General features: G+C 42.5%; 46 protein-coding genes (1 of these 46 running past the window's edge). 28 read left to right on the top strand and 18 right to left on the bottom strand.

Annotation, left to right across the window (positions count from 1 at the left end; genetic code table 11):
• Positions 1-1469, top strand: the end of a protein-coding gene (locus AAG747_RS23810) for a PQQ-dependent sugar dehydrogenase (protein WP_346823752.1). It extends 1711 nt beyond the left edge of the window; 1469 of the gene's 3180 nt are visible here — the last part of the coding sequence; its start codon lies beyond the left edge, outside the window; its stop codon occupies positions 1467-1469.
• Positions 1470-1743: 274 nt separating this feature from the next.
• On the opposite strand, the gene AAG747_RS23805 is transcribed toward AAG747_RS23810, so the two are convergent.
• The gene (locus AAG747_RS23805; protein WP_346823751.1) at positions 1744-4047 is read right to left on the bottom strand and encodes a glycosyl hydrolase family 95 catalytic domain-containing protein; all 2304 of its coding nucleotides are present in this window, start codon (positions 4045-4047) and stop codon (positions 1744-1746) included.
• 315 nt (positions 4048-4362) lie between these two features.
• Here AAG747_RS23805 and AAG747_RS23800 point away from each other — a divergent pair, with 315 nt between their 5' ends.
• Positions 4363-5391: an agmatine deiminase family protein gene (locus AAG747_RS23800; protein ID WP_346823750.1), complete on the top strand. Its 1029-nt coding sequence runs from the start codon at positions 4363-4365 to the stop codon at positions 5389-5391.
• Positions 5392-5450: 59 nt separating this feature from the next.
• On the opposite strand, the gene AAG747_RS23795 is transcribed toward AAG747_RS23800, so the two are convergent.
• A complete protein-coding gene (locus AAG747_RS23795; protein ID WP_346823749.1) occupies positions 5451-7022 on the bottom strand; it encodes an NAD(P)/FAD-dependent oxidoreductase in 1572 nt (523 codons plus the stop codon).
• 322 nt (positions 7023-7344) lie between these two features.
• Between AAG747_RS23795 and AAG747_RS23790 the strand changes: the two genes are divergently transcribed.
• The 5 genes from AAG747_RS23790 to AAG747_RS23770 all read left to right on the top strand — a co-directional run bounded on the left by AAG747_RS23790 (position 7345) and on the right by AAG747_RS23770 (position 12792).
• Positions 7345-8967, top strand: a complete 1623-nt coding sequence (locus AAG747_RS23790) for an aminopeptidase (RefSeq protein WP_346823748.1) — start codon at positions 7345-7347, stop codon at positions 8965-8967.
• Between the two features lie 11 nt (positions 8968-8978).
• Positions 8979-9566 carry a Crp/Fnr family transcriptional regulator gene (locus AAG747_RS23785; RefSeq protein WP_346823747.1) on the top strand — a complete coding sequence of 196 codons (588 nt, stop codon included), beginning with the start codon at positions 8979-8981 and terminating at the stop codon, positions 9564-9566.
• Between the two features lie 262 nt (positions 9567-9828).
• Positions 9829-10746, top strand: coding sequence for an EamA family transporter (locus AAG747_RS23780; RefSeq protein ID WP_346823746.1), 918 nt, complete (start codon positions 9829-9831; stop codon positions 10744-10746).
• A 274-nt stretch (positions 10747-11020) separates the two neighbouring features.
• A complete protein-coding gene (gene thiL, locus AAG747_RS23775) occupies positions 11021-12067 on the top strand; it encodes a thiamine-phosphate kinase (protein WP_346823745.1) in 1047 nt (348 codons plus the stop codon).
• 254 nt (positions 12068-12321) lie between these two features.
• The gene (locus AAG747_RS23770; protein WP_346823744.1) at positions 12322-12792 is read left to right on the top strand and encodes an SH3 domain-containing protein; all 471 of its coding nucleotides are present in this window, start codon (positions 12322-12324) and stop codon (positions 12790-12792) included.
• 82 nt (positions 12793-12874) lie between these two features.
• Here the strand turns inward: AAG747_RS23770 and AAG747_RS23765 are convergent, their stop codons facing one another.
• Positions 12875-13639 carry a hypothetical protein gene (locus tag AAG747_RS23765; protein ID WP_346823743.1) on the bottom strand — a complete coding sequence of 255 codons (765 nt, stop codon included), beginning with the start codon at positions 13637-13639 and terminating at the stop codon, positions 12875-12877.
• A gap of 547 nt (positions 13640-14186) precedes the next feature.
• Between AAG747_RS23765 and AAG747_RS23760 the strand changes: the two genes are divergently transcribed.
• The gene (locus tag AAG747_RS23760) at positions 14187-17618 is read left to right on the top strand and encodes a polysaccharide lyase family 8 super-sandwich domain-containing protein (protein ID WP_346823742.1); all 3432 of its coding nucleotides are present in this window, start codon (positions 14187-14189) and stop codon (positions 17616-17618) included.
• Between the two features lie 286 nt (positions 17619-17904).
• The gene (locus AAG747_RS23755) at positions 17905-19155 is read left to right on the top strand and encodes a glutamate-5-semialdehyde dehydrogenase (protein ID WP_346823741.1); all 1251 of its coding nucleotides are present in this window, start codon (positions 17905-17907) and stop codon (positions 19153-19155) included.
• A gap of 64 nt (positions 19156-19219) precedes the next feature.
• Here the strand turns inward: AAG747_RS23755 and AAG747_RS23750 are convergent, their stop codons facing one another.
• A complete protein-coding gene (locus AAG747_RS23750) occupies positions 19220-20224 on the bottom strand; it encodes a zinc-dependent alcohol dehydrogenase family protein (protein WP_346823740.1) in 1005 nt (334 codons plus the stop codon).
• Positions 20225-20353: 129 nt separating this feature from the next.
• Here AAG747_RS23750 and AAG747_RS23745 point away from each other — a divergent pair, with 129 nt between their 5' ends.
• From AAG747_RS23745 to AAG747_RS23715, 7 genes are all read left to right on the top strand, one after another.
• A complete protein-coding gene (locus AAG747_RS23745; protein ID WP_346823739.1) occupies positions 20354-20707 on the top strand; it encodes a winged helix-turn-helix transcriptional regulator in 354 nt (117 codons plus the stop codon).
• Between the two features lie 174 nt (positions 20708-20881).
• Positions 20882-21715, top strand: a complete 834-nt coding sequence (locus tag AAG747_RS23740; protein WP_346823738.1) for a helix-turn-helix domain-containing protein — start codon at positions 20882-20884, stop codon at positions 21713-21715.
• A gap of 114 nt (positions 21716-21829) precedes the next feature.
• Positions 21830-23332, top strand: a complete 1503-nt coding sequence (locus AAG747_RS23735) for an aldehyde dehydrogenase family protein (RefSeq protein ID WP_346823737.1) — start codon at positions 21830-21832, stop codon at positions 23330-23332.
• Between the two features lie 405 nt (positions 23333-23737).
• Entirely contained in the window at positions 23738-25063 is a 1326-nt protein-coding gene (locus AAG747_RS23730) for a TrkH family potassium uptake protein (protein ID WP_346823736.1), read from the top strand.
• Positions 25064-25273: 210 nt separating this feature from the next.
• A complete protein-coding gene (locus AAG747_RS23725) occupies positions 25274-26194 on the top strand; it encodes a sugar phosphate isomerase/epimerase family protein (RefSeq protein WP_346823735.1) in 921 nt (306 codons plus the stop codon).
• A 407-nt stretch (positions 26195-26601) separates the two neighbouring features.
• Positions 26602-28512, top strand: coding sequence for a 3-keto-disaccharide hydrolase (locus AAG747_RS23720; RefSeq protein ID WP_346823734.1), 1911 nt, complete (start codon positions 26602-26604; stop codon positions 28510-28512).
• A 7-nt stretch (positions 28513-28519) separates the two neighbouring features.
• Positions 28520-30511, top strand: a complete 1992-nt coding sequence (locus AAG747_RS23715) for a c-type cytochrome (protein ID WP_346823733.1) — start codon at positions 28520-28522, stop codon at positions 30509-30511.
• 131 nt (positions 30512-30642) lie between these two features.
• Here AAG747_RS23715 and panB read toward each other — a convergent pair whose 3' ends face one another.
• Positions 30643-31461 (bottom strand): 3-methyl-2-oxobutanoate hydroxymethyltransferase, encoded by an 819-nt coding sequence (gene panB, locus AAG747_RS23710; RefSeq protein ID WP_346823732.1) that lies wholly within the window; start codon positions 31459-31461, stop codon positions 30643-30645.
• 548 nt (positions 31462-32009) lie between these two features.
• Here panB and AAG747_RS23705 point away from each other — a divergent pair.
• Together AAG747_RS23705 and AAG747_RS23700 are read left to right on the top strand one after the other, a co-directional pair.
• Positions 32010-33191 carry a Tm-1-like ATP-binding domain-containing protein gene (locus tag AAG747_RS23705; protein WP_346823731.1) on the top strand — a complete coding sequence of 394 codons (1182 nt, stop codon included), beginning with the start codon at positions 32010-32012 and terminating at the stop codon, positions 33189-33191.
• Between the two features lie 80 nt (positions 33192-33271).
• Positions 33272-34096 (top strand): phosphoenolpyruvate hydrolase family protein, encoded by an 825-nt coding sequence (locus tag AAG747_RS23700; RefSeq protein WP_346823730.1) that lies wholly within the window; start codon positions 33272-33274, stop codon positions 34094-34096.
• Between the two features lie 159 nt (positions 34097-34255).
• Here the strand turns inward: AAG747_RS23700 and AAG747_RS23695 are convergent, their stop codons facing one another.
• Genes AAG747_RS23695 through AAG747_RS23675 form a run of 5 tightly spaced genes read right to left on the bottom strand, consistent with a single transcriptional unit; the run spans position 34256 to position 37867 of the window.
• Complete coding sequence (locus tag AAG747_RS23695; protein WP_346823729.1) at positions 34256-34714, bottom strand: hypothetical protein; 459 nt, start codon at positions 34712-34714, stop codon at positions 34256-34258.
• A gap of 24 nt (positions 34715-34738) precedes the next feature.
• Positions 34739-35197 (bottom strand): hypothetical protein, encoded by a 459-nt coding sequence (locus AAG747_RS23690; RefSeq protein WP_346823728.1) that lies wholly within the window; start codon positions 35195-35197, stop codon positions 34739-34741.
• 24 nt (positions 35198-35221) lie between these two features.
• Entirely contained in the window at positions 35222-35704 is a 483-nt protein-coding gene (locus AAG747_RS23685) for a hypothetical protein (RefSeq protein ID WP_346823727.1), read from the bottom strand.
• The gene (locus tag AAG747_RS23680) at positions 35705-36187 is read right to left on the bottom strand and encodes a hypothetical protein (RefSeq protein WP_346823726.1); all 483 of its coding nucleotides are present in this window, start codon (positions 36185-36187) and stop codon (positions 35705-35707) included.
• Positions 36188-36193: 6 nt separating this feature from the next.
• Complete coding sequence (locus AAG747_RS23675) at positions 36194-37867, bottom strand: DUF3289 family protein (protein ID WP_346823725.1); 1674 nt, start codon at positions 37865-37867, stop codon at positions 36194-36196.
• Between the two features lie 805 nt (positions 37868-38672).
• Between AAG747_RS23675 and AAG747_RS23670 the strand changes: the two genes are divergently transcribed.
• The 7 genes from AAG747_RS23670 (at position 38673) to AAG747_RS23640 (ending at position 44437) form a co-directional block, all read left to right on the top strand.
• Complete coding sequence (locus AAG747_RS23670; protein ID WP_346823724.1) at positions 38673-39230, top strand: RNA polymerase sigma factor; 558 nt, start codon at positions 38673-38675, stop codon at positions 39228-39230.
• The gene (locus AAG747_RS23665; RefSeq protein WP_346823723.1) at positions 39220-40587 is read left to right on the top strand and encodes a porin family protein; all 1368 of its coding nucleotides are present in this window, start codon (positions 39220-39222) and stop codon (positions 40585-40587) included. Before AAG747_RS23670 ends, AAG747_RS23665 begins: the two co-directional genes overlap by 11 nt.
• A 118-nt stretch (positions 40588-40705) precedes the next feature.
• The gene (locus tag AAG747_RS23660; RefSeq protein WP_346823722.1) at positions 40706-41569 is read left to right on the top strand and encodes a hypothetical protein; all 864 of its coding nucleotides are present in this window, start codon (positions 40706-40708) and stop codon (positions 41567-41569) included.
• Between the two features lie 152 nt (positions 41570-41721).
• On the top strand, positions 41722-42498 hold the full coding sequence (locus AAG747_RS23655) for a hypothetical protein (RefSeq protein WP_346823721.1): 777 nt from the start codon (positions 41722-41724) through the stop codon (positions 42496-42498).
• A 33-nt stretch (positions 42499-42531) separates the two neighbouring features.
• Positions 42532-42957, top strand: a complete 426-nt coding sequence (locus tag AAG747_RS23650; protein ID WP_430300670.1) for an OB-fold protein — start codon at positions 42532-42534, stop codon at positions 42955-42957.
• Positions 42958-42982: 25 nt separating this feature from the next.
• Positions 42983-43549, top strand: coding sequence for a YceI family protein (locus AAG747_RS23645; protein ID WP_346823719.1), 567 nt, complete (start codon positions 42983-42985; stop codon positions 43547-43549).
• Positions 43550-43552: 3 nt separating this feature from the next.
• Entirely contained in the window at positions 43553-44437 is an 885-nt protein-coding gene (locus AAG747_RS23640; protein WP_346823718.1) for a DUF5777 family beta-barrel protein, read from the top strand.
• A gap of 6 nt (positions 44438-44443) precedes the next feature.
• Here AAG747_RS23640 and AAG747_RS23635 read toward each other — a convergent pair whose 3' ends face one another.
• From AAG747_RS23635 to rplU, 8 genes are all read right to left on the bottom strand, one after another.
• Positions 44444-44887: a macro domain-containing protein gene (locus AAG747_RS23635; protein ID WP_346823717.1), complete on the bottom strand. Its 444-nt coding sequence runs from the start codon at positions 44885-44887 to the stop codon at positions 44444-44446.
• A gap of 105 nt (positions 44888-44992) precedes the next feature.
• Positions 44993-45919 (bottom strand): diacylglycerol kinase catalytic domain-containing protein, encoded by a 927-nt coding sequence (locus AAG747_RS23630; RefSeq protein WP_346823716.1) that lies wholly within the window; start codon positions 45917-45919, stop codon positions 44993-44995.
• Positions 45920-45992: 73 nt separating this feature from the next.
• Complete coding sequence (locus tag AAG747_RS23625; RefSeq protein WP_346823715.1) at positions 45993-47003, bottom strand: SPFH domain-containing protein; 1011 nt, start codon at positions 47001-47003, stop codon at positions 45993-45995.
• Between the two features lie 81 nt (positions 47004-47084).
• Positions 47085-48524 (bottom strand): nicotinate phosphoribosyltransferase, encoded by a 1440-nt coding sequence (locus AAG747_RS23620; RefSeq protein WP_346823714.1) that lies wholly within the window; start codon positions 48522-48524, stop codon positions 47085-47087.
• A gap of 77 nt (positions 48525-48601) precedes the next feature.
• The gene (locus AAG747_RS23615; protein WP_346823713.1) at positions 48602-49513 is read right to left on the bottom strand and encodes an NUDIX domain-containing protein; all 912 of its coding nucleotides are present in this window, start codon (positions 49511-49513) and stop codon (positions 48602-48604) included.
• A gap of 314 nt (positions 49514-49827) precedes the next feature.
• Positions 49828-50514, bottom strand: a complete 687-nt coding sequence (locus AAG747_RS23610) for an NUDIX hydrolase (protein ID WP_346823712.1) — start codon at positions 50512-50514, stop codon at positions 49828-49830.
• Positions 50515-50789: 275 nt separating this feature from the next.
• Positions 50790-51050, bottom strand: coding sequence for a 50S ribosomal protein L27 (gene rpmA / locus AAG747_RS23605; protein ID WP_346823711.1), 261 nt, complete (start codon positions 51048-51050; stop codon positions 50790-50792).
• A 13-nt stretch (positions 51051-51063) separates the two neighbouring features.
• Positions 51064-51372 carry a 50S ribosomal protein L21 gene (gene rplU / locus AAG747_RS23600; RefSeq protein ID WP_346823710.1) on the bottom strand — a complete coding sequence of 103 codons (309 nt, stop codon included), beginning with the start codon at positions 51370-51372 and terminating at the stop codon, positions 51064-51066.
• Between the two features lie 528 nt (positions 51373-51900).
• Here rplU and AAG747_RS23595 point away from each other — a divergent pair.
• The 3 genes from AAG747_RS23595 to AAG747_RS23585 all read left to right on the top strand — a co-directional run bounded on the left by AAG747_RS23595 (position 51901) and on the right by AAG747_RS23585 (position 56913).
• A complete protein-coding gene (locus tag AAG747_RS23595) occupies positions 51901-52869 on the top strand; it encodes a ribonucleoside-diphosphate reductase small subunit (protein ID WP_346823709.1) in 969 nt (322 codons plus the stop codon).
• Between the two features lie 338 nt (positions 52870-53207).
• Complete coding sequence (locus AAG747_RS23590; RefSeq protein ID WP_346823708.1) at positions 53208-54005, top strand: lysophospholipid acyltransferase family protein; 798 nt, start codon at positions 53208-53210, stop codon at positions 54003-54005.
• 544 nt (positions 54006-54549) lie between these two features.
• Entirely contained in the window at positions 54550-56913 is a 2364-nt protein-coding gene (locus tag AAG747_RS23585) for a ribonucleoside-diphosphate reductase subunit alpha (protein ID WP_346823707.1), read from the top strand.
• Positions 56914-57671 lie beyond the last annotated feature (758 nt).

Below are 57671 nucleotides of genomic sequence, written 5' to 3'. Positions count from 1 at the left end.
TCTCATTTGATGAGAATGGCGATCCGGAGAAAATCGAAAACTTTTTACCAAACGTCAAAATTTCCAAACCTATTGACATGGTATTCGGCCCGGACGGTGCCATGTACGTTTTGGAATACGGACAAAATTACTTTGCCAATAACGAAGATGCCCGCCTTCTGCGAATCGAATATGCGGAAGGAAACCGTAAACCTATTGCGAAAATCGAAGCCAGTACACAAGTAGGGGCGGCGCCCTTGAAAGTGGAATTTTCGGCTGTGGCCTCATTTGATTTTGATGAAGAAGACACGTTGAGTTACCAGTGGCAATTTGTGCCAGAAGGAGATGCGCAACATACAGGCATCCAAACTTCTTATACTTTTGAAACACCAGGAGTTTACCATCCTGTACTAACCGTTACAGACCCGGAAGGAAAAAGCGCAAGCACTCAGGTGGAAATCAGAGTAGGGAATGAGCGGCCCGAAGTGGAAATTTCTTTTGAAGATAACCGGAGTTTTTATTTTGAAAATAAAGCTGTGGCCTATCATGTAAAGGTCAATGACAAAGAGGATGGACAAGTCTCTCCTGAGCAAATACAGATTCAATTTGGCTTTTTGCCACAAGGGAAAGATTTGGCTTTATTAGGAGGGAAACTGGATAATTTTAACCCGCATTTACAAGGTAAAAAATTGATGGAGGGAAGTGATTGCGCTTCTTGTCATTCCTTGGACAAGTCCTCTATAGGCCCTAGCTATTTGGCCATTGCCGAACGTTATCAAAAGGAGCGCAGTGTGGTTTCTGTATTGGCTAAAAAAATTATTACCGGAGGAAATGGTGTTTGGGGACATAGCCTGATGGCGGCCCATCCACAGCATTCGATGGAAGAAACAGGCAAAATGGTAGAGTACATTCTTTCTTTAACCGAAGAAGGCGCTAAGGGAATGGGCTTGCCTGCCGAAGGAACCTTGGATTTGGATAAACACCAGCTTGACAATGAGTCGGGGATGTATATTTTTAAAGCAATGTATACAGATAAAGGTGCGAATGAGATGCCGGCACTTACCGGACAAAAGTTGATTGCCTTGCGTCATCCGAAGTTACAAGCCGAAGAGTACGATGAAATTCATATGGCTCAACGACAACGGCCTAATGGTGGGGATTTCGGATATATCAACAAAGTAACGGATGGGGCTTATATTGCCTATCATCAGGTTGATTTGTCGCAGATTACCCGTTTGAGTTATCGCTACCGCACCCGGGTAGGAGGGAACATTGAAATACGCTTGGGAAGTGCCGAGGGTAAATTAGTAGCCACGCACAGTATTCCTTCCTCTGATGGTCAGGATTATGAAGAAAAAACATTTGACCTCCCGCTAAGCCAAGGGATTCACAATGTTTATTTTGTGTTTCGCCAACACGAAGGAGAGGCTGACCGCCCGATGTTGTTTTTGGATTGGATTTATTTCCGGAAAGGAGAGGAAAGTTTGTAATAGAATGATATTATTTAACCTTTCAAGGTTTCAAGGATGATGTTTATAAGTGAAGTGGTTTAAACTTATAGTTTTTGACCGAAAATGGAATCAAAATCGTCTCATCAAGGCACTTTTTGAAGAGAATAGCCAAAGCTATTGTTGAGAAAAGTAACACAGAGGAGGCGTTTTTGAAACATTTTTCAGGAATAAGAAAAAGTTTAATTCACTTCAGTGTTTTAAACAGTCCTTTGGTTGAAACCTTGAAAGGTTTATTGATTACATGCTCTAGGACTTAGAGTTGTTTCAACGTAATCTTCATTCCTGCCTTTGTCTCAATTTCGAGTCGTTCACCTTTCTGTTGAACCTGACCGGAATCAAGGCCCTCAGTTTTAAACTCCCCGTCAAACGGATTCTGTAAAATCAACACTCCGCCTTTTTCCACTTGTATTTCCACTTTAACGACCTTTCCGGCTTGCTTGCGGGCGGAGATGACAAAAGCTCCTTGTGCCCTTAATTGTTCGAAAGCTACCTCTTGCCAGTCGGCCGGAATGGCTGGAAATAAACGGACAACCCCACTATGACTTTGAATCAACATCTCCTGAATGCCGGAAGCAAATGCAAAGTTACCCTCTAAGGTAAAAGGACGGTAGGTGAATTTGGAAAAGCCTTTTCCCGACTGATCACCATTGACATGAAAAGAGTTGGGTAAGCAAAAAGACTTTGCAAATGTTTTGAGCGCTTTTGCCGCTCCTTCACCGTCCATTGCGCGGGCCTTTAAGTTGCCCAGCCAACTGAAGGAATACCCCACCCACCAATCAGAGCCTTTTTCCTCCAGGTTGTTTAAGGTTTTGCGGATGATTTCCCGGTCTTTTGCCCCGTTGGACCAATCCACCAAGCCTAAGGGATGAAAGCCCATTAAGTGAGAAAAATGACGGTGGGAGCTTTCATAAGGATGTTCCGGGGCGAAGGTCAAGCCACTTTCCGGATCAATATCCAGTTCAGGCCATTCGGCCAGGATTGCTTTCCATTTACGGGCCTCTTTTTCTTTGCCCAGTTCCGTAGCCAGTTCTGCCGCCTTGTCAAAGGTCCAACGGATTAGGGCAAGGTCGAAATTGGTCGTTTGTCCGAACCAAGCCTCCCGGGAGTTATCGTGAATTTCAGGGCTGGAACTGATGGGCAGTTTACGCATTCCTTGTTCCTCCTTTACGGAAAGTTCGTCAAAGTGTATTGCCACTTCTTTGAGCCAGGGGTAGGCTTTTTCTTCCAAAAACACTGGGTCCATACTGTACCGCCAATGCCAGTAGAAATGCTGAGCTAACCAAGCGGATACCGTAGGGCCAAAGGAATATTGTATCCAACCGCCCATGGGTTGGCCCTCCAGCGTGGTTACTCCGGGCACATTAAGTCCGTTTGTTTCAAAGTAGTTCTTGGTGTATTCCTTAAAAGTGTTCCGGTGTTTCCAAAGCCAATCGATAAAGCCCTGTTCTTCTTCCAAATGATTGCCACTGTAAGCAGGCCAATAACTCAATTGTGTATTTAAATCATGGTGAAAATCGCCTTTCCAAGGGGGGAGCTTGCCGTTGTCAGCCGTCCAGACGGCTTGTAAGGAGATGGGAGGTGCGCCCTGCCGGGCGGCCGAACCGAATTTGTATATTTCGCGGTACCATTGTTTTTCAAGGATTTTATCCGGAAGCTCAATACTGGATTTGCTCCAAAAGTGCTTCCACCATTGACGGTGAGATTGCCAGGCGGAGGAAAAGCCTCCATTCATTGCCACTTCGGTAGCTTCAAGCGCTGTATCTTGTTTTTCCCATTGAGGATATTCGGAGTGGATACTCCAGCAGCCCAGTATTCCTTTTTCCGTTTTTTGCCAGCGGGTCGTCACCTGATACCGGAAACCACCCCAGCCTTCTTGTTCATAGACAAGGCTGTTTTCCCCCTTGGTAATTTTTCCTTTGGGATAACCCAACCTGCGTAAATCTTGCCCCTCTACCGGGTTGGTTTCTCCGGCTTCTCCTTCCAGGCTGTAGGCCGGGGCAATGATTTCGGGAGAAACCTTTGCTCCTTCAAAATAAAACCAACCGATAGGCTCTGTGGCATGAACAAAGGATAGCATTTTTGCTCCGTTTTTCCAGTGGATTTCACTGATGGCTTCTTTAAGGTGCAATTGTACTGATGCTACCTCTCCTAATGCTTGGATATCAAATTCCAAAGCCCCCGCCGGAATTTTAGAAGGTGCCGGCGATTTGTCGTAAGGTACATCAAATTGCTGTTGTACTTCCCGGTAGTTGTTGTTTTTCCATTGTTCGTATACCCAATGAAACTTCATCTTTTCGGAGTCTAGGTTTTCCATTGGGCGCAAATCCCAGAGGTCGGCACGGTCGAGCGAGAGGCGTAGGTTCTTGCCTTTTTGCCAGAGCAAAGCACCTACCATTCCATTGCCCAAAGGAAGGGCTTCGTCCCAGCGGGAAGGTAGTTGAGAAAAAGATAGGTCATGAGGGGTGGCGGTGATTGCTTCGGGATAATCATTCGGTTGACAAGCAGCCAGGAAAATGGAGAGTAGTAAGGTGTAAATGACTGTAAAATGGATTTTCATATTTTTGAAGTTATAAGATATTTATGGAGGGTTTATTTGTTGGAGTTAAAATAGAATTTTTGTCCTGAAATTAAAAAAACTGTCCCCTCATTTATGTGATGAAAGATGTTTTGAGTAAGCTGATGAGATGTATCCTAAAAGCGAAGGCTGTATTGAATTTTACTATCGAATGTATTTGTGTACTAACAAACCCAAAAAAAATCAACTGAATTTCAATCCCAAATCTCATTATCATTTGCCAACTTCCTAATATTGCAGTCTGTAAGAAGTAGTCAATAAACCTGTTGATGCCGCTTTGTACGTGAGATAATAAGAATGAATACGATAAAGAAAATTTTGCCGGCCGAATGGGCAACTCAAAGTGCTGTGATGTTGACTTGGCCTCATACCCAAACCGATTGGGTGGAACTATTGGATGAAGTACTCCCTGCGTTTGTGCAAATTGCCAAAGAGATTAGCCAGAGGCAGCAACTGTTGATCGTTTGTGCGGACAAGTGCCAAATCCAAAAACAATTGACCGGATGTAACCTATCCAATATCCGTTTGGTGGAGGTGCCATCCAACGATACCTGGGCCAGAGATCATGGGCCGTTGACTATCCGGGAAGGAGAGCAATGGAAACTGTTAAACTTCGAGTTTAACGGTTGGGGGCAAAAGTTTGAAGCGGCCTTAGACAATGAAATCACCAAACATCTGTTTGACCAGTCAGTGTTTCAGCCGGAAGTCCTTTTGGAAAATATTCCTTTTGTATTGGAAGGAGGCTCGGTGGAATCGGATGGAAAAGGAACCATTATGACCACCACTCAGTGTATGCTCTCACCGTTTCGCAATCCGGGTTTTACAAAAGAGCAAATTGAGGAAAAAGTCAAGGCTTATTTTGGCGCCGAACGGGTTCTTTGGCTGGAAAACGGGCACTTGGAAGGTGATGATACAGACGCACATATTGACACCTTGGCCCGCTTTTGTGATGCCGAAACCATTGCCTATGTACAGTGTACGGATCGCCAAGAACCGCATTATGAAGGCTTGAAAAAAATGGAAGAGGAGCTTCAACAGTTCCGTACAGCCTCAGGGATGCCTTATCGTCTGGTTCCCTTGCCATTTGCTACGGCCGTGTATAATGAGGACGGAGAACGGCTACCTGCCACCTATGCCAATTTTTTGATTATCAACGGAGCCATCTTAGCCCCGGTATACGGAGCCCAAGAAGATGAAGAAGTAATACAGGCTTTGCAAGTTGCTTTTCCCAAACATGAAATTATTCCGGTGAATTGCCGGGCTGTTATTGAACAAAACGGCTCATTGCATTGCCTGACCATGCAGTTTCCGGAGGGTGTTTTATAACCAAAATTTGTATGACAGCAACTGAAGGAAACCGTGGTTTCCTTCAGTTGCTGTCCGGCTTATCTCCCAAAATATTTTTCCATTACCCTTTCGGCAACTCGTTCCCCGTCCATGGCGGCAGAGGCAATCCCTCCGGCATAGCCAGCTCCTTCTCCACAAGGGTATAAACCTTTGACTTGGGTATGTTCCAAGGTTTCCCGGTCGCGTGGGATACGCACAGGAGAGGAGGTACGGCTTTCCACACCTACAATTTGTGCTTCATTGGTCAGGTAGCCCCGCATCTTTTTCCCAAACTGAACAAAACCGTATTTCAAACGGTGGCTGATGGCTTGTGGCAACACTTCCCGCATATCTACGGAAGTTAACCCCGGCTTATAGGAAGTTTCTAAAAGTTGTGAAGATATTTTTCCATTGACAAAGTCAGCCATCAGTTGGGCTGGAGCAGTTTGGCCGCCCCCGGCTATTTGACAAGCCGTTTGTTCGATGCGTTTTTGAAATTCCAAACCGGCCAAAGGACCGTATTGAGCAAAAGGACGCAGATCGCCTTCGTCTATAGCAACTACAATGCCTGAATTGGCAAATTTGGAATCTCTGCGGGAAGGAGACATTCCGTTGACCACTACCTCTCCAGGGGCTGTGGCAGCGGGTACGATAAATCCTCCAGGGCACATGCAGAAGGAAAACACACCTTTTTTTACCCCCTTGAAGCCTACCTGGCTTACCAAAGAGTAAGCCGCTGCGGGCAAGAGTCCCCGGTTATTGCAATGGTATTGGATTTTGTCAATCAGGCTCTGTGCATGTTCGATCCTGACGCCCAACGCAAAAGGCTTCCGCTCAATAAGAATGTTTTTTTGATGCAAAAGGCCGAAGATATCCCTGGCACTATGTCCAGTAGCCAGAACTACTGCCCTGGCTAGCAAGGTATCACCATGTTGGGTTTTTACTCCTTTGATTTTTTCACCTTCCAAAAGAAAATCGGTGACTTTGGTATCAAAATGCACCTCTCCTCCTGCTTGTAAGATGGTTTCACGGATAGCTGCCACAATTTTGGGCAGCTTATTGGTGCCAATATGCGGATGGGCATCAATCAGAATTTCTTCCCTGGCGCCATGTGCCACAAAGATTTCCAGAATACGTCTGAAATCGCCTCTTTTTTTGGATCGTGTATATAATTTTCCATCCGAATAAGTGCCGGCTCCTCCTTCTCCAAAACAGTAATTGGATTCAGGATTGACAATATGTTCTTTGTTAATGGCGGCTAAGTCCCTTCTCCGGCTCTGTACGTCTTTCCCCCTTTCCAATACGATGGGCTTAATGCCCAACTCGATGAACCGCAAGGCTGCAAACATCCCTGCAGGTCCCGCACCAATGATGATGGCCGGATCTGCTTTGGAAACATCAGAGTATTCAAAGGTTTGGGAAAGTAGTTTGTCGGGCTCTTGGTTGACATAGAGGTCTGCTTGGAGGTTTACTTTTACTTTCCGGGAACGGGCATCTATGGAACGGTTGGTCAGTTGAATTGTGATGGAATCGGAACCTGCAAGCCCCTCTTTATTGATGACAAACGTCTCCAGTTTCTCCGGGTCAAAGGCTATCTCCGGTGCAAGTGTGTATTGTACGGATTTTTTCATGTGTTTTGGATGTGTCAAATAAAGCTGCCTTTCGATGGCAGAATTCATACAAGGCAAAATTAGGAGAAGCAGATATGAAAATCACGTATTGTAAGGAGAAACTGACTGTCATTTCTCAAAAAATCTCCTTAATTTCTTCCTGGTCAATTCCTGTTTGAAAAAGCTTAAAAGTGGATTTCCCACCAGAATCTTATAAATTGCCAACAGAATTCTACTGATTTATCAGAAAATAGTGCTCAAATTCGATGGGCATTGGGTCGGATCTCCGGGGTACAATTTGTTCTTCTGATGGCAGTATGGTGGTTGAATTAACTAATAAAAGATGTCCTTTATTCTCAAGCCGTTATTCAGGTTTATTCTTTGGTTATTTAACTGGAAGGTAGTAAATAACCGACCCAAACACCTGAAAAAATGTGTGATCATCGTAGCTCCTCATACGAGTAATTGGGATTTCCCTATTACTGCTTTGGCTCGTTCGGTGTTGGATTTAGGTTGGGCAAAGTTTATTGCCAAGCACACCTTGTTCAAGCCTCCTTTGGGTCAATTCTTTCATTGGCTGGGAGGGATTCCTGTGGACCGTTCCAAACGCAATAGCCTGGTGGAGCAAGTGGCAGAAGAAATCAACCGGCATGAAAAGATATTTGTCGCCATTGCTCCGGAAGGAACCCGAAGCCATGTAGAGGATTGGAAGAGTGGGTTTTACCATATTGCCCGTGAAGCCAAGGTGCCCATACTTTGCGGCTATGTGGATTATTACCGCCAGGAAGTAGGGGTGGATAATTTGTTTTATCCCACGGATAATAAAGAAGAAGATATTCAAAAACTCAAAGAGTTCTATACCCAAAAAATTCCTAAAACTCCAGCGCTTTCCAGTGTTCAGCATCCGGAAATGCCGCCCAAAAAGAAATGGAAAAATTGGCTGAAATCTTTTTTGAAGATCGGTGTAACGGTTTTAATAGGCTATTTGCTTTGGAATTTTTCTCTGGTGGTATATGGGGTCAGGCAGGGATACGGGCAGTTAAATATCTTGTGGAAAGCCCAACCGGTAGGGGTGTTTTTGAATGATCGTACGTATCCCGATTCATTGAAAAACCGTATTGAACTGATTCGGGAAATCAAACAATTTACTGTGGATTCGTTGGGACTGGACCCCTCGGGCAGCTATGAAAAAATGTATGATCAACAAGGTAATCCCGTGCTTTGGGTGGTGACGGCTTGCGAGCCTTTTGCCCTCAAAGCCAAAAGCTGGGACTTTCCTTTGTTGGGCAAAACGAGTTATAAAGGCTATTTCAATCATCAACTGGCCATAGAACTGGAACAAGAGCTCAAATCCAAGGGCTATGATACCAGCATTCGAGAAGTGAACGCCTGGTCCACATTGGGCATTCTGAACGATCCTATTCTTTCGAGCTTCTTGTATAGGGATATAGGCGACCTGGCCAATTTGATTATCCACGAACTGACCCACGGAACGTTGTATGTAAAAGGAAATACTCAATATAATGAAAACCTGGCCAGCTTTGTCGGGGACGAAGGGGCAAAACTGTATTTGAAGGGGAAATACGGGGAGAACTCTCCGGAATTTCTGCGCTATCATCAACAAAAAGAAGACCGGGAGACATTTTCAAAATATATTTTGTCGGTAGCGAAGGAGCTTGACTTGCTATATGCTTCCTTTGAGGAACACCATAGTCCGGAGGAAAAACGAGTGCATAAAGAGGCTTTTATTCAACGGGCTTGCACTGTACCCGACTCTTTGTTTTTTCATAACAAAAGGTATTATTCGTATTTTCAAAAGTTCAAGCCTAATAACACCTATTTTATGGGGTACAAGCGGTATAGAGGAGACCAAAATCAATTCAAAGAAGAGTTTGAACAAAAGTTTAACCGCGATTTTAAAGCCTATTTAACGTATTTAAAAGAAAAATATCCATCGGTATTTTAGAAAAAAAATCCATGAATCTGTTTTTTCAACATCTTAGTAAGTACGGCCGGTTAAAACCTGAGCTGAATGAATTGTTTGAAAAAAAACTACGCCTGAAAGTGTTGGACAAAGATGAAATGTATCTTAGAGAAGGCGAGCATGAAAAACATATCTGCTTTGTGGAGCAAGGCCTTTTATCGTACTATTTTTTGGATAGGGAAGGAAATATGGTGATTAAGAAGTTCTTTTCCGAAGGGGAATTTGTTGCTTCTCTTTCCAGTGTGGTCAGTAAGATGCCAAGCAAGTTTGTGATTCAAGCGTTAGAAACCTGCCGATTATGGGAGTTGCCTTATGACTATTACCGGGAACTTATGAAAACACATTTGGATTTGGCTTTGTTGCAAATCAACTACCTGGAACAGCGTTGGGTACTTCAAAAAGAGATGAATGAGATTAAGCTGAAAGCTACAGATGCCAAAGTCCGTTATTTGGAATTTTTGAAAAGTTATCCTCATCTGAAAAACCGCTTACGACAGCACCAGATTGCTTCGTATTTAGGAGTCACTCCTACACAACTTAGCCGGATCCGGGCGCAGTTATCCGATAACAAAGAGTTGTAATCAAAAAGCACAAAACCGGGCTATTGCTCAATGGCTACTTGTAAGAAAAACAGGTGTACTTTTTACTTACACCTGTTTCTCTTTTTCAAGGGAGGGTATTCCAGCTCGTTTACCTTTGTTTTAATAAAGATGAACAAATGCCTGCCAGATTTAGTATTTGTTAAATATTAGAGAGTGTGAGGGGCTGTATTTTCTTTCTGATATCAACATATGTAAATGCGCACTTGACCGTGAATAATTTCCTTTGCCAAAAACGATCGAAATGACGGAAAGGAAATTGTTTATCGGAGTGCTATTGATATTTTTAGGTGCTTGTAGTTATGGAATTTTGGCCACTTTCGTGAAAATGGCCTATCAAGAGGGGTTTACTCCGGGAGAAGTAACCAGTTCACAGTTTATATTAGGCCTTTGTATTTTAGGATTGATCAATCTGTTTTACCCTAAAAAAGCGCAGAAGTCTACGTCCGTACCATCTTCTCGAAGCAATATTTTAAAATTGATTTTGGCCGGAACTTCTTTAGGGCTGACCAGTACCTTTTATTACTATTCCGTACAATATATTCCGGTTTCGGTGGGCATTGTTTTGTTGATGCAAAGTACTTGGATGGGTGTGCTTGTGGAGGCATTACTCAATAAGACACTTCCCGAAGGGAAAAAACTGCTTGCTACCATCATTGTATGGATAGGGACCATTTTGGCAACCAATGTATTGGTAGAGTGGGAGACGCTTCATTGGAAAGGACTGGCTTGGGGAATTCTTGCCGCCATATCGTATACCGTTGCCACCTACAGTGCCAACCGGGTGGCATTAACACTGCCTACTGTACGCAGAAGTTTTTGGTTGTTGGTAGGAGGTACTTTGATTGTCCTGTTATTTGCCTCTTCCCAATTGATGGAGAAATATGATTACACGGTGTTATGGAAGTGGGGAATCGTACTTGCCTTATTCGGTACCGTATTGCCTCCTTTATTGTTTACCTACGGAATGCCACTGACAGGCATAGGGCTGGGGGCAATCATTACTGCCGTAGAGATACCCGTATCGGTGATCATGGCCATGGTACTTTTGGAAGAAAACGTAAATGGAATGCAATGGCTGGGAATTGCATTTATTTTATTGGCCATTGTGTTGATGAATGTGTATAAAAAGAAGGTGAAGAGACAGTTGGTGGCAAGTTAAGAGAGGCGGAGGCTTTTTTAGCTTGTAGCCAACTTTGTAGATGCCTTTTTGAGAATTTACACTGTACCTTTTTGCTAGGTAAGTCTATCTATATTGTATGCTGTTATAGTAAGCTCTTTTCTTTTTACCCTTTGGGGTTTTGCATTCCGGACGGGCACATGCAATGCCGAAGATGAGAGAAAATATCAGAACATATGCTAACTTCGCTTTCATAACCAGATTTTAATATATTTAGAATCGACTACAATATACTTTAATTGAACCGGAGATACACATGAGTGAACAGGAAAAACCAAAATTTACAGATATCAGCGAGTTGGGTGAATTTGGCTTAATTGACCGTATCAAGTCTGAAACCAAAATTTATACCAAGGAAAGTGTGAAGGGAATCGGGGATGATGCAGCCGTATTGGTAAATCTGGAAGGCCAACACACAGTAGTGTCAACGGATATGCTGGTAGAAGGGGTGCATTTTGATTTGTCTTATATGCCCTTAAAACACCTGGGATATAAGGCCGTAGCGGTGAATGTTTCGGATATTGCAGCTATGAACGTAATCCCGAAACAAATTACAGTGAGTATTGCAGTGAGCAATCGCTTTTCCGTAGAAGCCGTGGACGAATTATATGAAGGTATACGGCTAGCTTGTGAAAACTATAAGGTTGATATGGTAGGAGGAGATACCACCAGTTCGCGTGCAGGTCTGGTGATCTCTGTGACGGCCATAGGCCAAGGAAAAGCAGATGAAATTGTGTATCGCGATACGGCTAATAAAGGTGATATTTTGTGTGTGACCGGTGATTTGGGTGGAGCCTATATGGGACTGCAAGTCTTGGAAAGGGAAAAGCAAGTGTTTTTGAGTAATCAGGAAATGCAACCTGAGCTGAGTGGCAAAGAGTATGTTGTTCGCAGACAGCTTCGTCCGGATGCCCGCACCGATATTATTCATGAATTGAAAGAGATCGGTTTATTGCCCACTTCCATGATCGATATTTCGGATGGTTTGGGTTCGGAAGTCATGCATCTCTGTAAAGGCTCAGGACTTGGCGCGGTGATTTATGAAGAGAAACTGCCTATCGATCAGGAAACCTACCATGTCGCTACGGATGAATTTAAGATGTCGGCAATCACTTGTATGTTGAACGGAGGGGAGGATTACGAGCTGTTGTTTACCATCAAACAAGAGGATTATCCGAAAATAAAAAATAGTCCGAATATAACGGCTATCGGATACATGCAAGAAAAAGAGAATGGGGTGAAATTAGTCACAAAGATGCAACAAGTGATTGATATTCAAGCGCAAGGTTGGAAGCACTTCTAAACCGGAGGTATCTGATTTTTCTTTACATATACTGACTGCAAGCCCCAAGTTGATAAAAAACCGGGGCTTGTTTTGTTTTGAGGGAAATTGCCTGAAATGGGTAAAAAAACTGTCAAATTCCTCCTCAAACCAAAATATTTGTTAACAAACAGGTGAACTTTTACCAGTTATCCAACTAATAGGTAGAAAACCGAGTTAATTATTACATAAATACTGGTTTTCAACTATTTACGACAAACCTAAATTTGGATAACATGAAAGCAACAATCCTCTCTCTATTATTCCTGATGAACGGGTATTGCCTATGGGCACAATCCTCAACTGACAGGCTTACTTCATTGAATGAAAAAAAGGCCCGACTTCAAAAAGCGGTAGCCGATTTAGAAGATTCCATCGAACAACTGAACCAACAACTTCTGGTGGTGGATGATGAAATTAATGAATTAACCCTTGGGGTGTCAACAGAAGAACTTCATGTAAAAGGAGTGTTGAACCGGAAAAGCAATGTGAGAAGTTCCGCATCGGCTTTTTCGGAATTGGTGGGAACCTTGCAAAAAGGAGATACGGTGACCGTAATCAATTATCAAGACGGATATTATCAGGTGCAACAAAGGGGCCTCAAAGGATACGTGTCCGAAGGATATTTTAACATGACCTCAGCGCTGAAGTATTATGCCATAGCCTCTGAAAAACATAGAAAACAGAAAGCCTCTTTAGATGAATAAATTTGTTTTTGGATATATATGATGACGGACCAAGGAATTGATTCATTGGTCCGTTTTTATTTTTCATCAAATGGGGGCGTTTTTATTCTTGTAAGATAAAACTGGTTTTATCTACACCGGTATTTCCGGTTTTGGCAGAATAGGCATATACTGTCAGATCATACGTACCCCCTTCCGACAAAGTCGCCATGGCCGAAAAAGTACTGGTTTTATGGGTGATTTTCAGCGGAATGTTATGTACTTGGTCACCTTTTTTCAACACAGCCATGACCTCAAAGTCCTTGGCATCCCAAATGCCTTTTTCCTGAACCGGACAGCCGCACATCATCACCACATTGGCTTTGATTTCCAATTGCATGTTGTTTTGCAAGGGGATGCGTTCATGCGTTTGAGGACTTAGAATGTCGATCACTACTCCCGGAATTTCCAGAATCAAACCGTCTCCGTCTATATGCTTGCCTGGAATTAACCACAATTGTGTGCTGGAAGTAACAGCAGCTTGTCTTTTGGAATAAGGAGCAATGACTTCTACAGTGACAAAAGTGGGGGCATCTATGTCCAAGCTGGTTTCAAATTTAGCAGTATTGTCATCCGTAAGTGGTTTGAAACGCTGATGAGCTTCCCGCATGAGGACAGTGGTATTACCGGTAGAACCTTTTGTCAGTCCTTTGGCTAAGAGTTCATTTGTAGTGCCATCCCGTACAATCACCATAGCTCCTCCGATAGAGCTTCCGATAAATTTTGCATCTTTAGCTTTGGCCCTGACTACCAACCGGGTTGGCTCGGCAGATAAATAAGTACTGCTCCAGAGTAGTGTCAAGATTAGATAGAGAAGTGTTTTTTTCATTTTTGTTTCTGGTTACTTTTTAGAAAAGAGTGGATGAGATTATCGAAAATTATAGAAAAAAATCCAAGTATATATAAATAATAGACCTTTCAAAGCAAGAGAAGACTTGTTTATTTTCAATTTTTTTCCCTAATTGAAAATATAAATCATCGCCCCTAGTATGCTGCATCATAATAAAAGATCAGATGCACTTCTTTTCAGTAGATTGACTTATCAAAATGATACTGATGATGAAGTGAATTAAACTTTTTCTTTTTCCTGAAAAATGTTTCAAAAACGCCTCCTCTGTGTTACTTTTTCAACAATAGCTTTGGCTATTCTCTTCAAAAAGTACCTTGATGAGCCGATTTCGATCCCATTTTCGGTCAAAAACTATACGTTTAAACCACTTCGATACTTTTTTGTCAAAACTCCTAATGGGAGCGTTTTTTTGAAACAATAATACAATCGATTGTATTATAAAGTAACCCAATAGGAAAATGCTGAAGAAAATACACGAACCGAGAATTTAATTTACTTCAAAATCTATATATCGAAAATGAAAAAAATGACGCACACTCTTTGTTTGATTACCGGGCTGTACTTTGGACTTTGCTCATGGGTATTTGCTCAATCACCTACCGACTATGAGACCATTATGGGGCGAGTCAGGAATGAATTCTGGAAAGGCAATGCCAACGATCTGGACAATACGGTCGGAACTTATTTGGCTTCGGTTCAAAGTGACGGCTCCTGGACAGATATAGATTATGCCAGTACTTCCCGGACCAACTGGTCACCGCATACACATCTGACGAGAGTACGTGATTTTGCGAAAGCATATACTTGGCAAAATAGTACGTATTATACCGATACAAGCTTGTATCAGGCGATCGTCAATGCTTTGAGTTATTGGGATGTCACTGACCCGCAGAGCAATAATTGGTGGTATAACCAGATTGCCAGTCCACAGCGCTTAGGAGAAATCCTGATTTTGCTAAGGGCGGGAGCTACAGCTCTTCCCAGCACCTTGGAAAATAATTTGATTACTCAGATGAACCGGGGTAATCCGGGCTCCTGGACTGGAGCTAATAAATTGGATATTGCGATTCACTGGATTTACAGAGGTTGTTTGCTAAGCGACCAAAGCATAACGCAAACAGGTGTAGACGAATCGTTTTATCCCTTACAGTTTACGACTGGTGAAGGCCTGCAACACGATTATTCCTACCAGCAACATGGAGCCCAATTGCATATTTCCAGTTATGGTTTGGTGTTTATTAATGGAGAAGTGAAAGTAGCCGGTTATGTTCAGGGAACTTCATTTGCTCTTTCGGGTAGTAAGTTGAGCTATCTTTCCAACTACATCCGGCAAACCTACTTGAGTGTACTGCGAAGTCATTTTGTGGATTACAATGTGACCGGGCGGGCAGTAAGTAGAAAGAATAATTTAAATAAACAGGGTTTTACAAGTACCCTTCAAAAGATGAAGACCATAGATGCAGCTTATAGTGCGGTGTATGATGACGCAATTGCCCGTATTTCCGGAACACAAAGCCCTGATTATGCTGTAAACCCGAAGCATACCCATTATTGGCGCTCAGACTATGTGCTGCACAACCGGCCTGCATATACGTTTTCCACCCGCACGGTTTCGAATCGTACAGTCCGTTCGGAAAATGGGAACGGAGAAAACCTCAAAGGGTATTTTTTGACCGATGGGGCAACCAATATTTCGGTCAATGGGAATGAATATTTCAATATTTTCCCGGTGTGGGAGTGGAATAAAGTGCCGGGGGTAACCGCTCCCGAGTTGGCCACTATTCCGGTGCGGAGTGCCTGGCAAGTTCCCGGAACTTCTACTTTTACCGGAGGTGTATCCGATAGCTTGTATGGGGTGACGGCTTTTGCCATGAATGACTATGGCGTGAATGTAAAAAAATCCTGGTTTTTCTTTGATGAAGAAATCGTATGCCTGGGGGCCGATCTCAATGCTACAGCTTCTGAAAATATCACCACTACCGTCAATCAATGTGTATTGGATGGTTCGGTGACGGTTTCTCAGAACGGCTCTGTCAGCACTGTGGGCAATGGGGCCCATGCCTACAATGGCACTGCAGATTGGATTTTGCATGATAGTGTGGGTTATTTTTTCCCTCAGGGAGGAAACTTGCAATTGACCAATCAAACCCAAAGCGGTAGTTGGTATGCTATCAATACTACACATAGTAATCAAACGGTTGCTACAGACGTATTTAAACTTTGGTTTGATCATGGCGTACAACCCTCGGGCAGTTCTTATGCCTATATTGTGGCTCCGGGCAAGCGCTCTGCTACTGAAATGCAGCATTACGATCTAAACAATATAGAAATTCTGGCCAATTCGGGAGGAGTTCAGGCCGTAAAGCACAAAGGTTTGAATCTCTTACAAGTGGTATTCTATCAAGCAACGACTTTTACCACAGATTCAATGACGGTATGGGTGGACCAACCTTGTGTATTGATGTTTAAAAATATCGGTTCCAACCAGGTCACCACACATATTGCTGATCCGGCCCAGAATAAATCTGCCATCAATGTGTATGTGGAATTGCCGGGGATTGATTCTACCCGTCAACTTACTTGTACCTTGCCAACAGGAGCCTATGCAGGTTCTACCGTAGCCTATGTGGTAAATGAGAATACACCTGTGTTTCAGCCGGAAGGTGTGTTGCCTGTGGCAGATGCTTATGTCCGGAATGGGTCTTCTGCAAATACGAATTACGGAAGTAGTTCTTTGGTAGTAAAAAACGATGGAACCGGGTACGCCAGGGAGTCTTATTTAAAATTTGACTTGAGTGAAATCAATGGGCCAATAGCCCAAGCGAAATTAAAACTGGTATTGGTAGGGGCCAATACCGATATCACCAGTACTACTTGGGAAGTGGCGGCTGTTTCGGATGATAGCTGGACTGAAACAGGCATTACTTGGAACAACAAACCCGCGAAAGGATCTGTACTGGCCAGCCAACCGGGGCAAGGCAGTGGTGAAGTAGAGTGGGATATTACCAATCAGTTCATTACTGAATTAACCGGGGATCAGGTACTCAGTTTGCATTTGTCCTCTACAGCCATAGGAGCCAAAACGGATGCCACTTTTTATTCCAAAGAAGCCAATGTCTTTACCGTAAAACCTATTTTACTGATTTCAGACCAAGTGGTAGAAGAACGGAAAGCTTCGGCAGACGCCTATGTTAGAGGAGGAACCTATGCGGCCGACAACTATGGTACCTCTACTACTCTAGTGGTAAAAAACTCTACCGGTAGCTCTTATTCCCGTGAATCATATTTAAAATTTGATTTGAATAACCTTCCTGCCAATGTCAATAGTGCCAAATTGAAACTTTATGTGAACTATGGCAATACGGATGTGACCAGCACCACTTGGGAAGTGCATGCCGTATCGGACGACACTTGGTTGGAAGAAGGCATTACCTGGAATACAAAACCTGCCACATCCGGCTTATTAGCAACCCAACCCGGGCAAGGTCCGGGATATGTGGAGTGGGACATTACCAACCAAGTAAATACGGAAAAAGACGGGGATGGCACTTTGAGTGTAAAGCTTATCTCTACCGGAACAGGCAGTAAAACCGATGCGATTTTTGCTTCTAGAGAAACCAGCGATGCTGCGAAAAGACCAACGTTAATCGTAGAGTCCTCTTCCGGAACGACTTATTCGGCATTGGCTGGAAAAAGCCCGGTGGTTCATTTGATCAAAGAAAACGGTTCTGCTTCGGTATACCCCAATCCTGTCCATATGTGGTTGACGGTGCAAGCAGAAGGAGTGGTTAAAAAAATAGAAATCCGGAATGCCAATGGCCAGTTGATGAGAGTCAAAGATCGTTTCGATGCACGAAAAGCAGATCTTGACGTATCCGCTTTGCCACAAGGCCTTTACATCTTATTGATTCATCAAGAAGAAGGCGTTTCCTCTCATAAATTTTTAAAGACTAACTAAAGCATTTGTATTCAAACATACACCCTGTCAGAACAAACTATCTTGTTCTGACAGGGTGTATTTATTTATGAATTACATAATAAAATCTCAGATATATAGCAAATCTCTAAAAAAGTCAATTCATTGCTTAGTAATCTTTCAATCTGTCTCGTAGATTCTCTAAATTTGGTTTATAAAGAGTATATGTGAATACTTGTTGTATATACTGCTTTTTTTTGTGAGCTATATGTTTATACACAACAGGTACTGCCAGAAATGTCCATCAACCTATTTAAGATGATCAAGGATGAAAAATCGAGCGTTATTTGAAAAAGTTCAACAAGCCAGTGCGGGATTGAATCTGTTGGAAGATGCTACTATCAATGCCCTTTTAAAAGATTTGTCGGTAGAAGCTGTAAAGCATTCGGCAAGCTTGTTGGAAGCCAATCAGAAAGATTTGGACCGGATGGCGGAATCCGATCCAAAATACGATCGTTTAAAACTGACCACTGAGCGTATTGAAGGAATTGCCGGAGACATTCTCAATGTCAGTACCTTGCCCAGTCCTTTGGGAAAAATTTTGTTGGAAAAAGAACTGCCCAATGGTTTAAAATTGAAAAAGGTGTCAGTGCCTTTAGGAGTGATAGGGATCATTTATGAAGCCCGACCCAATGTGACCTTTGATGTTTTTGCCCTCTGCCTGAAGTCGGGGAATGCCTGTGTGCTGAAAGGAGGAAGTGATGCGGAGTTTTCAAACAAAGTCATTGTGCAACTCATCCAAGAAGTGATCCGGAAACATGGGGTAAATCCGGATATTTTACAACTCTTGCCTCCCGATCGAGAAGCGACTGCCGAATTGCTCAATGCAGTTGGGTATGTGGATATTTTGATTCCCAGAGGAAGTCAAGGCTTGATCAGTTTTGTTCGGGATAATGCCAAAGTACCCGTCATCGAAACGGGTGCGGGGATTGTGCATACCTATTTTGACAAGTCGGCCGACCTGGAAAAAGGAACTAAGATTATTGCCAATGCCAAAACCCGTAGAGTCAGTGTTTGCAATGCCTTGGATTGCCTGGTCATTCATCAAGACCGTTTGGATGATTTACCTCAAATTGCCGGTTTATTAGCGGAAAAGAAGGTAGAAATATTTGCAGATGCTTCAGCATTTGAAAGTCTTAAAGGCCATTATCCGGAAAATCTGCTACATCCGGCTACCGAAGAACACTTCGGAACGGAGTTTTTGGATTATAAAATGTCTGTAAAAACAGTGTCCGGTTTGGAAGAAGCCATGGCACATATTGGGAAATACAGTTCCAAACATAGCGAAGCCATCCTTGCGGAAGACGAAAAGGTGATTGAAAAATTTCTGAGGGGTGTAGATGCGGCTGCGGTATATGCCAATACCTCTACGGCTTACACCGATGGAGCACAGTTTGGTTTGGGGGCAGAAATAGGAATCAGCACACAAAAGCTGCATGCCCGTGGGCCGATGGCCTTGGAAGAATTGACCTCATACAAATGGGTGGTCCGGGGAGACGGTCAGGTCCGAGAATCATAGTTAAAATTTCGTTGAGATCAATAAACCTTCCAGATTTTAAAACCTGGAAGGTTTGCATGTCCTCTTAAAACCGGATCACTACTTTTCCGAAGTGTTTTCCTTGGTCCATATACTGAAAGGCTTGTTGGAATTCTGCAAGTGGAAACACCCGGTCGATCACCGGTTGAATCGAATTCAATTCTATGGCTTTGTTCATATCGATATAAGAAGCTTTGGAGCCTACCTGAACAGCTTTGATCGTAGCACCTTTGGAAATCATTAATTGGGCACTGACGTTTGCATCTACTCCTTCTAAAAGTCCTACTACTGAAATATTCCCTCCCAGCTTGATTGCCTGTAAGGTTTTATTGATGCCTGCCCATGACATTTCCAAGGCAAGATCTACTCCTTCTCCCCCGGTCAGTTCCGATACTTTCTCATGCCAGTTTTCATGCGTTCGGTAATTAAGGGTTGCATCAGCACCAAGTGTTTTGCATTTCTCAAGCTTTTCGTCAGAGCTGGACGTGATAATGACCTTTGCCCCCATTGCTTTGGCAAATTGTAAGGCGAAAATAGAAACCCCGCCTGTACCCTGTAACAATACGGTTTGTCCGGCTTTCAATTGGCCTGTTGTTACCAAAGCATTCCAGGCGGTAAGCCCTGCAATGGGTAGGGTAGCAGCCTCCTCCGGATGTAAGTTTTGAGGGATTTTTACAAAGGAGCTTTCCGGTAAGGCAATGTATTCGGAAAAAACTCCGGGAGCATCTACACCTAACCGCTTTCCGAAAGCGTCAGAAGGTTTTAAAGCTCCGTCTTGCCATGCTTGAATAAAATGAGTGGCTACCGTATCGCCTATTTGTAAATGTTGTACATCAGCCCCGACCTGTTCCACTACTCCTGCGGCATCCGAACCTAATACCCTGGGTACTGTTTCGTCATAGATGCCTTTTGCAACCATCAAATCCAGTTGGTTGATGGACACCGCCTTTACCTTGACCAGCACTTCGTGGGCCTTGATTTGAGGTTTGGCTTTTTCTTCCAGGCTTATATTTTCTAATCCAAAGTCTTTTTTAATTTCAATAGTTTTCATAGTATTTTGTGTTTTTAAATTCCCGGTCAAAAGTATCCGCCTGAATCATGGGCGTCAAGTATGTACTTTTTTGTGCCCTAGATACCAGAAGGTTACTATTGTTGATTATCAGGTAAATAAATTTTTAAGATGAGTAAAAAAAATAACAGTGTAGAGGTCATTTGTCCGTTGGATTATGCCTTCAGGCGTATTGGGGGGAAGTACAAAGGGCGGATTTTATGGTATCTGAAAAGCAATGAGGTGATGCGCTACGGGGAACTGAAAAGAGCTGTGACGGACATTACTACCAAGATGCTTACTCAAACACTGCGGGAACTGGAAGAAGATGCGCTGATTTCCAGAAAAGTCTACCATGAACTGCCACCCAAAGTCGAGTATTCGTTGACTGATGAAGGAGCAGAAATGTTGCCTTTTATTGATTATTTGCGCCATTGGGGGGCCAAACAAATGGAAAAACGGGAGATGGTAGATTTGAAGTGTTAGTGTTTTTTTGCAAAAGGATGTTGTATCTGAAACCATATATTGCTGATTCTCGAAATACACAATTCTCCAACTAGCTCTTGGATTGTTTCGGCAAGCTGTTAAAAGGAATAAGCCTTGCCAGTAGAGCGGTTTTATGTTTCATATACTACCACTTGATAAAAACTATATACCTTAATGTTCATAGAAAATATACCGGACCTTTTTATTTCGGATCATGAGAAGAATCGGGAGGTGTTTATTCACGATTTTAGAATGGCTCAGGATATAGTAAAAAGTAAAATCAATCTGAGGATGAGTATGTTTAGCTTTTTACAAGTTGGCAAGAAACAGGTCCATTTTGGCAGTACTTCAGTGACCGTGGACAAACGTCAATCCTTACTGATAAAAAAGGGTAATTGCCTTTGGACCGAACTGTTGGATACTGAAAATATTTATTATTGCAAACTGCTTTTCTTTTCAGAACAAATACTTAAAGAATTTCTGAAGAAACACATTTCAGGGCGGCCGGTTGATAAAAAAGAAACCCCGTTTTTTATTATTGAAAACGATTCGTATATCACCGCATTTTTAAACTCCTTATCCTCGATCAACGACCATCCTGCCCTGTTTTCAGACGAGTTTCTATCGGTGAAATTTGAAGAAATCTTGCTTTATCTCTGTAGCAAATACGGAAGCGGTTTTAAATCGTATTTATACTCATTAGTCGTAGAAGAAACCTCACCGTTCAAGGAAGTGATAGAACGCAATACCTATTCCAATCTAAAACTGGAAGAGATTGCCTTTTTATGCAATATGAGCTTGTCGACCTTCAAACGTCACTTTATCAATGAGTACAAAACCTCACCGGGGAAATGGCTCCAAGAAAAAAGATTAGAGAAAGCTAAAACACTCTTAGAACAAGGTCATCTAAAGGCATCGGACATTTATTTGGAAATGGGCTATCATAATTTGTCTAACTTTAGTACAGCCTTTAAAAACAAATTTGGCTTTAGCCCGAAGGAAGTCTAATCGTCCTCTTTGTAAAATTGACCTTTTTTCATAAGTAACTGACTTGTTTTGGTAACCTCGAAATACAACAGTCAGATTACATTTGCCTCAAGTTTAATTTGAAAAGATGTAATCATGGCGAATGTAATCAAACCCACTTTTAAAGAGAAATATGATAATTTCATCAATGGTGAATTTGTCCCTCCGGTTCAAGGACAATATTTTGATAATGTATCCCCTGTAGACGGTCAAGTCTTTACCAAAGCAGCCAGATCTACAGAGGAAGATGTCAATCTTGCGTTAGATGCGGCACACCAAGCCTTCCCAACGTGGAGCAAGACTTCTGCTACCGTACGGAGCAATATGTTGTTGCAAATTGCCCAGGTCATGGAAGACAACTTTGAATATTTGGCTACTTTGGAAACTATCGATAATGGCAAGCCCATTCGTGAAGCCAGAGCAGCAGATATTCCCTATTGTATTGATCACTTCAGGTATTTTGCCGGGGTGATTCGTGCCGATGAAGGGAGTATTTCCGAACATGACAAAGATACTGTAAGTATTGTGCTACACGAACCGATCGGGGTAGTGGGTGAAATTATTCCCTGGAATTTCCCCATGTTAATGTTAGCGTGGAAAATCGCTCCGGCATTAGCGGCAGGTTGTACGGCAGTGGTTAAACCGGCAGAACAAACCCCTACCAGTGTAATGTGCTTAATGGAGCTGATTGCGGATATTTTACCCAAAGGAGTTTTGAATATTGTTACAGGTTTTGGTAACGAAGCCGGACAAGCTTTGGCCACTTCTAACCGTGTTGCAAAACTATCGTTTACAGGCTCTACCGAAACCGGACGTAAGGTGTTGCATAACGCGGCAGAAAATGTGATTCCTGTTACGATGGAATTGGGTGGTAAATCGCCAAATATCTTCTTCCCATCCGTGGCGGACAAAGACGATGAATTTTTTGAAAAGGCCGTGGAAGGTGCGTTGATGTTTGCCTTGAACCAAGGTGAAATTTGCACGTCTCCGTCACGTATCCTCATACACGAAGATATTGCCGATGTTTTTATCGAAAGAATGCAAGAGCGTTTGAAAAAGGTGAAAACCGGTAATCCTTTGGATCCTGAAACAATGATTGGTTCACAGGTTTCTAAAGCCCAATTCGAGAAAATTCTCAACTATATTAATATTGGAAAAGAAGAAGGGGCTACTGTTTTAGCAGGTGGAGAGCCTGGGAATTACGAAGGAGAACTTTCCGAAGGGTACTATATCCAACCTACCGTGCTAAAGGGTGATAATAAAATGCGGGTTTTTCAAGAAGAAATCTTCGGACCGGTAGTTTCTTTGACCACTTTCAGCTCTACGGAAGAAGCCATTGCCATCGCCAACGATACTTCGTATGGTTTAGGAGCGGGGGTATGGAGCCGGGATGCACACGAATTATACCAGGTGCCGAGAGCGATAGAAGCCGGGAGAGTTTGGGTGAATCAATACCATACCTATCCTGCTCATGCACCGTTTGGCGGGGTAAAAGAATCCGGTTTTGGACGCGAGAACCACAAAATGGCCTTAGACCATTACCGGGTGGTAAAAAATATGCTGATCTCTTATGACAAAGCTCCCGTAGGCTTATTTTAACTCTATAGAGGCTCTGGACCATTTCGTGAATGGGGGCAATGACGATTCGTTGAGTCTGTGTCGGGGAGCAATCGTAAAAGGTGTTCCTCTTCATTGCTCAAAATAGTGAATGCTGCCCGGCAACCATGGATTGTTCGTCTTTTCAGCGAAACACTTTTAAGTTGCTTATTCACCCATTCACCAACCAGGAGCTTTGCTCATATAGAAGGCAAAACCTCAGTTGTTTCTGGGGTTTTGCCTTTTGGATTATACCTTGAAGAAAGAGAAGATAATTTCCCCAAGCGACATTTTACCTTTAATAATTCCCCTCTCTTATTTTAGGTAAATTCTGGGATTATACTAAGTTTGCAGGGCAAAAACGGCCTGAGTGAAAACTCGACCTGTTGAATTATACCAGATAATTCTATGACAACCAGGCTAAAAAACTTTCTTCGCTACAGCAAACCCGAACGTTTAATTGTTCTGGGATATTCCTTAATCATCCTTTTAGGATTTTTATTACTTTGCTTACCCATCTGTCATAAGCAACCTGTTGCAGCTTTAGACAATTTATTCATCGCAACGTCTGCCTTATCCACTACCGGACTGGCCACCGTCAGTGTCGCGGATAACTACAACTTTTTGGGCGAGTTGGTCATCTTACTGCTGATTCAGCTCGGAGGGATTGGTTATATGTCTATCGGTTCATTTATTATTTTAGGACGGAAAAAGCGCCTTTCGGAGACCGGTGTACGCTTGATTCAATTTGATTTTAGTCTGCCGGATAAGTATCCTGTGCTACATTTTGTCAAAGATGTGATCATTTTCAGTATTGTGATTGAAGTGCTAGGAGCCTTGGGTCTTTACTTTATTTTTTTGGAAAATGGAGTGGATAATGCTCTATGGAGCGCCATTTTTCACAGTATTTCGGCATTTTGTACGGCAGGCTTCAGCTTGTTCAATAATAGTTTTGAAGGGTATTACGATAACTTCTATCTCAATGCCGTGATTTCGGCTTTATCTTTTGCCGGGGCCGTGGGATTTATCGTCTTTTCCGATTATTATGAATACTTGCTCAAGCCAGGGAAAAAGATTACCTACACCAGTAAAATCATCTTACGGTTTACCCTGATCGTATTTGTTGTAGCGGGAATGATCCTATTGGTAAGTGATGAGGGTTTGCACGGCTATCCGACCGAAGACAAAATTTTACTGGCGTTTTTCCAAAGCATGACGGCCCTTACCACCGTAGGGTTTAACTCCTATCCCATCGGAAACCTGTTGCCTTCTTCTTTGTTTCTATTGACCATCGTGATGTTTTTCGGAGCCTCTCCTTCCGGTACGGGCGGAGGCTTGAAATCCACTACTATTACGGCATTGTATGCCCAGATGATGGCCACCCTCAAAGGCAAACGGGAAGTAACTTTTCTTCACCGGATTATCCCCAATCATAGAGTGCGGTTGGCAGCCAGTAATTTCTTCTTTTATTCCACCGTGTTGACTTTGGGAATCCTGGCTTTGCTATTGACGGAAAAACCGGATGCCTTTTCCCTGCTTTTCGAGGCTACCTCCGCGTTGGGTACGGTAGGAATCAGCACCGGGATTACCGGAGAATTATCCGTATTAGGCAAACTGATCATCGTGGCATTGATGTTTTTTGGCCGGATTGGTCCTTTGTCTCTGGGTGTAGCCATTATGGCAAACAAAGAAGAAGAAAAAGAAGAGATCGTGGAGGAGGACCTGGCCATTTAGAAAATACTCTATTCGCATATCTCTTGAAGATACGGATTAAAAAGAACCAGGGGATGCAAAAACTTCCCTGGTTCTTTTTTCTTCCAATACAAGTACATCCTGCAATTATTTCATTAAATAATCCTATTTTCTTGCGCTTGGTCCGAGAAGTTTCTATCTTGAATGCTCAAACGCAAACTTCTATAGTTACTCATCATAAACTAAACCACCATGCTTCAACTTGGATTTGTAAGTGCAATCCTGGCAGATAAAACCTTCGAAGATGTAGTCGATTTTGCTGCGGAAAACGGGTATTCTTGTGTAGAAATGATGTGTTGGCCAAAAGGAAATGCCGAAAGGCGTTATGCCGGAGTAACCCATATCGATGTACAGGAAATGAATGAAGACCAGGTCATTTACCTCAAGTCATACCTGGCCAAAAAGAAAGTCTCCATCTCTGCGCTGGGGTATTATCCTAACCCGCTGGACCCCGATGAAGAGCGGGCTCAACATTGTATTGATCATCTCAAGAAACTGATCCGTCTGGCCCCGAGGTTGGGTGTCGGTGTCGTGAATACCTTTATCGGTCGGGACCCCCAGAAAAACATTGAGGATAACCTGAGTAAATTTGCCGAAGTATGGCCCGAAATCATCAAGGAAGCGGAAGACCACGAGGTGAAAATAGGGATTGAAAACTGCCCGATGTTGTTTACCAATGACGAGTGGCCCGGAGGGAAAAACCTGGCGATTTCACCGGCTATCTGGCGGAAAATGTTTGATCTTATTCCCAGTAAAAACCTGGGTTTGAATTACGACCCTTCTCATCTGGTCTGGATGCAAATGGATGAAGTAGAGCCTCTTTTTGAGTTTAAAGACCGCATTTTTCATGTGCATTTGAAAGATGTAAAAGTATATCAGGAAAAGCTGGATGAATATGGAATTCTCTCTTATCCGCTGGATTTTCATTCTCCTAAAATCCCCGGTCTGGGTGATGTGCGTTGGAGGGATTTCTTTTCCGTTCTTACCAGTATTGGCTATAAAGGTCCGGTATGTGTAGAGGTGGAGGATAAAGCCTTTGAAGGCTCGGAGGAAGATATTCGGGCGGCTTTGTTGACCAGTCGCAACTATTTGCAACAGTTTTTAGCCTTATAAGAGGCAAGTAACTTAGCGTCTTGTTTGGCACCCTTCTCTCAAAATACAACCCAAGAGAGGGTGCTGTATTTCCATTACTCTATCTACTTTTTTAGCCTTTCAGCATCAAAAAGTTCATAACTTTTTATAGCTTTATGCAAAATGTGCTTCAGACTATAAGTATAGACTTTAGCAACAACACATATATTACTACCACTCATTTTATTGCATTGGGGGTTCCTTCCGGATGCATTTTATCATAAGGGCTTTTGTCCACTAGATTAAAAAAAACTAATTCCACCAACTACCCTTATTGGATCTCTTTTCCAAAGAGTGAACCGTATAGGCTTCTTCTTATGGGAAGGTTATGGCATTGTACGATGCCAAGGATTCGCTAAAACTCTAATTAATTAACATAAATAATGTACATGAAAATGAGAATACCCATTGAAGTTTTTAGATGGTTAAAAACTTTCTTGTCGCATCGCGTTCCACTGCGAATAGCCGGTGCCTCGTCAAAAAAATCCAATTGTTACCCACCTGTTTCGACTTTCAAAGCCCTGTTATGCATCGCATATATGTTGGGATTTGGCTCTGTACTGGCACAGGAGGCTGTTTCCTTAAAAGACCTTTCGGCTTTTAACCAGGCAGGTTCCAGTTGGCATATTGCAGGAAATGTAAAAGCCGGATTGTTCAAAGAAAGAGAGCTCCAGTCCGAACCGGGAGAAGGGGTGTTGGTAAACTTACCTGGTAAAAAACAACCCGGAAAAGATTTATTTACCCAATGGGAGCACGGTTCCATGGATTTGGAACTGGATTATATGATGGCTAAAAATTCCAATTCCGGTATTTATCTACAAGGCCGTTATGAGATTCAATTATTGGATAGTTGGGGTGTAAAACAACCCCGCTCCGGAGATAACGGGGGCATCTATGAACGCTGGGATGATAGCAAACCTCAAGGACAAAAGGGATACCAAGGCTATGCTCCCCGGCAGAATGCCAGCCGGGCTCCAGGCCTATGGCAGCACCTGAAAATCTCTTTTCAGGCACCTCGCTTTGATGCTTCCGGAAATAAAATTGAAAACGCCAGGATTTTGTATATACAACTGAATGGTGTGACAATTCATGAAGATGTAGAGTTGTTTGGCCCTACCCGGGGAGCCGTTTCCTCTAAAGAAGTAGCGCAGGCTCCCTTACGTATTCAGGGAGACCATGGTCCGGTGGCTTTTAAAAATATACGGGTAAGGCATTATAATACCTCCCGGCCACAAGTAGAAGGTCTTAGCTATTCCTTGTATAAAGGGAAGTTTGATAGTACCCCCGATTTTACTTCGCTACAGCCTGAGTCAAAAGGGAATATGACAGCGATCAGTACTCAGGTGAACCCTACGAGTAAAGAGTTTTTAGTAAGATATACGGGTACCCTGAATGTGAAAAAAGCCGGAGAATACCATTTTCGAATGGATGCTTCCGGAGGATGGAGTACTTTGAAAATCAAGGAAAATACCCTTAAAGGTTCCGGGAAAGTTATCTTACCTCTTGGGAAAGTAGCTTTTGAATTATTGTATTCCAAAAAAACCGATTGGGCCTCAGCCTCTTTAGGTGTTGCCGTGTCTGGTCCGGGGCTTCGGGAGGTTGTTCTATCACAAGATCCTATGAATCCGGGCAGGCAAGTGGATCCGATTTTAGTCCATGCCCGGGAAAATACTATTTTGCGCAGTTTTATGGATTTGCCGGGTAGCCCCAGAGTGGTGCATGCCGTATCGGTAGGCAGTCCGGAGCAGGTGCATTATACATATGACTTGGACAAAGGAATGCTTGTACAAGTTTGGCGGGGAGGTTTTCTGAATACCACGCCTATGTGGCATAGCCGGGGTGACGGTTCTTCGCGTCCTTTAGGCATGGTGCAGCATTTTGGCAAACCGGCCCTTACTTTAGGAAAGCTTTCCTCTACACAAAGCCAATGGGCAACGGATACTACCGGGACAAGCTATGTACCCAAAGGGTATATCTTGGATGCCCAAGGGCAACCCACTTTTACCTATCTGATTTATAATACCCGGGTTCGGGATGCTATACGTGTGTTGAACAATGGACAAGGTATACAACGGCAACTGATTGCGCAACATCCGGCTGACCAGCTTTATGCCCGTTTGGCAAGTGGGAGCAATATCGAAGAGGTAGAGAAGGGCTTGTATGTGATAGATAATAAATCGTATTATGTACAACTGGATGCTGCTGCCAAGAAACTGAAACCCATAATCCGTGACAATAACGGTCAGAAAGAACTGATTGTCCCCTTCCAAAATCAACTCAATTATCACATCTTGTTCTGATTATACTATGAAAATGATATACATAGAGCTATTTCAAAAAGCTTTTCGAATACTTATACTGACACTCGTGGTATGGGCTACTACCTTTGATTTTTCTAGGGCCCAAGAATCTCCTAAAGAAGAAGATTACTTTAAAATTCTGCGCATGCCTACCCCGGAGGGTATTATCCTGGAAGTAGGTGGTTTAGCCGTTTTGCCTAATGGGGATTTAGGGATTTCTACCCGTAGGGGAGATATTTATATTGTCGAAAATCCTACCGGACGTCAACCTTATTTCCGGAAATTTGCTTCGGGACTGCATGAGGTTTTAGGCTTGGCCTATAAAGACGGGGCATTGTATTGTGCCCAACGCGGTGAGTTGACCAAGTTGCAAGACACCAATATGGATGGAAAAGCCGATGTATTGGAGACGGTGTGTGCCTGGCCACTTTCAGGCCATTATCACGAATACAGTTACGGGCCAAAACTCGCTCCGGACGGGTCTTTTTTCGTTTCCGGGAATGTGGCGTTTGGCAGTGAAGAATGGTGGCGGGGAGAAAGCCGTGTGCCCTGGAGGGGTTGGGTGATGAAGATTGATGAAAAGGGACAAATCGAGCCGTGGGCAACGGGAATGCGTTCCCCTTGCGGATTGGGAATGATCGATGGCGAATTGTTTTATACTGATAACCAAGGTGACTGGTTTGGCTCGGGGGGAATTTGGCACGTGACCAAAGGAGCATTTACCGGGCACCCGGCTGGCCTTCGTTGGGCAAATCATCCTAATTCACCGGTTTCCTTGACCCCGGAAGAATTTTATACAAAGGCTGATAAAAGGCAAGTGAAAGATGAACACGGGCGCTATATCAAACCGGAGAATGTAGTAAATGAAGACTTTGTGACTTTATATGATTTGAAAAAAGAATTTCCGGAAATCAAATTACCGGCCGTTTGGTTGCCTCATGGGATCCAGGGTATTTCCAATTCGGAAATTGTAAAAATCCCGGAAGGGACTTTTGGCCCTTTTAGCGGACAAATTCTGGTAGGAGACCAGGGACAAAGCAAGATTATGCGGGTGTATATGGAAAAAGTAAAAGGTGAGTTTCAAGGGGCTTCCTGGGATTTTCGGAGCGGCTTTCAGTCGGGGGTGTTGCGAATGGCTTGGGCCGGAGACGGATCGCTGTTTGTTGGGGAAACCAACCGGGGCTGGGGATCGGCCGGAGAAGCGAACGAAGGTTTGCAGCGTTTGGTCTGGAATCAGCGGACACCTTTTGAAATGCGTACGGTCAAAGCCAAACCGGATGGCTTTGAAATTGAATTTACCAAACCGGTAGATAAAAGCCTGGCCGAAGATCTGGCCTCCTATTCAGCCCATAGTTTTATATACAAATACCATCCGGTGTATGGAAGTCCTCCGGTGAAAAATAAAGAACACAAGATAAAAGGAGTAAAAGTGGCAGAAGACGGTATGACAGTACGGATTATTGTGGATAGTCTACAGCAATATCATATTCATGCACTTAGTCTGGACGGAATCCGGGAAAAAGGCACTTCGTATTCCTTGGTGCATCCGACTGTGTATTATACATTGAATACTATTCCGGAAGGAAAAAAACTTTCCTTGGAGGAAGTCAGTACCAAAAACTCACTTGCAGTAAAAGCACCTGAACCGGTTAAAGAAGAGCAAAAGGTAAAAAAAGCTGTGATGAAGAAAAGTGCAACTGCGAAAAAGCCTGTTGTAAAACAAGTGGCCTATACCAAAACACCTACTTATCAGAGTGTAAAAGGTTTGTTGACAAAAAACACCTGTCTGGCTTGTCATACTACCGACAAGCGGCAAGTAGGGCCTTCCTTTAGAGCGATTGCCAAAAAGAACTACAGTGATGAAAAGATTGTGCAATTAATTTACAATCCTCAACCCCAAAACTGGCCGGACTATGCTACGGAAATGCCTCCGATGCCCCAAGTACCCAAAGAGGAAGCCTTGAAAATTGCCCGGTGGATTAATTCATTGGAAAAGTAGAAATACTGCAAATGATATAGCAAAACAGCCCTCCGGAGAGTTCAACTCTTCGGAGGGCTGTTTTGGATTTAGGCAGATTGCCCATCATCAACCGTTGTGTTGGCTTATCCGAAAAGACATTTACCTATATTTTAATACGATTCTTTCTCATTGGGAAAGTCTCCTTGTTTGACATCGTTGATATAGTTGACAACGGCATCGTTGATAATGCCGGACAGGTCGGTATACCTTCTGAGAAAACGGGGTTTGAAGTCTTTGGTAATGCCTAGCATATCGTGTGTGACGAGCACTTGCCCGTCTACATGATTACCGGCACCAATGCCGATGACCGGAATGTGTAGAGTTTCGGCCACTCTTTTGGCCAAGGCGGAAGGGATTTTTTCTAATACTACCGCAAAACAGCCGCATTCTTGTAATAATTTGGCATCTTCAATGAGTTTTTCGGCCTCGGCTTCTTCTTTGGCTCTGACGGTGTACGTACCAAATTTATAAATGGATTGAGGGGTCAAACCTAAATGGCCCATGACAGGAACTCCGGCACTCAGAATCCGCAAAACCGATTCTTTGATTTCACTGCCTCCTTCTATTTTCACCGCATGCGCTCCGGATTCTTTCATTATACGGATGGTAGAGCGCAGTGCTTCTGAAGAATTACCTTGATAACAGCCAAAGGGAAGGTCGACCACTACCAGTGCCCGGTCCACAGCCCTGACCACGGAGGTGGCATGATAAATCATTTGATCCAATGTGATAGGCAAAGTGGTTTCGTTACCGGCCATTACATTGGATGCAGAATCTCCTACCAGCAAGATGTCGATTCCGGTAGCATCCAGAATTTTCGCCATGGAATAGTCATAGGCTGTCAGCATGGAAATCTTCTCTTTCCGGACTTTCATCTCCTGCAATTGATGCGTGGTAATTTTCTTGATATTGGGGTTATGAACAGACATAATTAATGCGATTAAAGTAGGTGACCAAAGTTAAACTGGTATTATAGCAGCCTTTCTAATCTAAAGTATATGAATTCTACCTATAAGTGTATTGATGTACAGTTGTTTATAGATAGGTTTTTACTTTGATTACTGCATCAGAAATTAATTAGCGATTACTTGTTGGAGTGCTTACCACCTTAGCAAAAGCCTACTGCTAAGCTCTGAATTATTCGGAAAAAAGACAAAAAAGAGATACTGCTCTCCGTGTTTCTTATAATAGATTGAGAAAGAAGGATATAAAATGCCGAAAACCCCTTTATTTATCCCATAAAATAAAACTACAGGGATAAAAAAGCATTTTTCAAGGCTCTTGACTACATTTGTGCCATGCCGTTAGTATTTTCGGTACTACTCAAAACCATATCTTTGAAAGGGTATACCTTCAAAACAGCGTAAGAGGATAGAACTCTGCCATGCTGTTTTTCACATACCTACTACTCAGACATATGCTGTGTCTTTATATTACCAACCAAAATTTCAATACTAAACTAAACACTATACCCCCTATGAAAAAAGCGTATATTATCGGAACTTTTGATACCAAAGCAAATGAACTTCTTTTTGTGAAAAATTGCTTGCAAAAGGTTGGAGTAGAATGTACTACCGTGGATGTGAGTACCGTAGAACATGCCGGCAGTGCAGATGTAAACCTATTGGAGGTCACTGCCGAACGTCAGCATATTTTGGCCGCGGAGAGAGGGGAGGCCATCAGCACAATGGCTCGGGTATTGACCGACTTTTTACATACTTGTACGGACATTGCCGGTGTATTGGGCTTGGGTGGATCGGGAGGTACGGCTTTAATTACCACCGCTATGCAAGCTTTATCGATCGGACTGCCTAAAATTATGGTGTCTACCATGGCCTCGGGCGATGTGCGGGCCTATGTGGGAGTGAGTGACATCACCATGATGAATTCCATTACCGATATCAACGGAATCAATTCCATTTCTTATAAAGTACTGAGTAATGCCGCTCATGCTTTAGCCGGAATGCTTAATAACGAAGTTCCTGCTTTTGAAAGTCAAAAAGAGGCCTTGGGCATCACCATGTTTGGCGTTACGACTCCCTGCGTCAATCAGGTGGTGGAAATCATGAAGGAAGAATACGATTGTATGGTCTTTCATGCCACTGGGGTTGGAGGACAAAGTATGGAAAAATTGATTGATTCCGGGTTTATCAAACATGTGATCGATGCTACGACTACGGAAATTTGCGATCATCTGATGGGGGGCGTACTCAGTGCGGGAGAAGACAGGATGGGAGCGATTATTCGCAATAAATTGCCTTATGTAGGTTCGGTAGGGGCCTTGGACATGGTCAACTTTGGCGGTTGGAATACGGTGCCCGAAAAGTATAAGGATCGCAAATTATTTAAACATAATGACCAGGTAACCTTGATGCGTACTACTGTAGCGGAAAATATTCGCTTGGGAAAATGGATTGCGGACAAGCTGAACCAAATGACGGCTCCGGTACGCTTTCTATTACCGGAGAAGGGCGTTTCCGTCATCGATGTAGAAGGACAGCCTTTTTACGATCCGGAAGCGGATGCCGCTTTGTTCGAGACCTTGGAAAAAGAAGTGCAACAAGACGATTTCCGGAAGTTGATTCGCTTGCCTTATGCCTTGAACGATGCTGAGTTTTCAAAAGCTTTGGTAGAGGCTTTCCGGGAAATCAATCAATAACAAAGGTTAAGGGTTGAGAATAGAGCAAAACAAATCAGCGATTATACCCAAACATTAAAAACACTATAAAAATTAACAGAATGAAAAACTTCAGTAGAACAGAGTTATTAGCATATTTCCGGGAAATGATTCAAAAAGGCCAACCGATTATTGGAGGTGGGGCCGGTACGGGAATTTCAGCCAAGTGTGAAGAAGCAGGAGGTATCGACTTGATTGTCATTTACAATTCCGGCCGCTACCGTATGGCGGGAAGAGGTTCTTTGGCGGGATTGCTCGCTTATGGCAATGCCAACGAGATTGTAAAAGATATGGCCAAAGAGGTGATTCCCGTAGTGAAAAAAACACCTGTACTGGCAGGGGTGAACGGTACGGATCCTTTTGTGAACATGCGCTATTTTCTGAAGGAATTGCGTGAGTTGGGCTTTGCCGGGGTGCAAAACTTCCCGACGGTAGGTTTGATTGACGGAGTGTTTCGTCAAAACCTGGAAGAAACCGGGATGGGCTATGACAAAGAGGTGGACATGATTGCCCTGGCCCACGAAATGGACTTCCTGACAACGCCTTATGTCTTCTCCAAAGAAGATGCAATAAAGATGACCGAAGCCGGAGCAGATATTATTGTATGCCATATGGGTTTGACGACCTCCGGGGCAATCGGAGCACAGACGGCCAAAACCATGGAGGAATGTGTGGAACTGATTGACGAATGGTCGGAAGCAGCCAAGGCTATCCGGGAAGAAGTGATCATCCTGTGCCATGGCGGGCCAATCGCCATGCCGGAAGATGCCGCTTATATATTGAAGCATTGCAAACATGTACACGGTTTCTACGGAGCCAGCAGTATGGAGCGTCTTCCTACGGAAATTGCCATCAAAAAGCAGATTGAAGATTTCAAAGCTTTGTAAAAAATAAGATTAAAAAAGGAAGTTGTCCGAAAGGCCAAAAGAATATAACATGCCACAAAGGCTCTAAATCACAGGTTTTTGATTTATAATCAGTTACATATATGTAAATTTTAGTGTCTTTGTGGTTATATATCAACTTTTCGGACAACCTATGAACTTTTACCGGATCGTATCCATCTCTACCCGCCCGGAAGTACAATACACGGTATCTATTATACCTTCTGGATAAGTACAGAGCCATATGTCAGGGTTCTCTTTGGAACGTTCATAAAAAAACATTCCCATACGGTCATAAGTACAGTGATCAGCGATAATATGCCTTTTATCTTCTTGATTCTCTATATACTGAGAAGTACATGAAGTTTTTTCATAAAATGACATAACATATTCTTGGATGTCACCATCCAAAGCACAAAAATCTATTCTATTTTTCATGAAGTAGTTCAATTTAAGGCTGTCCCTTATTGCCTTATCCTCAGGAGGGTTTTCTACAAGAAATACTTCTTTATAGCCATAGGTACGTCCTGAAAAATAGGATTTTTCACTAAGTTTATCCAGATAGATAAACTTGGGAGTTTTCTTTGTACAGGAAGAGAACAACACAAGTCCTGTAAGCATAAATAATAACTGTATGGTTTTCATTTACCGGATCGTATCCATCTCTACCTGCCCGGAAGTACAATATACGGTATCTTTAAAGTCTCTTGGAAAGGTAGCATACCACATATTTGGATCTTCCTTAGAACGGTGGTAAAAAAACATTCCCATACCATCATAAGCACAGTGATCAGCGATAATATGCCTTTTATCTTCTTCATTATCTATATAATGAGAAGTACATGAAGTTTTTTCATAAAATGACATTGCATATTTATGGATATCACCATCCAAAGCACAAAAATCTATTCTATTTTTCATGAAGTAGTTCAATTTAAGGCTGTCCCTTATTGCCTTATCCTCAGGAGGGTTTTCCACAAGAAATACTTCTGAATAGCCATAAGTACGTCCTGAAAAATAAGATTTTTCACTGAGTTTATCCAGATAGATAAACTTGGGAGTTTTCTTTGTACAGGAAGAGAACAGCACAAGTCCTGTAAGCATAAATAATAACTGTATGGTTTTCATTTACCGGATCGTATCCAATTCTACCTGTTGTGAGACACAATATACGGTATCTATTATACCTTCTGGATAAGTACAGGTCCATATGTCAGGGTTCTCTTTGGAACGCTCATAATAAAACATTCCCATATAATAATCCTCACAATCTTCAGCGATAAGGTGCCTTTTATCTTCTTCATTATCCATATAGTAAGATGTACATGAAGTTTTTTCATAAAATGACATAACATATTCTTGGATGTCACCATCCAAAGCACAAAAATCTATTCTATTTTTCATGAAGTAGTTCAATTTAAGGCTGTCCCTTATTGCCTTATCCTCAGGAGGGTTTTCTACAAGAAACACTTCTGAATAGCCATAGGTATTTCCAGAAAATAAAGCCTTTTCACTAAGTTTATCCAGATAGATAAACTTGGGAGTTTTCTTTGTACAGGAAGAGAACAGCACAAGTCCTGTAAGCATAAATAATAACTGTATGGTTTTCATTTACCGGATCGTATCCATCTCTACCTGTTGTGAGACACAATATACGGTATCTATTATACCTTCTGGATAAGTACAGGTCCATATGTCAGGGTTCTCTTTGGAACGCTCATAATAAAACATTCCCATATAATAATCCTCACAATCTTCAGCGATAAGGTGCCTTTTATCTTCTTCATTATCCATATAGTAAGATGTACATGAGTTTTTTCTAAAAAAAGACATTGCATATTTATGGATATCACCATCCAAAGCACAAAAATCTATTCTATGTTTCATGAAGTAGTTCAATTTAAGGCTGTCCCTTATTGCCTTATCCTCAGGAGGGTTTTCCACAAGAAATACTTCTGAATAGCCATAGGTATTTCCAGAAAATAAAGTCTTTTCACTAAGTTTATCTATCTGGATAAACTTGGGAGTTTTCTTTGTACAGGAAGAAAACAGCACAAGTCCTGTAAGCATAAATAATAACTGTATGGTTTTCATAGTAAACTATATTTTTCCTGGATGTGTGTAAAACGGACTGGTAATTTGCTCAATTTTGGCATCTAACTCACTATCTTTTTCTTCTTTACGGTTTTGCTCTCTTTCAAACATTCCCTCTTTCAAGTTGCCCCGAAAGGTATTTTGAAATGACATTTTGGTGATAAAGGGTTTATAACCCCGTAGATGTTGTAGGGCAAACCATACTGCAAAAGTCTCTTTGGCATAGGGAATTGTATTGGGAAGAGCCTCAATATCGGTCATATCCAGTCCAAAATGATCCCATAAGGTAACCTGGTATTTTACCGTGTAGTCTTCTCCCCTGAAGTCTATATCTTCGATCATAACTTCTGTTGCCCAGATATCGTTGAGGGCGATGGTTTCTCCTCGTATAGTATCTGTAAGTGAGCCGAAAGTGGGCCGGGCAAAGCGAATATAATCCCCCTCTTCATTTTTCTTTACGGTGATTTTACCTTTTTTATCTCTATCCTGCCACTCGAAATCGGGAATATTATCAATAATCGGAAGAAGTTTCCCTTGGCTCTCTTTTAACTTTTCTGCTATATAGTCTTGCAAATGTTCGCAATATTTTTTTGTGGCAGAATGGTTGGCAATTTGATTGGTTAGAACTTCATCCTCGTATATTCCTCCTTCATTGGCCTGGAACTTGGCAATCATCCGTTTGATATTTCCTTCCATTGCTCCAATTGCAAAACAAGTTGTTGCATACTCTTCAAATAACTTAAATAGGTTTTTATCACTTGTATCACGTATGAATAAACTCCCTTCATGGTAGGCTTTGACATCTTTTCCGGAATCTATAATCCATGGCACTTCAGCCTGGTAAATCTCTTCTTGCGAATAAATTGCTTTGGGATAACTAGCCCTATCGTACTCATTGGATATATACAATGCTTTATTATTGAAGTGTTCATCTCTTCTTGCATTATATTCATTAAAGTGATCCGATCCTACTTGAGAGGGCCGGTATCCTATTGATGAATCATAAGGGTTTTCCCTGATGGTATCCATATTGGCAAAAACCCCGTGTTTTTCTATATCAAAGCCGTTGACTATATACTCTTTCCTATATTTTTTTACCTCATCAGGGGGGTATACACTTGTATGGTTAGAAGAAACAGCCCCTTTACCATAGGTCAAGTCATGGGCAATATCTTCTCCATCGCGATCCAAACCTGGCATTTTGTACCGGTCTATACAAAATGGGAAACTCACCAGTGGTACTTCAATGCTTATGTCTTTAGAAGCACTTTGACAAAATGCATAAATCCTGACTTTTTCTCCTTGTGAAGGGGTGTATTTGTAGCAAATGGTGTTGTCTTCTTTGTACAACTCAGAGGAAGGCAATTCTTCTCTTGTTCCTTTTTCATCCTGTTCAACACTCCACTTGATATGCCGGAATGGATCATGGACTGATTTTGAGAACTGGGTAGCTTTAAAGATATAGGACTTGCCTACAATCATCTCTTCCACCTGTCTTCCATCTTCTGTAAAAGGTCCCTCGATTTTCTCAACTAGTGGTTTGGGTATTTTTAATTTTGCTTCTTTCATTGTCTCAGGTTTACCTGGTACCCAAGCCCTTGCAATTATTTCTTCGGTATCATCTGTAATTTGTACTTTAAAGCCATTCGAATGGCTTTTTTCAACTTTTAAATTTCCCATGATTTTTGTTGTTGTGTTTAACGGTATGGTGTATAAGTAGCCCTTCCTCAAAAGGTTACTGTCCTGATGTTTTGCAAATAGAGTTTTTAAGAAGTCTAATCCTTATTAATCACCCGGGTAATATTTAGCCCGCTGATTTCTCCTAACACATAGGCCGTAAATAAGCCGAATACCATTCCCCAAAATGCCTCAATGATTTGAAGCCCCCTGAGAAGTTGAAGAAGGGCTCCTGTTCACTAAAAAGCAAGTAGCCCAGGTACAGGAGAACCGCAAATAAGAGCCTGTCGAAGTTTGGTATTTATCAAAATGAATGGCCTCTATGGCCATACGAAAGAATTGTATTTTTACCGCTTCAAAGGTATATTATATAAAATAAATTTCGATGTTATTATAATTATTTTTATACCTTTTTGGGTAAAAAATAAAAAAGATATCCCTCGAAAGGGGAAAGGTTTGATAGAAATGTAGGATAACGTTCTCTGTTTATTGTGTAACTCACAGAAATTAGACTCCGCAACTTGGATGCTCAAATCTGTTTTTGGGCGAATCATTGGTATTTCAAAAAAAATTATCATCCCAGCCAACCTTTTTGGCTTACCCCCTGGTATTCGTAATAAATGCTTTTAATCCTTCAGCGAGGGAATGCAACCTTATTCTTTCTCATGATTTGATTTAAAGATTTTGAAAAACGACCTTGAATGAAGTGATGGTGGAATGGCTCTGTATTCCGGATCATAAAAAAATAACAACCAACAAACTTTTTCCTAGTTACTTTATGTACTAAAAACAAACAAGTAAGAATACCTTGAGTCGGGATAAATCTGCAAATACCAAACTGTTAAAAGCCTGTATCAACAATGACAGGGGGGCTCAGAAAGAGTTGTATAAGCTCTATTATGGCTATGGTATGAGTATTTGCTTGAGATATGCCGATTCGAAAAACGAGGCCGCAGAAATACTAAATGACGGGTTTATGAAAATTTTTAAATACCTCAAGAGCTTTGATCTCAGCAAACCGTTCAAGCCTTGGTTCAGCCGGATCATGGTGAATGCTGCGGTGGACTATTTTCATAAAAGCAATAAGAAAATCGAGACGGAGGAATTGGACAAAGCCCGGGAAGTTGCTGACGATGCGAATATCATCGCAGGAATTTCTTATTCCGAAATCATTGAGATCATGCAGAAGTTACCACCTTCTTACCGTACAGTGTTCAATTTGCATGTAATAGAAGGTTATTCACACGAGGAAATTGCAGAACAATTAGGCGTATCGGTGGGTACTACCAAGTCGAATCTGTTTAAGGCCCGGAAATGCCTGAAGGAAATGTTGGAGAAAGTATTGGAGAAACCCTATGCCGGATAAGGAGAAAGACCATATCGACAATTTTATCAAAAAGGTACTGGAGGGCTATGACGTGCAGTACGAAGAGCCGCATTGGGAAGCCTTGGAAGCCCAGTTGGATCAGGAGCTTCCGGTGGAAAAAAAGCCTTATAACCAGTATTATGTGATCAGTAATATTATTACCGGGTTTGCCTTGTTGCTTTATTTGTTAAGACCGGGGTACTTTGAGATGACAGGGAAAGATCATTTGGACCGGAATCCATTCGTTTCAAATCCAAAAGAACTGTTCGTTGTACCTGATGAAATAGAAGACAAGGCAGAGCATCTTGAAGAAAAAGCTTCGGATAAACCTGAAGACAGAACTAACTCCAAACTACCGGAAACAAAAACAAGAGAGAACCAAGAGGTGGAGAAGTCCACGGTAGTAAACAGGGAGGGAGACAAGGTGCCGGATCAATCCAATAAGTTTGACAAGGAGAATTTAGTCGGTCAAGAAAAACCTGAGTGGTCTCCAACTTTGAAAGCCCCTTCTAAAGAAGGAGGTAGGGGGTTGGCCCCGGTTCAAGAGAAAAAAACAACATTTGTTTTCCCGGATAGCACAGAGTATTCCTCAAAAATATTACTTGCCAAAGAGGAAGAGAATCCAAAATACAGCATGTTTGTGCCAGAAAAATGTCCGGGCCTTGCCTGCAAAGAACATCCGGTGGCAATAGACTTTCCGAATGAAATTTACACGGAGACGGGAACGTCCATAGAAGAAAAGAGTCAGGACAAGCCAGAAAATTCACTCTCTATAGGGGTTTCGTTGGCTCCGGATTTTAACAGTGTGGGTTTGGACCAACAGAAAAAATACTCGGGTAAGTTAGGCATCAATGTTCAATACAGCGTACACAACCGCTGGATATTGAGTGCAGGCATCCTTTACAATCGCAAAAAATACCTGACCACCGGAGAGCGGTATGTGCCTCCCTATGGCTATTGGAAAAGCAAAACCAATGGCATTGTTCCGGAAAATGTAGACGGGCATTGTGGAGTAGTGGATATTCCGTTGAAGTTAGGATATAACTGGACTGCCAAAAGCAAGATTCACTTGATTACTTCCTTGGGAGTCAGTACATATATTTTGTTGGACGAATATTACGAATTTGAGTTTACTTCGCCTAATCCCGGAGCGGCCGGGGGGTGGGGGACAGAAGATAACTCAAAGGTAGTGGCTGGCCTGGCAAATGTATCGTTGGCTGCCGAATGGCCATTGAGCCAACGGTTTTCACTCCGGGTGGAACCGTACCTGATAGTACCGCTCAAAAAAGTCGGTTGGGGAAAAGTGGATTTATACAGTACAGGAACCTTGTTCAGTATACTTTATCGCTTAAAATAAGGGAACCAATTGACGGAAGGAACAGAGTAAAAGGGCCATTTCTGAATTTTTTATTTACGGAACCAATACTGCCTTATAAAAGGTGGTAAGGCATTCTATTATCTAAATTTTACTAAAAATGACTACAAAAAGACAATTGCTCAAGCTGTGTATGATTGCTTGGGGCATCACATTAAGCCTATCGATGAGTTCTTGTAAGGATGATGATGATACGGCACCTGAAGATCGGGCAAGTAGGGTTCAGTTGAAACCGGATGCCACACACGGAACCATCCTGACAGATGGGAATGGCGTAACACTGTATGTATTTAGCCCTGATGTAACAGGGGAAAGCGAATGCACGGGAGGCTGCCTCGACCGCTGGCCTATTTATTATGCTGTCGATATGAAAGTGGGAGAAGGTTTGGACGCTTCGGATTTTGCTACGGTGACCCATTCGAACGGTGAAAAGCAAACCACTTACAAAGGTTGGCCACTCTATTATTATGCCCCCGGTGGAGATGGCAAGAAAGAAAGTGCCGGGATGGTTACCGGTGAGGGAGTGGGGAATGTATGGTTTGTGGCTAAACCGGATTATAGTTTGATGATAGCCAAAGGGCAATTAGTCGGTAAGGACGAAAAAAACTATAAAAGCGACTATACGGAAGGAGAAGAACAGACTGTCTATTTTACGGATGGAATGGGACGTGCCCTTTACATTTTTATAAATGATACCAAAGACAAAAATAATTATACGAAAGAAGATTTTAGTAATGATGCAACCTGGCCTATTTTCCATGTAGCTGTTCATACGTTACCCTCGATCTTGAACCAAGCCGATTTTGGCGAAATTGATGTATTTGGCAAAAAACAATTGACTTTCAAGGGTTGGCCTTTGTACTACTTTGGAGGGGATGCACAGCGGGGTGAAACCAAAGGGGTTAGCGTACCGGTACCGGGTGTTTGGCCTGTGGTCAACGGTGATTTGGCCGAGGCGGAATAAACTGTAAAAAGGGTTTTCCTTGTTATGTTTAGTAAGTACTCTGTACCAAGACCTTCCAGGTTTTCGAAAACCTGGAAGGTCTGATCACCTCAAAAAAAAACACCTGATATCCTTCCTGAAAATCATTGACCCATAACGTAAAACAGGACTCCATGAATAAACTAAACTTACTTCTTCTCGTGTTTTTTGTCAGCTGTGAGTGGGAGCAGCTTCCTCCCCCGGTTGATTGCACTATATCGGACCTCCGGATTCAGTTGGAAGAACGTCAAATGGCAGATTGTGGAGTTGCCAACGGAGGACTTACCGTACAAGCCCAAGGGGGAGTCCCTCCTTATTCATATAGTACGCTTCGGGGCAAAACGTCCTCTATGGGACTGTTTACAGGACTTGCGGCAGGGGTATATACTGTAATGGTGGAAGATAGCAAAGGTTGTGAGGCGGCCATGGAAGTGGTGGTTGCCAATCAAAGTGGGGTCAATATTCAAACCATTGATAAGTCGGAAGCAAATTGCGGTGCATCCAATGGTAGTATAGAAGTTATGGCAGAGGGAGGAGAAGCACCGTATTCCTACCGTATAGGCAGTGAAAATTTTCAAGAAAATAACCGCTTTAACAACCTTCCCCCGGGCATTTTTGAAATTACCGTCAGAGACCAAAACGGTTGCGAAAGTGTTCAGGCGGTGCAATTGAATTCTTCTGTCAGCTATAGTAATACCATTGCCCCGATTATTCAAAACAATTGTGCCATATCGGGTTGCCACAACGGTACCCAAGCACCTGATTTAAGAAGTTTCAATACGGTCCGGGCCAATGCAACAAATATTAAACAACTGACCGGAAACAGAACCATGCCTTTAGAAGGGAGTTTGAGCCAAAACGAAATCGATCAAATAGCCTGCTGGGTAGATGACGGAGCCTTGAACAATTAACTATTTTCTTACACAAATCACTGAATAGAACTGATGAGCCGGAATACGATTTATGGTTTCCTTTTGCTGCTTGCGATGGTTTTGATAGGAGTGGGGCTGTATTTATACAACAAACCCAGGCCTTCCATGGAACAACAATCCGCTGCGTATACGGTAAAGGCAATGGACTGGATTGAGGAGTATACGGCTGATGAAAATGCTGCCAATCAGAAGTATTTAGGCAATGTCATTGAAGTAGAAGGAGAAATCCAAGAAGTACAAATGGAAAAAACACCGATGTTAATCTTGACAGGGAATGGGATGAATTCCGTCCAATGTGTTTTTCCGGAAGGGTATTCATTTGATCCGGAAGTGAAGCCTGAAGCCTCCATTACTGTCAAAGGAATGTGTAACGGAATGTTGCTGGATATCATTTTGACGGAATGTATGATTGTCTCTTCCGTACCGGAAGAAAAGTAAACCTAATTATTGGACACAACTACCTATGAAGACAAATATCCTCATGTTGCTTGTACTAGTCGTATCATGCATGCACTCTTTTGCCCAGTCGATGGAGAAGCAAACCATGATCGACAGAAACGGAACAACCTCTTTTTTTTCAGTTGCACCTTTGGAAAACATTGTGGCGGTGAACAATCAAGTATTGGCGGCCATCAATTTGCAGAAGGGAACAGTGGCCGTAAGTATGTTGATGAGGGGTTTCCGCTTTAAAAAAACCTTAATGGAAGAGCACTTTAATGAAAACTATGTAGAATCAGACAAATACCCCAAAGCCACTTTTCAAGGGACCATTAAAGATTTTACCCTTTTGCCCTTTGACCAAAACGGAAGCTTTGAAGCCGTAGTGGAAGGGGAAGTCTCTCTTCATGGGGTCACCCAACCTTTGAGTACAGAGGTACAATTTACCCTGACCGACAAGTTTGTACAGGCCAGCACCACTTTTGAGCTGGTTGTGGCGGACTTTGAAATCAAAATACCACAGTTGGTGGTAAATAATATTGCCAAAAAAGTAGAGGTACAGTCACGTTTTAATTTTTCAAAAAAGAAATAAGTCATGAAACAACTCATATGTCTCGTGGGAGCGGTCTTGTTGAGTGTGCCACTTTGGGGGCAAGATGATTTGCTGTCGGAACTGGAAGAAAAGCAGGAAGCTACGCCCACCTTAGTCACAGCCACCTTTAAAGGCATTCGTTTGATTAATGGGCATTCGGTGGAAACCCGGAAGAAAAAGAACCTTGATTTTTTGATTTCTCATCGTTTTGGAACACTGAACAGCGGAAGTTATCAACTCTTCGGTTTGGACGATGCTATGGTCCGGTTTGGTTTGGAATATGGCATTACCGACCGGCTTTTTATCGGAGTAGGAAGAAGTTCTTTCGAAAAAACTTACGATGCCTTCGTCAAATACCGGCTTTTATGGCAAAGTACCGGACCAAATCCGGTGCCTTTGTCCGTTACCTGGTTCAGTTCGGTGGCCGTACGTACCTTGAGAGAACCGGATGTGGATTTAACCTTTTCCAACAAGCTGGCAAACACCCATCAACTGTTGATAGCCCGGAAGTTTTCCAGCAATTTTTCGCTTCAGATAATGCCTACCTGGGTGCATTACAATCTGATTCGTTCAGAAGACCGGCACAACGATGTCTTTGCTTTGGGAATGGGAGGGAGGTATAAAGTAGCCAAACGGGTAGCCATCAGTGCCGAATACTATTGGCAATTGCAAACCCGCAATGAAGATACCTACGATGCCTTGGCGATAGGGGTGGATATCGAAACCGGAGGGCATGTGTTTCAGTTGCAGTTTACCAATGCCACGGCCATGATTCCCAAAGGCTTTATCGGTGAAACCCGCAACGATTTCTTTGGAGGAGATATCCACTTTGGCTTTAATATTTCCAGAACCTTTCAATTGGGTGGAAAAAAAGAAGAAAAGTGGTGAAAGGAATTATTTCCCTTCCCACTTGACGATGGTCACGTCTTCGTCCGCCAGTTCTTCTTGGATGATGCTGAAGATGATTTCCCAGTCCCCTCCGGCCAGCCCGGCTCCGATCAGAGGCATACCTATTTTCTTTCCTGAAAACTGCTGTTTTAGTGCCTGCATGCAACTTTTCACCGCCTCGTAGTCACAGTGCATTTTATCACGGCCATAACGGTATTGGGTATATGCGTTTACGACAATAGGATGCGTATTTTGGGTGAAAGTGAGTGTGCCTAGTTTATCACGGTCACCCTTGGTAGTTTGTTGGTCCACTTCAAAGGCTTCCGGAAAGGTTTGCCGGATTTGCCGGGCTATGCCGCTACCCATTGTGCAAAAACAATTGGCTCCATGTACTATTACATCAAAGTCCTGAGCTTGTAAGATCAGGTCGCCTGTTATTTCCCGGATCATATTATTATTTATAGTAATGAATAGTTTGTAAAAGAATTAATTAATGATCCGTAAAATTACTGAATCTCCTTCAATCCCTCGATCTTCAATCCTTCAATCCTTCCTTTAATTTTGGTACAATTTCACTTTCTCTTTGGCAGTACTGATGGTGACGGTTTTGCCGGAGTTAAACGCGATAAAATCTTCCAGAATACCATCGCTGAAAATGACCCCATCGTCCGGCATTTGGGATTCGATGACCAACTGACTTTCAGTAGTTACCGAGCCGGCCACGAGGTTTGCCCCGGTATAGGGACTTTTGAACGGTTCGCGTACGATAAAGCACAAACGGTCCTCGTCCCAGTTCATGGCATAGGAGCAAGGGGATTGATCCAAGCCCAGAAAAGAAAACAAACCGTTCAATTCGTTAAATACCGAACTCAACCAGCCGGTAGCACCTGCCCCGGTGGAAACAATCAATCCACTGGACGACTGCACTTCTGTTTGCCCTCGAAAGCTCAATTTATACCGGGCCGAAGTATGGTTGGATTTGCCAATGTAAAAGTCGTTAAAGGCCAGTAATTTCTGACCGTCATTCAGTTGTGCCTCGGCTAAGGTAATTTGTTTGAACGAGGCCTGGGCTTTCAAGGCTTTTTGAATACCTGTTTGAAAGGTTTCTATGGTGAAAGGGAGCAATACCCCGTTGTTGCGTTGAGGATCAGGGTTGATCGCCAGTACCGGGTTGCTTCCCGCATATTTTGCCGTATTGGCCACCAGTCCGTCTTGCCCGATGACCACTACCAGGTCGGCCGGGGCAAAGAGAAAAGAAGGCAAATAGGTTTTGTCCAACACGGTAGTTTTCAGGGTTTGGGTAAGGGACTTTTGTACGGTGAGTAGGCTTTCGTAAAAAGTGTTGTGTTCAGCTTCATAGGCAGCAAAATCCCCTCCGTTGTGCTCAATGTAAAATTTGGCCTGGGCCTTGGAATTGAAGCGTTCGACCAATTGTTCCAGGCGGGTTTTACTTTTTACTAAGATGATGCGGTCAAAGTCCATAGCGAATCATTTATGAGTTAAAAAGGCCTAAACCTTCCAGGTTTTCAAAACCTGGAAGGTTTACTACAAGTCATCAACCTCGTTTTTTCACCAAGGTATTCAACAAATCCGGGCTGATGTGCAGGTTTTCGATTTTGCCGGCATTTTCGGCCAGCTCCCGAAAAGCCATGGCAATGTTGGAACCCGGGTCACCGGAGCCGTTCAGGGCCATCAGCATTTTCCAGTCAAGGTCGCGGTATGGCTTGAGCATGGTCTCGATGGAATAGCCTTTGGCATCGGCATTTTTCTTCTCATTGCTTACCTGCATGTCAATTAGTCCCTGCCGTTTGTTCTCTACCGAAATGTCCGCTTCGATCCGCATTTCCCGGATTTTTCGCTGGTTTTCCGCTTCAGCCACTTGCCGCTCCATCTGCTTTTGCGCAATTTCCTTTTTCTTTTCTTCCACGGCAATTTCCGTATTCAACTCACTTTGCTGGATCATACGTTCCTGTTCTACAGCAAAGTTTCTACGTTCGTAGATCGCCTCGTCCGCTTTCTTTTGCAGTTCCTCCCGCGCTTTGGTCTCCATGGCCCGGCTCATTTCCGGGGTGGCTTTTACTGCCAGTACGTTCACACTCAAAGGGGTAATTCCAAGGGAGCCGATGGTGGAAGAGTTTTGCAGGTATTCGGAAATGACTTTTCCCAAAGCATCAAAACTTGTTACAGCCTCCATCAGTTGCAATTTGCGAATAAAAGCAGCTGTAGCCGTTTGGGCTTCGTTGATGATCCGTTCGTTGAGTTTTTCGTAATCATCCGTTTTGTATACACCTTTCCCATCTACCGTAAAGTCCAGGACTTCGGCCAGTTGTTTCGGGTTTTCGATTTTATAAGTAATCTGACCTTGTACGGATATTTCCTGAAAGTCGGCGGTGGTTTCCGTGTAAATAAAATTGACATCATTGCTTCCCATCGGAATAGCAGCAATGGAGGTATTGGGAGCGAAATAGAAGAAGGACAAACCCCGTCCTTCTTTTGCGACTTCTCCGTTTTTATATCGGATGACATAGGTCATCGCATCGAATTGAATGTATTTTAAACCAAACATTTTTTCTGTGATTTAGCTTCGCAAAGGCGTGATGTATTGCACCCTTGCGAGGTTGTTATGATTAATTAAACTGGCGATTCCCTAAACCAGAACTTTGCTGCAATAAGGCACTGTTGCCTGCTCGCGGACTTCTTCGAAAGACCACTCTTTGATGAGTTTTCCATTTTCAAAGACGGTGACCATCTGGTCTTCCAGTTCGGGATAGTCGCCTTCGTTAACAGTGTGGTATTCCCCTTCTATTTTTACCAGTTTCAATCGTCCGCCTTTAGACTTTTTGAAACTTCCGGTGATATTTCCCTGAGCGTCCATTTCGGTAGGGCTTTTTTGTACGGTCACTTCTTTTCCATTCACTTTGGCGTAGCTACATTTTAGAGCAAACTTTTGCGTGTCGCGATCCAGCTTTTGCAACAAAGCACCTCCCATACCCAACACCAGGTTTTCCGCACTGATTTGATGTTGTTTTAAGGCTTCGTACATTTCTAGGATGGCATCGTAATTCACCCCATCGCCCTGGATTACCCGCACTTGCGGAGGCAGTACTTTGTAGCCTTTCTCGTTGACGGTATAGCCGAATTTGTCAAACAGGATTTCAAAGATTTTCAACAAGGTCATCACGGGGTCTCCACTGTCAGGACGGATCACCAAAGTACCTTCGCGGTCGAGGATTTCCGTTTTGAGTTCTTCACCCCAGTAGTTTTCGCAGGCATTGAAAATATTGTAACTGTCGGAAACACAAGCGACAATGCCCGTAGGGAATGTTTCTAATACATGTTTGAAAATATCCAGTTCTCCCTCTTTGCCTAAGAGCGTGCAGATACTGTGTTCCGTGGCCGGAATGCTCATTCCCTGCATTTTTTGAGCTTTGTAGTATCGCTTGGCAAACACGGAGGCTGCGATGTTATCGCTTCCGGCAAAGTTGACCAAATGGGCGCTTCCTCCGAGGCCGGCACTTTCCACACTACTGACGCCCCTGAAACCAAAGTCGTTCAATACAAACTCGATTCCTGCTTCCGCTCCTTCGGTAGCCGTCTCTTCAAAATAACGGGTCACCACTCTTTTCACTTCCCGGCTGACGGTTGCTACCGTGCTGGGGTACCAAACCTGCATCAACAAAGTTTCCAGGAAGTTGGTCAGCCAGAAGCATTCGGGATCGGTGTTTTCGATGGTCATCAGTACGTTACTGACTGGCACGGTTGCTCCTTCGGGTACGGCTTTGATACGCACAGGCAATTTGCCCTTATGCCGGTCGAGTATATATTGGAATTTACGTTTATCAAACACATCATCTCTACCGAAAACCTGTATCATCAAGTCCTCGGCCTCATCCAGGTCTTCTTGAGTAAAAGCTATACCTTCCAGGTATTCTTTCAAAAAATATTGTAAGCCATAAAAAACGGTACTGTCAAATTTTCCTCCGCGACTTTCCAAATAACTGTATACCTGAGAAGTACCAGGGTAGTATAATTTATGGTGAGAATATTTATAGGCATCGGCTAAAAGGACTAAATTTTCGCGTTTCATTGTGGTTGAGGTTTTGAGGTTAAGAAGTATAAGTGAGGTAGATACTTGGGATTGGAGGCGAGTGAAGAACCTAATTCCTATGCCTCCAAGAGTTCTGGTTGTTGGTATTTTCTTTCTAGAAATTCCATCATCGGGATATGCTCTTCGCTGATGGCACCTTGTTCGATCATTTGAGAAATGCCTTTCACCGGAAACCAGGCCAAGTCCATAATATCGTCTTGCGCTTTAGGAGTCCCATATTGAAAGTCACAACTGAAAAGCGTGGTAATGATTTTATCGGATTCGCTCCGGTAGCGCCAGTCGTCAATTTTGACAGAAGTTTCGTAGTGCATTGGGCCGGTTTCGAGCATCCCGGCTTCTTCCATAAGTTCGCGCTTGGCGGCTATCTCAAAGCTATCGTCTTCCGGGTCTGAAAATCCCCCGATCAATCTCCATTGATGATTGATGGCTTTTTTGCCTAATAAGATTTCCGTTTTGTGATTCCGGAAAACCGCCACATCCACTGTGGCATATACTTTTTTATATTGATTGTGATAGGCATAGAGTATACCCGCCCGGAAATCATTGGAGTCAAATACTTTGTCTGCGTATTTTTTTCGGAGTTCCGTAGCATTATACTCTCCGTGTTCGGGCAATTCTACGGTAGTAAATCTTCCATTGTAATAGGGGATAAAGCTATCTCGGCTACCGTACAAGGCAAATTGCTCGGAAGGAAAAGCACTACTTAAAAGCTTGTCCAGATTTTCCGACCAGGTTTTATCATTGGGATGGTCACTCAGAGGCAATACAATTACTTCATTGCACTCCTTTTTGATCATTTTTTCCCGGGTATGAAAATCATAGGGGTTCTTACAGCTTCCTGCCACCGGACTTACACCCAATACGATGATCAATTTGTTGTGTTTTTCCTGTACTTGCTTGATCAAGTCCTTATGTCCTTCGTGTAAATAAGGGGTTTGAAATCTGGCGATGATCACTCCTGTTTTCATATCGGTAAAATTTATTTGCGTTTCAATGACACAAATATAAATATGTGTTTTAATTACGCAAAATAATTTGTGTAAAAATTACGTAAATATTTTCGAGTAAATTTTAATTATTTGAAAATCAGTTGTTTGATTAAAATATTTTTTTTGAAAAAAATACAGTTGTCAGAAGGGAAGGATAAGTTTGCTCTTTTGGGAGTAAAGCATCTAGCTCACGATGGAAACTATAAATGGCAAGGGTGTTTGTGATAGGTGTTTTTGTATCGTCAAATTAGATAAGGGTGGAGAGAAGTGAGGCAGCAGGGATATGAATGTCTTTAAATTTCAAAATTAATCCCCTCTTTCTTTAATTGAAAGTATTTTTCTTCATTGAATTTAAACAGGTTACCGGGGCGGCCTGCACCGGAAAGAATCTGCTTTTCGGAAGTTTCTTCCAAAAAACCGAATTTGAGGATTTTCTTTTTGAAATTTCTACGGTCAACCGGGCGGTCTAATACCGTAGAATAGAGTTTCTCCAGTTCGGAAAAAGGAAACTTTTCATCCAACAATTCAAAACCAATAGGTTCGTAAACGATCTTTCCTTTCAGCCGCTGGATGGCTACGTTCAGAATTTGTTGGTGATCAAAGGCCAGCCCCGGAAGTTTTTTTACATTAAACCAAGCCACATCGCTGGCATCGGTACTGGCATGTACTTCAAAAGCATCAGGGCGCACCAAGCCATAGTAGGTAATGGAAATCACCCGGTTGCGCGGGTCACGGGCCGGTTGACCAAAGCTATACAATTGTTCCAGGTAGTTGATCGAAACGCCGGTTTCCTCTTGCAACTCTCTTTCTACCGCTGTTTCCAACGATTCCTCGTTTTTTACCAGTCCGCCCGGTAAGGCCCAGGAACCTTTGAACGGTTCGATCTTCCGTTTGATCAGTAATACAGACAAACCTTCTTTGGAGGTGTACCCAAAGACTACGGCATCTACAGCTACTTTTATGTTTTGAGCGGTTGGCATAGGGCAAAGATAGGTACAGATGTAAGTATTACACAAATCGGAAGAAGTAAGGAAAGCAACACCTCACAGGGGTATTGTATACGGCCTCTTCATTTTGCGATAGGGCCTTCTTTAATTGTGTTTGGAAGAGTGTATAAATGTGCCCTTATACAGTCCAGGCCAAGAGGTTTTTAACACTGTCTTTCCCATACAAAATCATAGAAAACAATAAACCCAAGCATTCCTTGGAACACTTGGGTTTTATGTATCAAAAATAGTATACTTCCTAAGTCTTATTATTCTGCAGTAGGAACCACATGAACATAAGATCTCTTCTTATATCCTTTTCTGAATTCAACAGTGCCATCGATCAAGGCAAACAAAGTGTGATCTTTACCGATCCCTACATTGTTTCCTGCGTGATGTTGTGTACCTCTTTGTCTTACGATGATGTTGCCGGCTACGGCCTCTTGGCCACCATAGATCTTTACACCTAATCGTTTACTTTCCGATTCACGACCGTTTCTCGAACTACCAGCTCCTTTCTTATGTGCCATAATTTTTAGTAGTTTATGAAATTCCTTCGATTAAAACCTTAGTAAATTGTTGTCTGTGACCGTTGGACTTCTTGTATCCTTTTCTTCTTTTCTTCTTGAATACAATTACCTTGTCGCCTTTCACATGCTCAAGTACCTTTGCTTTCACACTAGCACCTGCCACGAGAGGACTACCTACTTGTACATCCCCGGCATTTTCTACCAACAAAACTTTGTCAAACTCAACATTATCCCCTGCATCTTTGTCAAGACGGTGGGTATAAATGTATTTATCCTTCTCTACTTTGAATTGTTGACCTGCGATTTCTACTATTGCGTACATTGTCTTATTCTATTTTAGAAATGGCTGCAAAAATATTATTTAAAAGGAATATTCACAACAACTTACGAGAAATTTCCATATTTTTTTCACAAGTAAAAATTCAGAAAGGAAAATAGGCAGTTTTTTGCCGGTTGTTGCGAATGAACCGACTAAGTTATGGAAGAAGAAAGGAAATCAAAAAAATATACCTGCTCTTTTTTGAGGTTGGCCGGAAGAAACCCGAAAGATGTTTTGTAAAACAACTTACTGAGGGCTATTAAAGATGCTCTTGTGGTTGAATTTATGCTTTGGGAGGGAGTTGCTACACGGAAGATTTTTTTAAAGTATAAATATTTCATAATCAACCTGTAAGAGGCAGAGTTGATTTTCATCACTTTCTATTCTCTTTTTATTTTGTGATATTTGTTTGGCCTAAGACAAGGTAAAAAAACAATCAAATCATCATTCATTTTTATTATTAGACTGTAAGCATTAGCCTTATCATCTATATATTCACTTTGTAAAGCTATCATAATGGGAGCAAACACAATGGAAGAACCGATATTAAAGGAGAATAAGGATCGTTTTGTCCTCTTCCCAATTGAGCATCATGATATTTGGGATTTCTATAAAAAAGCAGAAGCCAGCTTTTGGACTGCGGAAGAAATTGACCTGTCGGCTGACTTGAAAGACTGGGAAAAGTTGACAGATGGCGAGCGGCATTTCGTCTCACACGTACTGGCCTTTTTTGCTGCCAGTGATGGAATCGTGAACGAAAACCTGGCCGAAAACTTTGTATCGGAAGTGCAGTATACCGAAGCGAAGTTCTTTTATGGTTTCCAGATTGCGATTGAGAATATCCACTCAGAGACCTATTCGCTGTTGATCGATACCTATATAAAAGACTCAAAGGAAAAAGACTATTTGTTTCATGCCATCGAAACGATGGATTGTGTGAAGAAAAAAGCCGACTGGGCTTTGCGTTGGATCGATGAAGGGTCTTTTGCCGAGCGTTTGGTGGCATTTGCTGCAGTGGAAGGGATTTTCTTCTCCGGAAGTTTCTGTTCGATTTTCTGGTTGAAAAAGAGAGGTTTGATGCCCGGTTTGAGCTTTTCAAACGAGTTGATCTCCAGAGACGAAGGTTTGCACTGTGATTTTGCCTGCCTGCTTTATACACAACATGTTGTGAACAAGCTGCCGGAAGAAACCATCGTGAAAATCATCAAAGATGCCGTAGCGATTGAAAAAGAGTTTGTCGTGGATGCCTTGCCGGTAAAATTGATCGGAATGAATTCAGACCTGATGTGCCAATACATTGAATTTGTGGCGGACCGTCTGTTGGTCTCTTTAGGATGCGCTAAGATTTATAATTCTACCAATCCTTTTGACTTTATGGAAATGATCTCCTTGCAAGGAAAAACCAATTTCTTTGAAAAGCGAGTGTCTGATTATCAAAAGGCTGGGGTGATGAATAAGGAAAAAGAAAAGCCCAAGTTTACGTTGGACGAAGACTTTTAGACGTTAAGCGTTCGTAGCACTGATAATTTGTGGTACAGATCATGAGAGTAGTTAGAAATACATATCCCGGAAGGCTTTTTTTGCGTAAATTCGAGTTCTCCGGATGGTATAATGCTATGATGCCGTGTGATCAGGCTTCGAACTGAAATCAAATTATTCTGCCCGGGCATTTGTTTCGAGATTAGAAACAAATGCTTTTTTATTTGCCAAATAATGCAGAATATTGAGTGTTGTTTCCTGTCTTTGGCAAAAAAGATAAGGTAGGCAAATATTTTACTGTCTCCAGCCATGACAACCAAATATATAGCTGGAATCCGTTCGGTAAACCAAGTAGAAGAATGGAGAAATCAATAAAAGAAGCAGAAAAGAAAAAAAAGGATAACAAGCTACAATTAATCAAAAAGGATCCCTTTGGGAACATCCTTATTTTGAAGCGCTTGTTGATCAGCTTTTTGGCCACGGTTACTTATGGCCGGCTGAATATTGTCAATAAACTTAAAATAGAAGGGACGGAATATCTCAAGGACTTGCCGCGGAGCAATGTGATGTTTATTTCCAATCATCAGACATATTACGCGGACGTTATTGCGTTATACCATATTTTCTGTAGTGTGAAATGGCGCTTCCGCAACTCTATTAATTTGCCCGTATACATGTTAATCCCCCGGGTGAATACCTATTATGTAGCTGCGGAAGAAACCATGAAAGAGAGTGGTTTGTTACCTAAAATTTTCTCCTATGCCGGAGCGGTTACCGTAAGGCGCTCATGGCGTTCCAGAGGGGAAAACGTTCAACGTGGGGCAGACACCTCCGCTCCTAGAAAAATCAAAAAAGCCTTGGAGCACGGTTGGGTGGTCAATTTCCCACAAGGTACGACTAGTCCCTTTGCTCCGGTGCGTAAAGGAACGGCCCATTTGATTAAAGAATTTCAACCTTTGGTAGTCCCTGTGGTAATTGATGGTTTTCGTAGGGCTTTTGACAAGAAAGGGCTGTTTTTTAAGAAAAGAGGAACAATTCTTAGTGTAAAATTCAAAGCACCGATGGTTTTTAGCGGGGATGAATCGGTGGATGAGATTATGTCGAAAATCCGGGGAGCGATCGAGCAAGACCCGGCTACAAAGCAATCGGAGGCGTAGGAATGCTTGTTGGTTCTTTTTGCTACGGTTTACCGGATGGCGTATCGTACAATCAGAAGCAAGGGCAAACCTTTGATGCCGGCAGCAACATTTGGGTGAAAAGATCAGCAAAGAGGAGGCGGGTATCTTTGGCCGCGAAGAAATTTTCCAAAATCAAAAAAATAAAAATACCCTAAAAAGCCCGCTAAGTGGGCTTTCATTCCTTTTATCTTCCCGCTAGTATTTTTTAACAAAAAATCTTCTTCTTTTTTTCCAGAATTGTCCCATCTTTGCAGCCAATTTCCCAGGAAAAATAAGGGCGCTTGCCCCATATAAATTCCTTCAAATAGATTTCTTAGTCAGGAGCCCGGAAACTTTTCCAAAGGCTTAGATTTTTGATTGATTTTCTTTAGTTTTAAAAAACATGTTCATACAGGGCCACTCGCCTATTGTACTATTCTAATTAACATTTTAACTAAGTGTATAGCTATTAACCAACGCTTACTTTTTACCGGTGAGTGCTCACTATTATATTGTCAGTTATCTAAAAAAGGTCTAAAAAAATATGCTAGTAGTCAAACGCGATGGGCGCAGAGAAAGCGTAAAATTCGATAAAATTACAGCCCGGATTGAAAACTTGTGTAAAGGGCTCAATCGTAAGTATATCGATCCGGTTGATATTGCCAAAAAAGTGATCGAAGGTTTATACGATGGAGTTACTACCGTAGAGTTGGATCACTTGGCCGCTGAAACAGCTGCCTCACTGACCACCCGGCACCCGGACTATGCCATTCTCGCTGCGCGAATCGCCATCTCTAATTTACATAAGGTGACCAGTAAGTCTTTTTCAAATACGATGAAAAGACTGTATGGCTTTATCGACCCTATTACCGATGAGCATTCTCCGATGATTTCCAAAGAAGCGTATGAGGTAATCCGGAAAAATGCCGCAAGGTTGGATGAAGCTGTAGATTATGAACGCGACTATGATTTCGATTACTTCGGTTTCAAAACCTTGGAGCGTTCGTACTTGTTACGTATCGATGGCAAAATTGTGGAAAGGCCACAACATATGTTTATGCGGGTCGCGATTGGTATCCACATGCACGATATAGATGCGGTGTTGGAAACTTATAATTTGCTTTCCGAAAAGTGGTTTACCCATGCAACACCTACTTTGTTTAACTCGGGTACTCCCAAGCCTCAGATGTCTTCTTGCTTCCTGTTGTCAATGAAAGAGGACAGTATTTCCGGAATTTACGATTCGTTGAAGCAATGTGCGTTGATTTCTCAATCGGCCGGAGGAATTGGTCTGAGCATTCACAATGTACGGGCTACCGGTTCTTATATCAAAGGAACCAACGGTACTTCCAACGGAATTATCCCGATGTTGAGAGTCTTTAACGATACGGCCCGCTATGTAGATCAAGGAGGGGGTAAACGTAAAGGGGCTTTTGCCATCTACCTGGAGCCATGGCATGCAGATGTGTTTGAGTTTTTGGATTTAAGAAAAAACCATGGAAAGGAAGAAATGCGAGCCAGAGACTTGTTCTACGCTCTGTGGACTCCGGACTTGTTTATGAAGCGTGTTGAAGCGAACGAAGAATGGTCACTTTTCTGTCCGAATGAAGCTCCGGGCTTAGCAGACACTTATGGAGAGGAGTTCGAAAAACTCTATGAAAAATATGAGCGGGAAGGCCGGGCGCGCAAAGTAGTGAAAGCGCAAGAGCTTTGGTTTGCTGTTCTCGAGGCACAAACCGAAACCGGTACACCTTATATGTTGTATAAGGATGCCGCCAATAAGAAATCCAATCAGAAGAATTTAGGAACAATCAGATCCAGTAACTTATGTACGGAGATCATTGAGTATACTTCACCGGATGAAGTGGCCGTGTGTAACCTGGCTTCACTCTCTCTTCCTAAATTTGTTATTGATGGCAAATTCGATCATCAAAAACTTTATGAGGTAACGTATGTGGTTACCAAAAACCTGAATAAAATCATTGACCGCAATTACTATCCGGTGCAAGAAGCCAGAAACTCTAACCTCCGTCACCGTCCGATCGGATTGGGAGTGCAAGGGTTGGCTGATGCTTTTATGTTGTTGCGTATGCCATTTGATTCGGAAGAAGCCAAGGCGCTTAACAGCGAGATCTTTGAAACGATGTACTTCGCATCTATGACAGCTTCCAAAGACTTGGCAACAGTGGAAGGTGCTTATGAGACGTTTAAAGGATCTCCGGTTTCCAAAGGTATCTTCCAGTTTGATATGTGGGGGGTAGAGCCCAGCTCCGGACGTTGGGATTGGCATTCTTTAAAAGCAGAAGTGAAGAAGCACGGAGTGCGCAACTCTCTGTTGTTAGCCCCTATGCCTACGGCTTCTACATCTCAGATTCTGGGAAACACAGAGTGCTTTGAGCCTTATACTTCCAATATCTATACGCGTAGGGTATTGTCAGGGGAGTTTATTGTTGTGAACAAGCATTTGTTGAGAGAACTGGTGGAATTAGGTTTGTGGTCGGATGACATGAAGAATGAGTTGATTGCGGCGAATGGTTCTGTTCAAGGCATGGATATTCCACAGAATTTGAAAGACCTGTATAAGACAGCCTGGGAAATTAGCCAAAAGGCAATTATTGAAATGGCTGCTGATCGGGGAGCATATATATGTCAAAGCCAGAGTTTGAATATCTTTATGAAAGATGCCAACTTCGGTAAATTGACTTCCATGCACTTCTATGCTTGGAGAAAAGGCTTGAAGACAGGTATGTACTACTTGAGAACAAAGGCTGCGGCTGATGCAATTAAGTTTACGGTTGATACCCAAAAGCTCAATAACCCTGTGAAGGAAGAGGTTCAAGAGCAAAATATGAGCGATATGCAATGCTCATTGGATGATCCGGACGGTTGCGTTGCCTGTTCCGGTTAATCCTTCTCTTACGTATTATAGTATGAAAGGCTTTGTACTGCTTTTGCAGTACAAAGCCTTTTTTCTTGAACTAAGTCTTGGCGCAAACCTGAAGGCGGGAAATGCTTTGCCTGTGCATTATATAGAATGAATAGCTAGGGGCTTGGTGGTTCGTCTGAAGGCTTCCTACACTTGCTTATAAGGTATGACGGTGTATAGGGTGAGTCTAAGGTGGCCAGGAAGCTTTGTATTATACTTTAAATAGTAAGAGGAGTGAGGTCTTGCTATATAACATAGGGATAAGTATGAAAGCCTGTATTATCCGGTTAGGAAAGGTATTATAATATGAGAACAAGTTTTGTTTGGTCTGTACGGTCTTTAATCCGGTCGATGTAAAGGATCATTTGATACAGGCATTATGGAATATATACGGTTTTGGTTTTATCATCTACAGTATAGAAGAGGTGTAGTAAGGAAGAGATTTAGGAAAGAAGGGATGTTTTTTTAAGGTTTTACATTTTTCTTTAAGAAAAATCATGCGCTTTCATTTGTGGAAAGCCGGATAAAATGCTTGTGAAACTTCCTTTTTTCAAGAACTTCATAACTTTTTTAAAAAATGTTTGCTTCGCATTTCACTGACTTTTCTCTTGTGTTGAAATCCGATTCAAAAAAAGTTTTGTATATAAAGTTTTTGTATTCAGTATGTTAGGTAATGGGTTAAAAAAAAGATGGGATAGGGGTTTGGAAAGTTGGTTGGGATTGCTACTTTTGCAACCGCT

The organism is Rapidithrix thailandica (genome assembly GCF_039710355.1).
Taxonomy (GTDB): Bacteria; Bacteroidota; Bacteroidia; order Cytophagales; family Flammeovirgaceae; genus Rapidithrix; species Rapidithrix thailandica.
The sequence above is the reverse complement of the archived record's forward strand: the minus strand, read 5'-3'. Positions and strand labels throughout refer to the sequence as shown.

Bases quoted from the DNA above. Each gene is read 5' to 3' on its own strand.
- AAG747_RS23805 (WP_346823751.1), bottom strand. From the start codon at position 4,047: ATGAAAATCCATTTTACAGTCATTTACACCTTACTACTCTCCATTTTC.
- AAG747_RS23800 (WP_346823750.1), top strand. From the start codon at position 4,363: ATGAATACGATAAAGAAAATTTTGCCGGCCGAATGGGCAACTCAAAGT.
- AAG747_RS23795 (WP_346823749.1), bottom strand. From the start codon at position 7,022: ATGAAAAAATCCGTACAATACACACTTGCACCGGAGATAGCCTTTGAC.
- AAG747_RS23790 (WP_346823748.1), top strand. From the start codon at position 7,345: ATGTCCTTTATTCTCAAGCCGTTATTCAGGTTTATTCTTTGGTTATTT.
- AAG747_RS23785 (WP_346823747.1), top strand. From the start codon at position 8,979: ATGAATCTGTTTTTTCAACATCTTAGTAAGTACGGCCGGTTAAAACCT.
- AAG747_RS23780 (WP_346823746.1), top strand. From the start codon at position 9,829: ATGACGGAAAGGAAATTGTTTATCGGAGTGCTATTGATATTTTTAGGT.
- thiL (WP_346823745.1), top strand. From the start codon at position 11,021: ATGAGTGAACAGGAAAAACCAAAATTTACAGATATCAGCGAGTTGGGT.
- AAG747_RS23770 (WP_346823744.1), top strand. From the start codon at position 12,322: ATGAAAGCAACAATCCTCTCTCTATTATTCCTGATGAACGGGTATTGC.
- AAG747_RS23765 (WP_346823743.1), bottom strand. From the start codon at position 13,639: ATGAAAAAAACACTTCTCTATCTAATCTTGACACTACTCTGGAGCAGT.
- AAG747_RS23760 (WP_346823742.1), top strand. From the start codon at position 14,187: ATGACGCACACTCTTTGTTTGATTACCGGGCTGTACTTTGGACTTTGC.
- AAG747_RS23755 (WP_346823741.1), top strand. From the start codon at position 17,905: ATGAAAAATCGAGCGTTATTTGAAAAAGTTCAACAAGCCAGTGCGGGA.
- AAG747_RS23750 (WP_346823740.1), bottom strand. From the start codon at position 20,224: ATGAAAACTATTGAAATTAAAAAAGACTTTGGATTAGAAAATATAAGC.
- AAG747_RS23745 (WP_346823739.1), top strand. From the start codon at position 20,354: ATGAGTAAAAAAAATAACAGTGTAGAGGTCATTTGTCCGTTGGATTAT.
- AAG747_RS23740 (WP_346823738.1), top strand. From the start codon at position 20,882: ATGTTCATAGAAAATATACCGGACCTTTTTATTTCGGATCATGAGAAG.
- AAG747_RS23735 (WP_346823737.1), top strand. From the start codon at position 21,830: ATGGCGAATGTAATCAAACCCACTTTTAAAGAGAAATATGATAATTTC.
- AAG747_RS23730 (WP_346823736.1), top strand. From the start codon at position 23,738: ATGACAACCAGGCTAAAAAACTTTCTTCGCTACAGCAAACCCGAACGT.
- AAG747_RS23725 (WP_346823735.1), top strand. From the start codon at position 25,274: ATGCTTCAACTTGGATTTGTAAGTGCAATCCTGGCAGATAAAACCTTC.
- AAG747_RS23720 (WP_346823734.1), top strand. From the start codon at position 26,602: ATGAAAATGAGAATACCCATTGAAGTTTTTAGATGGTTAAAAACTTTC.
- AAG747_RS23715 (WP_346823733.1), top strand. From the start codon at position 28,520: ATGAAAATGATATACATAGAGCTATTTCAAAAAGCTTTTCGAATACTT.
- panB (WP_346823732.1), bottom strand. From the start codon at position 31,461: ATGTCTGTTCATAACCCCAATATCAAGAAAATTACCACGCATCAATTG.
- AAG747_RS23705 (WP_346823731.1), top strand. From the start codon at position 32,010: ATGAAAAAAGCGTATATTATCGGAACTTTTGATACCAAAGCAAATGAA.
- AAG747_RS23700 (WP_346823730.1), top strand. From the start codon at position 33,272: ATGAAAAACTTCAGTAGAACAGAGTTATTAGCATATTTCCGGGAAATG.
- AAG747_RS23695 (WP_346823729.1), bottom strand. From the start codon at position 34,714: ATGCTTACAGGACTTGTGTTGTTCTCTTCCTGTACAAAGAAAACTCCC.
- AAG747_RS23690 (WP_346823728.1), bottom strand. From the start codon at position 35,197: ATGCTTACAGGACTTGTGCTGTTCTCTTCCTGTACAAAGAAAACTCCC.
- AAG747_RS23685 (WP_346823727.1), bottom strand. From the start codon at position 35,704: ATGAAAACCATACAGTTATTATTTATGCTTACAGGACTTGTGCTGTTC.
- AAG747_RS23680 (WP_346823726.1), bottom strand. From the start codon at position 36,187: ATGAAAACCATACAGTTATTATTTATGCTTACAGGACTTGTGCTGTTT.
- AAG747_RS23675 (WP_346823725.1), bottom strand. From the start codon at position 37,867: ATGGGAAATTTAAAAGTTGAAAAAAGCCATTCGAATGGCTTTAAAGTA.
- AAG747_RS23665 (WP_346823723.1), top strand. From the start codon at position 39,220: ATGCCGGATAAGGAGAAAGACCATATCGACAATTTTATCAAAAAGGTA.
- AAG747_RS23660 (WP_346823722.1), top strand. From the start codon at position 40,706: ATGACTACAAAAAGACAATTGCTCAAGCTGTGTATGATTGCTTGGGGC.
- AAG747_RS23655 (WP_346823721.1), top strand. From the start codon at position 41,722: ATGAATAAACTAAACTTACTTCTTCTCGTGTTTTTTGTCAGCTGTGAG.
- AAG747_RS23650 (WP_430300670.1), top strand. From the start codon at position 42,532: ATGAGCCGGAATACGATTTATGGTTTCCTTTTGCTGCTTGCGATGGTT.
- AAG747_RS23645 (WP_346823719.1), top strand. From the start codon at position 42,983: ATGAAGACAAATATCCTCATGTTGCTTGTACTAGTCGTATCATGCATG.
- AAG747_RS23640 (WP_346823718.1), top strand. From the start codon at position 43,553: ATGAAACAACTCATATGTCTCGTGGGAGCGGTCTTGTTGAGTGTGCCA.
- AAG747_RS23635 (WP_346823717.1), bottom strand. From the start codon at position 44,887: ATGATCCGGGAAATAACAGGCGACCTGATCTTACAAGCTCAGGACTTT.
- AAG747_RS23630 (WP_346823716.1), bottom strand. From the start codon at position 45,919: ATGGACTTTGACCGCATCATCTTAGTAAAAAGTAAAACCCGCCTGGAA.
- AAG747_RS23625 (WP_346823715.1), bottom strand. From the start codon at position 47,003: ATGTTTGGTTTAAAATACATTCAATTCGATGCGATGACCTATGTCATC.
- AAG747_RS23620 (WP_346823714.1), bottom strand. From the start codon at position 48,524: ATGAAACGCGAAAATTTAGTCCTTTTAGCCGATGCCTATAAATATTCT.
- AAG747_RS23615 (WP_346823713.1), bottom strand. From the start codon at position 49,513: ATGAAAACAGGAGTGATCATCGCCAGATTTCAAACCCCTTATTTACAC.
- AAG747_RS23610 (WP_346823712.1), bottom strand. From the start codon at position 50,514: ATGCCAACCGCTCAAAACATAAAAGTAGCTGTAGATGCCGTAGTCTTT.
- rpmA (WP_346823711.1), bottom strand. From the start codon at position 51,050: ATGGCACATAAGAAAGGAGCTGGTAGTTCGAGAAACGGTCGTGAATCG.
- rplU (WP_346823710.1), bottom strand. From the start codon at position 51,372: ATGTACGCAATAGTAGAAATCGCAGGTCAACAATTCAAAGTAGAGAAG.
- AAG747_RS23595 (WP_346823709.1), top strand. From the start codon at position 51,901: ATGGAAGAACCGATATTAAAGGAGAATAAGGATCGTTTTGTCCTCTTC.
- AAG747_RS23590 (WP_346823708.1), top strand. From the start codon at position 53,208: ATGGAGAAATCAATAAAAGAAGCAGAAAAGAAAAAAAAGGATAACAAG.
- AAG747_RS23585 (WP_346823707.1), top strand. From the start codon at position 54,550: ATGCTAGTAGTCAAACGCGATGGGCGCAGAGAAAGCGTAAAATTCGAT.